The organism is Halomonas bluephagenesis (assembly GCF_054790765.1).
Window position 1 is genome coordinate 230,686 of the sequence record NZ_CP133631.1, and the last position, 57,671, is coordinate 288,356.

46 protein-coding genes and 2 pseudogenes (2 of these 48 only partly in view) are annotated in these 57,671 nt (G+C 53.4%); 18 read left to right on the plus strand and 30 right to left on the minus strand.

The features are described 5' to 3' along the window. The 3 genes from REH51_RS01105 to REH51_RS01115 all read right to left on the minus strand — a co-directional run. Positions 1–777: the 5' portion of an IS30 family transposase gene (locus REH51_RS01105; protein WP_234667734.1), read on the minus strand. 240 nt of this gene lie to the left of the window's left edge; 777 of the gene's 1,017 nt are visible here — the first part of the coding sequence; it begins with the start codon at positions 775–777; its stop codon lies beyond the left edge, outside the window. A gap of 36 nt (positions 778–813) precedes the next feature. Beyond that, complete coding sequence (locus tag REH51_RS01110; protein ID WP_143759789.1) at positions 814–1,473, minus strand: hypothetical protein; 660 nt, start codon at positions 1,471–1,473, stop codon at positions 814–816. Between the two features lie 493 nt (positions 1,474–1,966). Then, positions 1,967–3,010: a linear amide C-N hydrolase gene (locus REH51_RS01115; protein WP_009724576.1), complete on the minus strand. Its 1,044-nt coding sequence runs from the start codon at positions 3,008–3,010 to the stop codon at positions 1,967–1,969. A gap of 374 nt (positions 3,011–3,384) precedes the next feature. Here REH51_RS01115 and REH51_RS01120 point away from each other — a divergent pair, with 374 nt between their 5' ends. Further along, positions 3,385–4,305 carry a ketopantoate reductase family protein gene (locus tag REH51_RS01120; RefSeq protein WP_009724575.1) on the plus strand — a complete coding sequence of 307 codons (921 nt, stop codon included), beginning with the start codon at positions 3,385–3,387 and terminating at the stop codon, positions 4,303–4,305. Positions 4,306–5,191: 886 nt separating this feature from the next. Here REH51_RS01120 and REH51_RS01125 read toward each other — a convergent pair. The 9 genes from REH51_RS01125 to REH51_RS01165 form a co-directional block, all read right to left on the minus strand. Then, positions 5,192–5,824 (minus strand): glutathione S-transferase family protein, encoded by a 633-nt coding sequence (locus REH51_RS01125; RefSeq protein ID WP_009724574.1) that lies wholly within the window; start codon positions 5,822–5,824, stop codon positions 5,192–5,194. A gap of 197 nt (positions 5,825–6,021) precedes the next feature. Continuing rightward, on the minus strand, positions 6,022–6,930 hold the full coding sequence (mmsB, locus tag REH51_RS01130; protein WP_498937693.1) for a 3-hydroxyisobutyrate dehydrogenase: 909 nt from the start codon (positions 6,928–6,930) through the stop codon (positions 6,022–6,024). A 24-nt stretch (positions 6,931–6,954) separates the two neighbouring features. After that, entirely contained in the window at positions 6,955–8,070 is a 1,116-nt protein-coding gene (locus REH51_RS01135) for an enoyl-CoA hydratase/isomerase family protein (protein WP_009724572.1), read from the minus strand. A 20-nt stretch (positions 8,071–8,090) separates the two neighbouring features. After that, positions 8,091–9,245: an acyl-CoA dehydrogenase family protein gene (locus tag REH51_RS01140; RefSeq protein WP_498936655.1), complete on the minus strand. Its 1,155-nt coding sequence runs from the start codon at positions 9,243–9,245 to the stop codon at positions 8,091–8,093. A 214-nt stretch (positions 9,246–9,459) separates the two neighbouring features. Further along, entirely contained in the window at positions 9,460–10,452 is a 993-nt protein-coding gene (locus REH51_RS01145) for a branched-chain amino acid ABC transporter permease (RefSeq protein ID WP_009724570.1), read from the minus strand. Positions 10,453–10,454: 2 nt separating this feature from the next. Then, positions 10,455–11,342: a branched-chain amino acid ABC transporter permease gene (locus REH51_RS01150; RefSeq protein WP_009724569.1), complete on the minus strand. Its 888-nt coding sequence runs from the start codon at positions 11,340–11,342 to the stop codon at positions 10,455–10,457. A gap of 82 nt (positions 11,343–11,424) precedes the next feature. Then, positions 11,425–12,648 (minus strand): ABC transporter substrate-binding protein, encoded by a 1,224-nt coding sequence (locus REH51_RS01155; protein ID WP_498936657.1) that lies wholly within the window; start codon positions 12,646–12,648, stop codon positions 11,425–11,427. A gap of 125 nt (positions 12,649–12,773) precedes the next feature. Next, positions 12,774–13,523, minus strand: coding sequence for an ABC transporter ATP-binding protein (locus tag REH51_RS01160; RefSeq protein WP_009724567.1), 750 nt, complete (start codon positions 13,521–13,523; stop codon positions 12,774–12,776). Continuing rightward, positions 13,520–14,308 carry an ABC transporter ATP-binding protein gene (locus REH51_RS01165; RefSeq protein WP_039869733.1) on the minus strand — a complete coding sequence of 263 codons (789 nt, stop codon included), beginning with the start codon at positions 14,306–14,308 and terminating at the stop codon, positions 13,520–13,522. The genes REH51_RS01160 and REH51_RS01165 overlap by 4 nt, the downstream gene beginning before the upstream one ends. A 360-nt stretch (positions 14,309–14,668) precedes the next feature. On the opposite strand from REH51_RS01165, the gene REH51_RS01170 reads away from it, so the two are divergent. From REH51_RS01170 to REH51_RS01230, 13 genes and pseudogenes are all read left to right on the plus strand, one after another. Next, positions 14,669–15,082, plus strand: a complete 414-nt coding sequence (locus REH51_RS01170) for a MerR family transcriptional regulator (protein WP_009724565.1) — start codon at positions 14,669–14,671, stop codon at positions 15,080–15,082. Between the two features lie 20 nt (positions 15,083–15,102). Continuing rightward, positions 15,103–16,272, plus strand: a complete 1,170-nt coding sequence (locus tag REH51_RS01175; protein WP_009724564.1) for an isovaleryl-CoA dehydrogenase — start codon at positions 15,103–15,105, stop codon at positions 16,270–16,272. Between the two features lie 10 nt (positions 16,273–16,282). Further along, positions 16,283–17,890: a carboxyl transferase domain-containing protein gene (locus REH51_RS01180; RefSeq protein ID WP_009724563.1), complete on the plus strand. Its 1,608-nt coding sequence runs from the start codon at positions 16,283–16,285 to the stop codon at positions 17,888–17,890. 11 nt (positions 17,891–17,901) lie between these two features. Beyond that, positions 17,902–18,735, plus strand: a complete 834-nt coding sequence (locus tag REH51_RS01185; RefSeq protein ID WP_009724562.1) for an enoyl-CoA hydratase/isomerase family protein — start codon at positions 17,902–17,904, stop codon at positions 18,733–18,735. Continuing rightward, positions 18,732–20,771, plus strand: a complete 2,040-nt coding sequence (locus REH51_RS01190) for an acetyl/propionyl/methylcrotonyl-CoA carboxylase subunit alpha (RefSeq protein ID WP_498936659.1) — start codon at positions 18,732–18,734, stop codon at positions 20,769–20,771. Before REH51_RS01185 ends, REH51_RS01190 begins: the two co-directional genes overlap by 4 nt. Before the next feature lie 10 nt (positions 20,772–20,781). Then, positions 20,782–21,687 carry a hydroxymethylglutaryl-CoA lyase gene (locus REH51_RS01195; protein WP_498936661.1) on the plus strand — a complete coding sequence of 302 codons (906 nt, stop codon included), beginning with the start codon at positions 20,782–20,784 and terminating at the stop codon, positions 21,685–21,687. A gap of 66 nt (positions 21,688–21,753) precedes the next feature. Then, positions 21,754–23,457 carry an AMP-binding protein gene (locus tag REH51_RS01200; protein WP_498936662.1) on the plus strand — a complete coding sequence of 568 codons (1,704 nt, stop codon included), beginning with the start codon at positions 21,754–21,756 and terminating at the stop codon, positions 23,455–23,457. 61 nt (positions 23,458–23,518) lie between these two features. Continuing rightward, complete coding sequence (locus REH51_RS01205; RefSeq protein WP_009724558.1) at positions 23,519–24,343, plus strand: class I SAM-dependent methyltransferase; 825 nt, start codon at positions 23,519–23,521, stop codon at positions 24,341–24,343. Between the two features lie 44 nt (positions 24,344–24,387). Further along, the gene (locus REH51_RS01210) at positions 24,388–24,930 is read left to right on the plus strand and encodes a hypothetical protein (protein ID WP_498936664.1); all 543 of its coding nucleotides are present in this window, start codon (positions 24,388–24,390) and stop codon (positions 24,928–24,930) included. Positions 24,931–25,169: 239 nt separating this feature from the next. Next, positions 25,170–27,120, plus strand: a pseudogene (locus tag REH51_RS01215) (type VI secretion system Vgr family protein); the annotation flags it as partial. A gap of 138 nt (positions 27,121–27,258) precedes the next feature. Beyond that, positions 27,259–28,038, plus strand: a pseudogene (locus REH51_RS01220) (DUF6531 domain-containing protein); the annotation flags it as partial. Then, positions 27,993–31,067: an RHS repeat-associated core domain-containing protein gene (locus REH51_RS01225; RefSeq protein WP_498936666.1), complete on the plus strand. Its 3,075-nt coding sequence runs from the start codon at positions 27,993–27,995 to the stop codon at positions 31,065–31,067. The pseudogene REH51_RS01220 and the gene REH51_RS01225, both read left to right, overlap by 46 nt. Next, on the plus strand, positions 31,064–31,276 hold the full coding sequence (locus REH51_RS01230; RefSeq protein ID WP_009722102.1) for a hypothetical protein: 213 nt from the start codon (positions 31,064–31,066) through the stop codon (positions 31,274–31,276). Before REH51_RS01225 ends, REH51_RS01230 begins: the two co-directional genes overlap by 4 nt. A 406-nt stretch (positions 31,277–31,682) precedes the next feature. On the opposite strand, the gene REH51_RS01235 is transcribed toward REH51_RS01230, so the two are convergent. After that, positions 31,683–33,581 (minus strand): monovalent cation:proton antiporter-2 (CPA2) family protein, encoded by a 1,899-nt coding sequence (locus tag REH51_RS01235; protein WP_009722100.1) that lies wholly within the window; start codon positions 33,579–33,581, stop codon positions 31,683–31,685. A gap of 118 nt (positions 33,582–33,699) precedes the next feature. On the opposite strand from REH51_RS01235, the gene REH51_RS01240 reads away from it, so the two are divergent. From REH51_RS01240 to REH51_RS01250, 3 genes are read left to right on the plus strand one after another with little or no spacing between them, the layout of a single operon-like run. Further along, positions 33,700–33,993, plus strand: coding sequence for a Trp family transcriptional regulator (locus REH51_RS01240; protein WP_009722099.1), 294 nt, complete (start codon positions 33,700–33,702; stop codon positions 33,991–33,993). Between the two features lie 2 nt (positions 33,994–33,995). Then, positions 33,996–35,420, plus strand: a complete 1,425-nt coding sequence (locus tag REH51_RS01245) for an anthranilate synthase component I family protein (protein WP_498936667.1) — start codon at positions 33,996–33,998, stop codon at positions 35,418–35,420. Beyond that, a complete protein-coding gene (locus REH51_RS01250) occupies positions 35,417–36,076 on the plus strand; it encodes an anthranilate synthase component II (protein WP_009722097.1) in 660 nt (219 codons plus the stop codon). The genes REH51_RS01245 and REH51_RS01250 overlap by 4 nt, the downstream gene beginning before the upstream one ends. Positions 36,077–36,145: 69 nt before the next feature. Here REH51_RS01250 and rluF read toward each other — a convergent pair whose 3' ends face one another. The 7 genes from rluF to cysM form a co-directional block, all read right to left on the minus strand. After that, positions 36,146–37,186, minus strand: coding sequence for a 23S rRNA pseudouridine(2604) synthase RluF (rluF, locus tag REH51_RS01255; protein ID WP_009722096.1), 1,041 nt, complete (start codon positions 37,184–37,186; stop codon positions 36,146–36,148). A gap of 68 nt (positions 37,187–37,254) precedes the next feature. Next, positions 37,255–37,800 (minus strand): DUF924 family protein, encoded by a 546-nt coding sequence (locus tag REH51_RS01260; protein WP_009722095.1) that lies wholly within the window; start codon positions 37,798–37,800, stop codon positions 37,255–37,257. A gap of 64 nt (positions 37,801–37,864) precedes the next feature. Beyond that, positions 37,865–40,513, minus strand: coding sequence for a phosphoenolpyruvate carboxylase (gene ppc / locus REH51_RS01265; protein WP_009722094.1), 2,649 nt, complete (start codon positions 40,511–40,513; stop codon positions 37,865–37,867). Positions 40,514–40,560: 47 nt separating this feature from the next. After that, positions 40,561–41,400: a nucleoside triphosphate pyrophosphohydrolase gene (gene mazG, locus REH51_RS01270; RefSeq protein ID WP_009722093.1), complete on the minus strand. Its 840-nt coding sequence runs from the start codon at positions 41,398–41,400 to the stop codon at positions 40,561–40,563. Next, positions 41,400–43,676, minus strand: a complete 2,277-nt coding sequence (gene relA / locus REH51_RS01275; RefSeq protein ID WP_009722092.1) for a GTP diphosphokinase — start codon at positions 43,674–43,676, stop codon at positions 41,400–41,402. Before relA ends, mazG begins: the two co-directional genes overlap by 1 nt. Positions 43,677–43,746: 70 nt before the next feature. Further along, complete coding sequence (gene rlmD, locus REH51_RS01280; protein ID WP_009722091.1) at positions 43,747–45,213, minus strand: 23S rRNA (uracil(1939)-C(5))-methyltransferase RlmD; 1,467 nt, start codon at positions 45,211–45,213, stop codon at positions 43,747–43,749. Continuing rightward, a complete protein-coding gene (cysM, locus tag REH51_RS01285; RefSeq protein ID WP_009722090.1) occupies positions 45,214–46,110 on the minus strand; it encodes a cysteine synthase CysM in 897 nt (298 codons plus the stop codon). It abuts the gene before it with no gap. Between the two features lie 91 nt (positions 46,111–46,201). Here cysM and REH51_RS01290 point away from each other — a divergent pair, with 91 nt between their 5' ends. Further along, entirely contained in the window at positions 46,202–48,901 is a 2,700-nt protein-coding gene (locus tag REH51_RS01290; protein WP_498936669.1) for an ATP-binding protein, read from the plus strand. A gap of 5 nt (positions 48,902–48,906) precedes the next feature. On the opposite strand, the gene acpS is transcribed toward REH51_RS01290, so the two are convergent. The 10 genes from acpS to REH51_RS01340 all read right to left on the minus strand — a co-directional run. Then, positions 48,907–49,284 (minus strand): holo-ACP synthase, encoded by a 378-nt coding sequence (acpS, locus tag REH51_RS01295; protein WP_009722088.1) that lies wholly within the window; start codon positions 49,282–49,284, stop codon positions 48,907–48,909. 1 nt (position 49,285) lies between these two features. Continuing rightward, positions 49,286–50,110 carry a pyridoxine 5'-phosphate synthase gene (pdxJ, locus tag REH51_RS01300; protein WP_498936671.1) on the minus strand — a complete coding sequence of 275 codons (825 nt, stop codon included), beginning with the start codon at positions 50,108–50,110 and terminating at the stop codon, positions 49,286–49,288. A gap of 35 nt (positions 50,111–50,145) precedes the next feature. Further along, positions 50,146–50,838 carry a DNA repair protein RecO gene (gene recO / locus REH51_RS01305; RefSeq protein ID WP_009722086.1) on the minus strand — a complete coding sequence of 231 codons (693 nt, stop codon included), beginning with the start codon at positions 50,836–50,838 and terminating at the stop codon, positions 50,146–50,148. Positions 50,839–50,846: 8 nt separating this feature from the next. After that, positions 50,847–51,746: a GTPase Era gene (gene era, locus REH51_RS01310; RefSeq protein WP_009722085.1), complete on the minus strand. Its 900-nt coding sequence runs from the start codon at positions 51,744–51,746 to the stop codon at positions 50,847–50,849. Continuing rightward, positions 51,743–52,435 (minus strand): ribonuclease III, encoded by a 693-nt coding sequence (gene rnc / locus REH51_RS01315; protein ID WP_009722084.1) that lies wholly within the window; start codon positions 52,433–52,435, stop codon positions 51,743–51,745. The genes era and rnc overlap by 4 nt, the downstream gene beginning before the upstream one ends. Before the next feature lie 61 nt (positions 52,436–52,496). Continuing rightward, positions 52,497–53,300, minus strand: a complete 804-nt coding sequence (gene lepB / locus REH51_RS01320; RefSeq protein ID WP_009722083.1) for a signal peptidase I — start codon at positions 53,298–53,300, stop codon at positions 52,497–52,499. A 15-nt stretch (positions 53,301–53,315) separates the two neighbouring features. Continuing rightward, complete coding sequence (lepA, locus tag REH51_RS01325) at positions 53,316–55,133, minus strand: translation elongation factor 4 (RefSeq protein WP_009722082.1); 1,818 nt, start codon at positions 55,131–55,133, stop codon at positions 53,316–53,318. 191 nt (positions 55,134–55,324) lie between these two features. Further along, positions 55,325–56,740 (minus strand): DegQ family serine endoprotease, encoded by a 1,416-nt coding sequence (locus tag REH51_RS01330; protein ID WP_009722081.1) that lies wholly within the window; start codon positions 56,738–56,740, stop codon positions 55,325–55,327. 78 nt (positions 56,741–56,818) lie between these two features. Further along, positions 56,819–57,265, minus strand: a complete 447-nt coding sequence (locus REH51_RS01335) for a SoxR reducing system RseC family protein (RefSeq protein ID WP_083817043.1) — start codon at positions 57,263–57,265, stop codon at positions 56,819–56,821. 14 nt (positions 57,266–57,279) lie between these two features. Continuing rightward, positions 57,280–57,671, minus strand: the 3' portion of a protein-coding gene (locus REH51_RS01340; RefSeq protein WP_009722080.1) for a MucB/RseB C-terminal domain-containing protein. The gene runs 574 nt beyond the window's last position; the window shows 392 of its 966 coding nt (coding positions 575–966); its start codon lies beyond the right edge, outside the window; its stop codon occupies positions 57,280–57,282.

A 57,671-nucleotide genomic window follows, 5' to 3' on the forward strand; every position in this document is an offset into this window, starting at 1 on the left:
CGCAACGCCGGTTTCTTGAGTGATTTTTGCATGTTGTGCCATTTCACGCCCCTGATCATAGGTCATGCTTTTTCGAGCGGTGGTCGGCATTCGATTCAGAGCAGCACTAAAGCCTGCTACGGCGGAGGTGGCGGTGGCGTCGTCCATTTTTGCGAGGATCAGATAGCCACTACTAAGCTCTACCAAGGTGCCTACCGCGGACGCGTTATTCTTACCTTTGATCAGATCGCCTTCCCAGTGGCCGGGCATTTCACGCTTACTGACCTCGGGCGGACGTAAGTGAATGCTGACCATGTCAGGGATCTGGCCACGTCGATCCACTTCGCCACGGCGAGGCTTGCGTGTGGTTTTACCTTGTCGCAAGCAGTGAATCAGTTCCTTGCGAAGGTGGCCAACAGGCAAGGCATAAATGGCCGTGTAGATGGTCTCTCGGCAGACGTAGGCATCGCGCAAATCAGGTAGTTTCATCGTCTTGAGCTTGCCGCTAATTTGTTCGGGAGACAAGCGTCGCCGCAACATATGCACGATGAGATCAAACCGCTCGGTGCCTGGCAAAAGCTTACGCGCAGGACGACAGACCTCTCGACGCTTTTCTCGCTGACGTTGGGCGTACCGGGCGCAGTAACCGTTCTGGGCCATTTGGTTACGGCGTATTTCACGAGAGATGGTTGAAGGAGCTCGCCCCAGGAGCTGGGCAATATGCCGAAGGCTCATCCCTTGGGCTTGACCCACTTGGATGCTGGCACGTTCTTCAATACTGAGTTCGAGGTAAGACATGGGACAACACCTTAGCGAAATGCTCAGGTGTTGCACTCAGTTTCTGCGGCCAAGGAGACTTAAAATTGTTGAAATGCACATCGTTGAAACAGCCATACTATTATCAGATGGACTTCTGGTATTGCTTAGATGCTGGAATGTAGCCGTTCCGACCGCATCTCCATACTCTTCTTTGAGCTTTTTAAGAAGTGGGCGAACCGCATCGAGAACGGCCTGACCATATTCAACAGCCTGTTCTTTACTTGGTATTTTGCCCTTATGGATAACTTCATTACGAAATTTTATTTTATTATTGCTGAGCAAAGTTGGCTTACTTCCAGTTTCCTGAAGATGAAGAAAAATGAAAGCTCCTAGCTGCCTTTCAGATTGATTCGAGATCTCTTTCCATGCTTCTTGCGTATTAGAAAAATCAATATTTTTTGATATACATACAACTTTTATAAAGAATTCGTAGAATCTTTCTAATGCAGAAGTAAACGACGAAACTGCCTCTCGATAATAGCCATCTACGATTGCGTAAGCGCCAATATCAAAAAGTATTTCAAACTTTTGTTGTTGCAATAGGGTAATGGAAGAATGGCCCTTTGGACACATAATCTCATATCGACCATCATCCTTGAATTCAACCGTTGCGATGATCATCGCGTTTGCGATGTCCGCTTGCATGCATTGTGCACATGTAACTGGTAATTTCACGGTTCAATCCTTATAGGTATAACAGTGATGATACTCCCCTCTACATAACCTGAATGAACCCTGCGGCGCGTCCATTCAGGTTATACATCCCCTCATTCACGAGCTATCCCATTGAAATTTAAATTAATTAAGTATAAATAGGCAGCATGACATAGATTATCGTGCCGGCTGCATAACACGGCTGAGTCAGCATGCCGCTTTCTCTGAAAGGGCCGCTTTGGGTCGAAAGCCGATATTGCATATACCACTTCACACAAGCCGCCCTCCCCTTGAGGCGTGACCCAGCCTTTCACTCAAAATTTTCTTAGCCCTAACGCTAGCAGATAAACCGCAGCCTCGTCATTAGTCATTAGCCGCGCATTACGGTTTTCTGCCACGCCTAGAGTCTATTGGCTGATAACACACTTGCACTGCTGCTATCACTTATATAAAAAAAGCCGATGCAGTGGACCAAACTAACTCGGTCAACTGCATCGGCACGTTACGGGCTTGTTTAATACGGAGATCTTTCGGCGACTGTGAAGTCGCTGCTGACGTCGCCAGAAAGTTCGATATTATTCGGATCGAGCACTTGCACCGGCGAACCTTCGTCTAGGTCTAGCTCAGAGAGATCAGCCCATATTACGTTGGGGCTGGTCGTTAGCTCGAAGTAGTACCTAAGCGCTGAGAGGTTCATAACGGTGCGGTACTCGGTGTTATAAATACCGAAACCTTTATACGGCGCGCCAAACGGAACCGATACATTTCGGGCAATCGCAAGTGCGCTTGCCACAGCTTCGCGCTCGTTCTGTGGCTCCGGCAGCATCGACGAATAGTAGGCGATTCGCTGGAAACGGTCGGTCGGCTTGACGTTCCCTGGCAGCGGTGTATCGCTGCTTGGGTTTGAAAAGTCTAATTCTTCCAGCAGTGCCAATTGCTGATCGTAAGGCGGATCATTGGTCATGATTCTAAATTCTCTACCGTGGTGAATCATGGATTCACCATCGATATATTCAATGATCGCTGAATCCCCAGTAGCATCTTCAATTGCCAAATGTACGGTTGCCTTACTACCCCGCGCCTCCGCCATGACAATTTGTACATCTTCGAGTATGTCGAGTGCTTCTTCGACAGTGGCTGCGTTGTCGATCACATATTGCCCCCACAAACCTGCCTGCATTCCTGGTTTGCCAGGGTCACGCGGGCCAAAGTCGGTGGCCGTGAGATAGAGCATGTGGAACGCCAGCCCCTTTTCGTTGAATCCATCGGCAGCGCCGATGCCATAAACCGTGGTGACCATGCTGGCGTACTTCGACGTCCATGTTGCTGCGTTCTCCTCCACGACGACTTCCGCGCCCAGCATGCCCCCATTTCGCTCCATGCCACGGGGGAAGACAGTAATAACCGGATCTGTCGATTCGGGCCAGTCCATTGTGCGGGCAACATAAATGCCCTGCTCGTTGTCATTCCATAAGTACCTAGAACACGCCCATGCTGCATTGGCCATTACCATCGCACCAATCACGATGGCAACGCCCCCTCTGTAATACCTACGCATGAATTACTCCTTTAGAGCGTGTAAATCGCCAGCACAACGCCCTTATGAAAAGACGCTTAAATCGAGCGTCTGATTAAAGGCCGATAGCCCAAAGCAGGCTCGAGCAATCAGCCTTCCACCCAAGCTATTTTCGTTAATTCTTTACCCCAGAAAAACTCCACAAATACAAAATATAGTTAACTTTTGAGGCGATGCAAATCCACCTTCCGAGCACATCGATCATTCACCTAGCTAGATGAGACAGGCAGCTAATCATGTGCATCATCATTAAAAATTAACCGAGTAGCTTGCGGCACTTCATCTCACCTTCATTTCCTTATGCTGAACACGGTAAGCTTGGCGATAACACCGCTACTGATGGCTAAAAATCAACGATGACTTCCCATTGGATACTTGGCCCTGGGGCCATTGGTCGCCTGTTGGCGCATTCGCTTTCACCCATTACTGACATCACCTTGATTGGCCGACGTGCATTGCCTGAACAGCAACGCCTGACCACCCCTGAAGGTGAAGAACGAACTCAGCGGCTAGCGAGCGTTACGGTTGCGGAGCTAGCCTCTCACTCACTGCCTGTGCCTGGGTTTGTGCATATCACCACCAAAGCCATGGCCGCCGAGGCGGCGCTTGCCAGCATTGCCGATGTGGTTGCGCCCACGACCCCGCTGGTGCTGTGGCAGAACGGTTTTTTGGCACAGCCACGGCTGACTGATAGGTGGCCAGGGCCAGTGCTGTGTGCGACCACGACTCAAGGCGCTTACTTAACCGGCAGTGATGGCGTGGTTCACGCCGGGCGCGGGCCGACGTTTATTGGTGATCTCAACAATCAACGCGCTGCGCTAGCAAAAACACTGGCGCAGACGTTAGGTGAGGCAGGCTTTACCGCCACGCCGGTAGACGATATTCGCCAACGCCTGTGGCAAAAGCTGGCGGTTAATGCGGCGATCAACCCATTGGTGGCGCTCAATGGCGTGCGCAATGGTGAGCTGCGCGGTGATGCTTATGCAGTCCGTTTGGCAGCGGTGGTAAAGGAAGTCGCGGCGATTTTAAAGCAGGAAAACATTGCACCACCGAATGGTGGCGAAGGTGAAGACGCGTGGTTGGCGCTTGTGTGGCAGGTGGTGGAGAACACCGCTAACAATAAGGCCTCGATGTTGCAGGATGTTGAGGCCAGACGCACCACCGAGCGCGGGGCGATTTTAGGGCCGTTGATTGATAGCGCCGAGCGCCATGGGTTGCCGTGTGGGTTGTTGAAGGAGCTTGATAGCGAATTGGCTAAATTGGAGGCGAAGTTTTAGGGAACATTTAGTGGCTGAATCATCGCGCGCTAAAGCGCCCTCCCACAATATAAATTGTCCTTATTTACTGTGCTGTCAGGGCTGTGCTGTTCCACTTACAACCGCTGCGCCGGGCTGCCATTGCGGGTGCGCTTCGCTTACCACGCACTACGAAACCCGTATGCTTCATCGCGTATATGCCCGATAAGATCCGTGTATTGAGCCGTTTAGCAAATTGTAGCGCGGGTAACGCTTGGCGAGGGACGAGCCATAAGGCACCCGCGATGGTAGCGCAGCTCTTAGGCTGTCCCTTACAGACTAGCCAAACACTGCTGCGCCGGGCTGCCATTGCGGGTGCGCTTCGCTTACCACGCACTACGAAACCCGTATGCTCCATCGCATAAATGCACGATCAAGCCCATGTATTGAGCCTTTTAGCAAATTGTAGCGCGGGTAACGCATGGCGAGGGACGAGCCATAAGGCACCCGCGATGGTAGCGCATCTCTTAGGCTGTCCCTTACAGACTAGCCAAACACTGCTGCGCCGGGCTGCCATTGCGGGTGCGCTTCGCTTACCACGCACTACGAAACCCGTATGCTCCATCGCGTATATGCACGATAAGATCCGCGTATTGAGCCGTTTGGCAAATTGTAGCGCGGGTAACGCATGGTGAGGGACGAGCCATAAGGCACCCGCGATGGTAGCGCAGCTCTTAGGCTATCCCTTACAGACTAGCCAAATACTGCTGCGCCGGGCTGCCATTGCGGGTGCGCTTCGCTTACCACGCACTACGAAACCCGTATGCTCCATCGCATAAATGCACGATAAAGTCCGCGTATTTTGCTGATTAGCAAATTGTAGCGCGCTAGAGCGCCCTCTCTTCATCAGGAAGGGCCGCTTTCTACATCACGTTACAGGGATCATCACTACGTTCTGAAAGGCGGGGCGTTCTGTAAGCTGTTGGTACCAGCGCTCCAGATTGGGGCGCCGCTGCCAGGTTAACCCAATGTTCCATAAGTTATAGATAAACGGCGCTACGGCGATGTCGCCGAGGCCAAATTCATCGCCGGAAAGCCATGATTGGCTTTGGTTTTCCAGCACGTTATCTAGCAGCTCGAATAACCTTTCGCAGGCTAGTATTCCGGCATCAATAGCGGCATTATCGCGCTCTTCCGGCGGTGTTCTTACGAATCCCTGCAAAATAACGCGGTGCCTGGGCGAAAGCGTATTGTTCGCCCAGTCCATCCATTTCTCTGCCTGGGCGCGCTTGGCGGGGTCATCTATCCATAAGTTACCTTGGCCATACTGCGCTGCTAGGTAGCGGATAATGGTGTTGGATTCCCATAACACGCTATCAGTAGCGTCGTCTTTGAGTAGCGGCACCAGCCCATTGGGGTTCATGGCCAAGTACGCGGGGGTATTGTTGACCCCATGTTCTAGCCCTGCCGGAATTTGCTCAAACGTCAATCCGAGCTCTTCAAGTAACCAACGCACTTTTTTGACGTTAGTGGAGTTATTGCGGCCCCAAAGCGTAATCATGGCAGTCCTCGTGTATGAGCATTTTCTTTGAGTTTGCCCGCTCTTGAGGTCGGAAACAAACTGGGGCTTTAGTGGGATAGCTGGGGCGGCTTCGCCGCCCTCTCCTGGGTGCCTCGTATTGCTCGTTCCTCGCAAAACTCGTTACCACGCGCTACACCACCACTTGCTCCTCACCACTTTCCATTCACGCCTTACCCTCACTCCTTATCTTGATAAAACTGCAGCAGGCTGGAGAAGTCGAGTTTGCCGTTGCCACCTGCTTTATGCAGGGTGAATAGCGAGCGTGCGGCGGAGCCCATAGGCACCGGTGAGGCGCTTTGTTGGCTAACATCCATAGCGAGGCCCAGGTCTTTAATCATCAGGTCTACCTGGAAGCCGCCTTGATAGCCTTTCGAGGCGGGGGCATTTTCCATCACGCCGGGATATGGGTTGTAAACATTAAGCGCCCAGTTGCCCCCAGAGCTTTGTTTCATGATTTCGGACAGCACCGCAGGATCCAGTCCGTTTTTCACGCCCATATTGATCGCTTCACAAGTGCCCGCCATCAGGATGGAAAGCAGCATGTTGTTGCACACTTTAGCCACCTGCCCTGCGCCGTGGTCGCCGGCATGGAAGATATTCTTACCCATCACATCAAGGACGGGCTTGGCCTGTTCAAACTGTGCAGCGCTACCGCCAACAATGAAGGTGAGCGTGCCCGCTTGAGCTCCGCCTACCCCGCCAGACACCGGCGCATCGACAAAGCCAACGCCTTTTTCAGCGCCAGCGGCAGCAACGCTGCGGGCGGGATCCGCATCAATGGTCGAGCAGTCAATCACCAAAGCGCTCTTTTTGATGACATCAAACAGCGGCTCGTCGCCATCCACATAAAGCCCACGCACGTGCTTGCCTGCGGGTAGCATGGAAATAATAAAATCTGCATCGGTGGCTGCTGCCTTGGCAGAAGCCGCTATCTCACAGCCTTGGGATTTCGCTGCTTCCAAGGCCTGATCAGAAAGGTCGAACGCGCGAACGTTAAAGCCCGCTTTCGCCAAGTTGGCCGCCATGGGGCCGCCCATATTGCCTAAACCGATAAACGCGACGGTGGTCATCTTTGTTGTCCTTATTAGAAATATTGACTGAAAAATGGATTAGCGAAGATCTGCTAGGGGGCTCTTTTCCCACGGTGAAGCCAGCAACTCATCGATAAAGGCTTGCTCGACTGACGCGACATCTGGATATTTCCACGCAGGCTGGCCATCTTTATCGACCAACAGCGCACGCACGCCTTCGGGGAATTCCTGATGACGGCAGCACTGCACGGAAAGCGCCAGCTCAAACTGAAACACCTCAGCCAACGACATATGCTTGGCGCGCTTTAGCTGCTCATCAATCAGCTTCACTGACACAGGGCTACCGTGGGAAAGCGTTTTCTGCGCTTTGCTGAACCATTTGTCGTCGCTGCTCACTGCCAGCACGGCATCCACGGCTTGCTCAACCGTGTCGTGATCCATTAGCTCACGAATCAATGCGGCGGATTTGTGAACCGGCGATTCCAGCTCGGCAAATACCTCTTGAGAGGCTTGTTCAAATTCGCGCAGCACACTGTTAACCACACCATGCGCGTCAGTTTGATTTCCTTCACCCCAGGTTGCGTCCATCAGTTGTTGAGCCAGAGCTGCGCGGTAATGGCTAGCAATCGCGCGATCCGCAAGGCCCAGATGAACAGCATCTGGCGCGTTAATTTGGCTGCCGGTCATGGCTAGAAAGCGTCCGGTGCCATTCGGCAGGCGGTTTAAAAACCAGCTAGCGCCAACGTCTGGGTAAAGGCCAATCGTTACTTCTGGCATCGCCAGACGTGAGGTTTCCGTTACGATTCGGTGGCTGCTACCGCTAAGTAGCCCCATACCTCCGCCCATTACAATACCGCTGCCCCAGCAAATAACAGGCTTGGGATAGGTGTGCAGCAGGTAGTCCAGGCGGTACTCGTGTTCAAAAAAACGCTCTGGGAAATCTGGCTCGCCGTCTCCTTTGATCGCTTTATACAAATTGACGACATCGCCCCCTGCGCAAAACGCTTTTTCGCCAGCGCTATCCAACAGAACAGCAACGACTCGCTCGTCGGTTTGCCACGCGGTCAAGCGCGGCAGAATCTCTTCAATCATCTCCAACGTCAGGGCATTCAGTGAACGCTCGGCGTTAAGCGTGATCTCGCCAATAACATGGCCATCTTGGGTGGCGTGTTCAGCAAACAGTACGCTACTCATTCCATTGTCCTTGTGGTTGGCTACAGCTCAGAGGCACCATCAGATAGCACGCGGCGGGAAATGATCAGCCGCATGATTTCGTTGGTTCCTTCCAGAATGCGATGTACACGGGTGTCACGCACATAGCGCTCCATCGGGTACTCCTTAATGTAGCCGTTGCCACCATAGAGCTGAAGCGCCTCATCACACACCTTGAAGCCGACATCTGTCGCAAAGCGCTTCGCCATGGCGCAGTAGGCGGTAGCATCGGGGTGACCCGCATCCAGCTTTGTGGCTGGCATACGCACTAACTGGCGGGCAGCCACAAGCTCAGTGACCATATCTGCTAAACGGAACTGCAGCGCTTGGAAGTCTGCCAAACGCTTACCGAACTGTTTACGCTCCAGCATATATTCACGGGCCTTATTGATCGCTTGCTGAGCGGTGCCGATCGAGCAGGTAGCAATGTTGATACGCCCTCCGTCCAGACCCTTCATGGCAATTTTGAAGCCGTCGCCTTCATTGCCTAACAAGTGGTTGGCGGGCACGCGCACATCTTCAAAGGTAATCATGCGGGTTGGCTGGCTGTTCCAGCCCATTTTGTCTTCCTTACGGCCGTAACTAATGCCGCTTGACTTGGCATCGACCGCAAAGGCAGAAACGCCGCCAGGACCTTCACCACCGGTGCGTGCCATCACCACCAGGAAGTCAGTGCTGCCCGCGCCAGAAATAAACATTTTGCTGCCGTTGAGTAAGTAGTCATCGCCATCGCGCTTAGCGGTGGTTTTGAGCGAGGCCGCATCAGAGCCTGAGTTGGGTTCGGTTAAGCAGTAAGAACCTAGCAGCTCGCCGGTGGCCAATTTTTCGCCCCACTGTTCCACTGCTTCTGGCGTGCCAAAGTCGGCCAACATCCACGTCACCATGTTATGAATGGTGAGATAAGCGGTGGTTGAGGTGCAACCCATGGAAAGCTGTTCAAAAATGATGCTGGCATCCAGACGGGAAAGACCAAGCCCGCCAACGCGTTCTGGCGCGTAAAGTGAGCAAAAACCTAACTCCCCCGCTTTGCGGATCACATCGACAGGAAAGAAGGATTCGGCATCCCACTGCGCGGCGTGGGGTTCTAACTCATTCTGGGCGAATGCCCGGGCCATATCGGAAAAAGCAACCTGGTCTTCACTTAACTCAAAATTCATGGCGAATCTCCGCAGCATGCATAGCTGAACAGCCCGTGATCAGACTGAGCAGCCTGGCGTTTGCTATTATCGTTATTGGCAATGTTGACGTTTACGTTAACTTATATTCTTACCCTGACACGTGCAACCGATTACCCCACTACCTTTGGCGTAGAGACGTGACTTGGGCACAAAAAAGGGTGCCCTGGGGCACCCAATCATCGGAAAGAATCGGTTATTTGAAGTTTTTGCGATACATCTTGGCGAGTTCGCCCACAATGCCGCTGCGGAAGCTAAGTACGCAGACAACAAAGATAATTCCCAGAATGACGCTTACCCAGTTGCCTAACGGCGACTGTGCCAAAATGTGCTGCAGGCTAACAACAATGCCCGCCCCCATGAGAGGCCCAAGCAATGTGCCCACCCCACCCAGCAGCGTCATTAAGATAACTTCACCCGACATGTGCCAGTGCGCATCAGTTAACGACGCCAGCTGAAACACCACGGTTTTGGTAGAACCCGCCAACCCCGCCAGTGCGGCAGAGAGTACAAAAGCCAACAGCTTATAAGCATCTACGTTATAGCCTAGCGAAATAGCGCGCGGTTCATTTTCACGAATCGCCTTGAGCACCTGCCCAAAGGGTGAATGCACGGTACGCTGAATCACTGCGAAGCCAAAGATAAATACCGCAAACACAAAGTAGTACATCGCCAAGTTACTGTTCAGGCTGATCATCCCAAACAGATCACCACGTGGCACGCCGTGCAAGCCGTCCTCACCACCGGTAAACGATGACTGAACGAAGACGAAGAACATCAGCTGGGCAAGCGCTAGCGTCACCATGGCAAAGTAAATGCCCTGACGTCGGATCGAAAGCACCCCAAACAGCCCCCCCAACAGGGTTGCCATTAAAGTACCTGCGATAATACCCATCTCCGGTGTTAGCCCTGGATAGCTTGCCAATAAATAGCCGGTTACATAGCCACCAGTAGCTAAAAATGCAGCGTGTCCGAACGAAAGCAACCCCGCATAGCCCAGCAGCAAATTAAAGGCGCAGGCAAAGAGCGCGAAGCAAAGAATTTTCATCAGGAAAACGGGATAAGCCAAAAAAGGAGCGACTAACCCAACGGCCAAGAGTGCTAGATAGAACATATTGCGACGCATTCTGGCTCGTTTCTGACGTTCTTGTACGGCTGATGGTGCATTGAGTGCTTGAGAGTCTGCCATGGTTATGCCTCCTTACCGAACAGCCCAGCGGGGCGTAACATGAGCACCAATATCATCACCAAGAAGATCACGGTATTGGAGGCTTCGGGGTAATACACTTTAGTTAAGCCTTCGATGATCCCCATGCCTAGGCCGGTTAGAATCGCACCTAGAATAGACCCCATACCACCGATAACTACGACAGCAAACACCACAATCAACAAGCTTGACCCCATGGTAGGTGAAACAGGATATAGCGGTGCTGCCAACACGCCGGCAAAAGCGGCTAACGCTACGCCAAACCCGTAAGTAAGGGTAATTAACAGCGGCACGTTCACCCCAAACGCTTGCATCAGTTGGGAGTTCTCAGTTCCCGCTCGCAGATAAGCGCCCAACCGGGTGCGCTCAATCATAAACCACGTAAATAGACACATGGCCAATGCCGCTACCAGCACCCAAGCGCGGTAGGTAGGCAGGAACATGAAGCCTAGGTTCAGGCCGCCTTGAAGCGCTTCTGGGGTCGAGTATCGCGCGCCAGAAACACCAAAGAAATTAACCAGCGTGCCTTCAAAAATTAGCGCCAACCCGAAGGTAAGCAGCAACCCATAGAGATGGTCTAAATGGGCAATGCGACGCAGCAAAAAGCGCTCCATCAGCATGCCAAAGCCACCGACTACCAGCGGCACCAGAAACAGCGCCAACCAATAATTGATACCTAAATAGCGAAAGCCTAGCAGTGCGGCGAAGGCTCCCAGCATGTATTGCGCCCCATGGGCAAAGTTGACGATCTTCAGTAGGCCGAAGATGACCGCCAGGCCCAAACTAAGCAGTGCGTAAAAAGCTCCATTCACAAGCCCAAGCGTTAGCTGGCCCATGAAAACGGCCAATGGCACGCCGAATATCATCGTCATTGTATGACTCTCCTCGCCGTCAAGCGGTTGGTGGCAAGTTGCCACCAACCAGTTCTAACGTCACTTGCGGTTGTTATTCGACTTAGTTTTGAACCAGTTTGCACTGACTTTCAGAGAGCGGACGGTAGGCTTCATCGGCAGGAATGGTGCTGAGGATTTCATACAGATCCCACTCACCGGTAGACTCTTCCGGCGTTTTCACTTGGGCAAGATACATGTCGTGAATCATACGGCCATCTTCACGAATAGAGCCGTTACGCGCAAAGAAGTCCTCAATGGGCATCTCAGCCATCTGGGCGCGAACAACTTCAGGGTCATCGGTTCCGGCTGCTTCTACGGCTTTCAGGTAGTGCATGGTGCTTGAGTAGATACCCGCTTGAACCATGGTGGGCATACGGCCAACTTCTTCAAAGTAGCGCTCTGACCATTCACGAGAATCTTCATCCATATCCCAATCCCAGCCAGTGGTTAACAGCAGACCTTGGGTGGACTCCAACCCCAGCGCGTGTACATCGTTTAGGAAAATCAACAGACCTGCTAGCTGCTGGCCGCTCTGCGTGAGCCCGAACTGGCTAGCCGTGGTGATCGCGTTAACAGTGTCGGCACCGGCGTTCGCCAAGCCTACAATCTTCGCGCCAGACCCTTGAGCCTGAAGGATGTATGAGGAGAAATCGCTCGTCGGGAACGGGTGACGCACGCCACCGACAATTTCGCCGCCATTGGCTTCAACAACATTGGTCACGTCAGATTCCAGCGCATGGCCGAAAGCATAGTCAGCGGTTAATAAGAACCAGCTGTCGCCGCCCTGCTCTACTACCGCTTTTGCAGTACCGTTCGCCAGTGGGTAAGTATCGTAAACCCAGTGAATGTGGTTGGGAGTGCAATGTTCATTGGTAATGCTTGATGCCGCAGACCCCGACACGATGCCCAGGCCATTGTTTTCTTCGAGTACTTTAGTCACTGCGATAGACACCGAGGACGCCACTAGGCCACCTACCATGTCGACGTTACGCTGGTCGATCCACTCACGTACCGTGTTAGCACCGACGTCGGCACTATTACGATCATCAGCACTAAAAATAACGATGGGTGAGCCATTAACACTGCCGCCAAAATCAGCCACAGCCATTTCCATTGCTGTTTGGCCGCCTGGGCCAGCGAGGTCACGGTAAGTACCTGACATGTCAGCCAAATAACCAATACGGACTTCGCCATCGCTGATTTCAGCGTGAGCGGTAGAGATTGCCATAGTAGAAGCGGCGGCAACGGCGATACTGGCGGTCAGCGTTTTTTTCATGAAGGTCATGTTCGTCTCCTGGCCCTCGGGGCCTTTGTTGTTGTGTTACGACGTTCTAATGAGGTGCTTATTGAGCGTTTAATGTTTTGGTACTGCGCGTGTTACTCATCCAGCTTTATTATTTTGGATCGGCGTTATACCCCCAGCATAGTGTTGAGATGATCTCGACGTGACGGAAGCTGTTCTGCGCTAATCTCTTCAACAATCTGGCCGTGATCCATTACAAAATGACGATCTGCCAGCGGCGCTGCAAAACGAAAGTTCTGCTCCACCAGAACAATGGTCATACCCCGTTCTTTAAGTTGAATAAGCACTTCACCAAGTTTTTGCACAATAACGGGGGCTAAGCCTTCGGTAATTTCATCGAGTAGCAAAAGCCGCGCACCGGTGCGTAAAATGCGCGCCATGGCCAACATCTGCTGCTCACCGCCGGAAAGCCGCGTACCTTGGCTTTTGCGACGTTCGTACAGGTTCGGAAACATGCCGTAGATTTCATCTAGGCTCATTCCGCCAGAGCGAACGGTAGGCGGAAGTAATAAATTTTCGTGCACATCCAGGCTTGCAAAAATGCCACGCTCTTCAGGGCAGTAACCAATACCAAGCCTTGGAATATGGTGTGCCTTCATATTCAGCGTTTCGTTGCCATTAATCACAATCGAGCCAGTACGACGCCCCACCATATTCATAATGGATTTCAGGGTAGTACTACGTCCCGCGCCGTTGCGGCCCAGCAGCGTGACCAACTCACCACGCTTAACATCAAAATTCACGCCGTGAAGAATATGCGACTCGCCATAGAAAGCGTGCAGGTCTTGCACTCTCAGCATTTCTAGTGTTTGAGAATCGGCTAACTCATTGGTTTCATAGGCTTCAGCGGTATTCATACGGCAGCCTCCTCTTCAGCAGCTTCACTGCCCATATAAGCCTCACGCACCAACGGGTTGCGGGAAACCTCGTCGTAGTCACCTTCGGCCAACACCGCCCCGCGCGCCAACACCGTAATGCGGTCACAAAGCCTGCTGACCACGCTCAAGTTGTGCTCCACCATCAATACTGTGCGCCCTTTCGAGACGCGCTTGATCAGTGCCACGATGCGGTCAACATCCTCTGCCCCCATCCCCTGAGTCGGCTCATCTAACAGCATCATCGTAGGGTCAAGCGCCAATGTGGTGGCGACTTCGAGCGCGCGCTTACGGCCATAAGGCATCTCTACCGTTAACGTATCGGCGTATTCACGCAGGCCAACTTCATCAAGTAGCTCTAGCGCACGCTCATTAAGGTGATCCAGCGTCTTCTCTGATTTCCAGAAGTGAAACGATGTGCCTAATTGACGCTGCAGCGCTACCCGCACGTTTTCCAGCGCCGTCATATGGGCAAACACCGCTGAAATTTGAAATGACCGCACAAGACCCAGCTGCGCAATTTCATTGGATTTTTTGCTGGTAATGGGCTTACCGCGATAAAGGATTTCTCCACGGGTGGGCGGCAAGAACTTGGTTAGCAGATTAAAAACGGTGGTCTTTCCAGCACCGTTAGGGCCAATCAGGGCGTGAATATGCCCTTCCTGAACTTGAAGATTAACGTTATCCACGGCGGTAAAGCCGCGAAACTCTTTGGTCAGCCCTCGGGTTTCGAGCACTGGCCCACTGAGAACATCATCTGCACGCATGGAGTGGTAAACCTCTTTTTGTTCTTGTGTTCGGGTGTTCTTGTATCCGGGTGTTTGGTGCTGACGTTTCACCAACCGCTTCATCAAGTGAAACTCGTTAGCCGGCAACACACCCTTACCTGAACGTAAGGTGTAGGTGCAAACTAGCAATCACTTGTAGGGTATTACAATTACAACTTTGGTCTACGCTTCTTTAACGTTTCCTCACATTAACAAACTAAATGCTTATTTTTCATATATTTACCAAAAAACAAAGCAAATCACAAAAGCACAACTACTGCTTTACGTTAACGTAAACTTGTTTTAGCCTCATGGTCAGTGTTCCATAGGGACATTCCCCTATCGACGAGAACAATGATCATGAGCAAAACCTACACGATCAGCGAATTGGCCAGCGAGTTTGACGTTACCACTCGAAGCATCCGTTTTTATGAAGACCAGGAGTTACTCCACCCTGCTCGCCGTGGCCAAACACGCATCTACAGCAGCAAAGATCGCGTGCGCCTGAAATTAACGCTACGTGGTAAACGACTTGGGTTTTCCTTAGCAGAAATTCGCGAACTATTTGAGCTGTGGGATGAGACCCGTAGCGGCAGCGAAAAGCAGTTGCATTTGATGTTAAGCAAAATCAGCGAGCGTAAATCGGCTCTAGAACAACAAATGAAAGACATCACGATGGTGCAGCTAGAGCTTGAGAGCGCTGAAATTCGCTGCCGCCAGGCTCTTGAAGAACTCAATGAAAAACCTTCTTTAACGACGAAAAGCTCCCTTTAACAATGACAAGGTGATTGACCATGTTTTCACACTATTCAGAACTCAATTTCGGCCTCGACGATGAACTGAACATGCTGCGCGAGCAGGTCAATGCCTTTGCCGCTAGCGAAATTGCTCCGCGTGCCGCTGAAATCGACCGCAACAACGAATTCCCTAACGATCTATGGAAGAAATTTGGCGACATGGGTCTGTTGGGGATTACCGTTTCTGAAGAAGATGGCGGTAGTGGTATGGGCTACTTGGCCCACTGCATTGCAATGGAAGAAATTTCCCGGGCAAGCGCTTCCGTCGCACTCTCCTATGGTGCGCACTCAAACCTGTGCGTCAATCAGCTTAAGATTAACGCCAGCGCTGAACAAAAAGAGAAATACCTGCCTAAGCTGATCAGCGGCGACCACATAGGCGCACTGGCAATGTCAGAGCCAGGAGCGGGTTCTGACGTTGTGTCAATGCAGCTGCGTGCCAAGCTGGATGGTGATCATTACATCCTTAACGGCAATAAGATGTGGATCACCAACGGTCCTGACGCCGATGTACTGGTGGTGTACGCCAAAACTGATCCGGAAGCAGGCTCCAAAGGCATTACCGCCTTCATTATTGAAAAAGGCATGCCTGGCTTCTCGACTGCACAGAAGCTCGACAAGCTTGGCATGCGCGGCTCCAACACCTGCGAACTGGTTTTCCAAGACTGCAAAGTACCGGTTGAAAACGTACTGGGTGAGGTCGGTAAAGGGGTTCGCGTTCTCATGAGCGGTCTGGATTATGAGCGCACCGTTCTGGCTGCTGGCCCTATCGGCATTATGCAGGCCGCCATGGACGTCGTGCTGCCCTACATTCATGAGCGTAAGCAGTTCAACCAATCGATCGGCGAGTTCCAGTTGGTTCAAGGTAAAGTGGCGGATATGTACACCACGCTGAACGCTTGCCGCGCCTACTTATACGCCGTTGCCGGGGCCTGCGACCGCGGCCAAACCTCTCGTAAAGACGCAGCGGGCGTGATTCTTTACTGCGCAGAGAAAGCCACCCAAGTTGCCCTAGATGCCATTCAACTGCTCGGCGGCAACGGCTATATCAACGAGTACCCCACTGGTCGCCTTCTGCGCGATGCCAAACTGTATGAAATTGGCGCGGGCACCAGCGAAATTCGCCGGATGCTGATTGGCCGCGAACTCTTCACCGAAACAAAGTAAGGGCCGCGCCATGAGCACACTCTCTACACAGATCAATCCCCGCAGCGATGTCTTTCAAACCAACGCCGCATCCATGCTGGGGGAAGTTTCCAAGCTACGAGAATTGACCGCTGCCGTCGCCCAAGGCGGCGGCCCCAAGGCCCGTGAACGCCACGAGAGCCGCGGCAAGCTCTTTGTGCGTGACCGTATCGATCACTTAATTGACGAAGGTTCGCCATTTTTAGAGTTTTCCGCACTGGCAGCCCATCACGTTTACGATAGCGACGTACCTGCGGCAGGCGTGGTGACAGGCATTGGCCGGGTATCTGGCGTTGAGTGCGTGATTGTGGCCAACGATGCCACAGTAAAAGGCGGCACTTATTTCCCGCTAACGGTGAAAAAGCACCTGCGCGCCCAAGAAATCGCCCGCAAGCACCGTTTACCGTGCATCTATTTAGTCGATTCAGGCGGCGCTTTCCTGCCCCGTCAGGATGAAGTGTTCCCCGATCGCGATCACTTCGGGCGCATCTTCTATAACCAAGCCACAATGTCGGCAGAGGGCATTCCGCAAATAGCGGTTGTCATGGGTTCCTGTACGGCTGGCGGCGCTTATGTACCCGCTATGGCGGATGAATCAATCATCGTTAAAGAACAGGGCACGATTTTCCTGGGTGGTCCGCCACTGGTGAAAGCGGCAACAGGCGAAAACATTAGTGCAGAAGATCTGGGCGGTGCGGATGTTCACGCCAAAGTGAGCGGCGTGGCCGATCACTACGCTGAAAACGATGCTCACGCCCTGCAGTTGGCGCGCGCTTGCGTATCCCGTTTAAATTGGCAAAAGCGTGGCAAATTAGCCATGCAAGCACCCAAGCCACCCAAACTCGACCCCAGCGAACTTTACGGCATTGTCGGCACCGATCTTAAAAAACCTTACGATGTTCGCGAAGTGATTGGACGGATTGTCGATAGCTCTGACTTTGATGAGTTCAAACGTTACTACGGCGACACCTTGGTCACTGGCTTTGCGCACATCCACGGCTATCCGGTTGGTATTGTGGCGAACAACGGCGTGCTGTTTTCAGAGAGCGCGGTAAAAGGTGCGCACTTTATCGAGCTATGCGCCCAGCGCAAGATCCCGTTGGTGTTCCTGCAAAATATCACCGGTTTCATGGTCGGCTCCAAGTACGAGCATGAAGGCATCGCTAAGCACGGCGCTAAGCTAGTGACCGCCGTGGCATGTGCCAAAGTACCAAAATTTACCGTTCTGATTGGCGGCAGCTTCGGCGCGGGCAACTACGGTATGTGTGGCCGCGCCTATGACCCTAACCTGCTGTTTATGTGGCCCAATGCACGTATTTCAGTCATGGGTGGCGAGCAGGCGGCGGGGGTACTTTCTCAGGTCAAACGTGAACAGTACGATCGCGATGGCCGAGAGTGGACCAAAGAGGAAGAAGAGGCTTTCAAACAGCCCACCCGTGATCAGTATGAGCACCAGGGCCATCCTTACTATGCCAGCGCCCGCTTATGGGACGATGGCGTGATTGATCCACTTCAGACCCGCGATGTACTAGGGCTTTCTCTAGCCGCTGCCATGAATGCTGAAGTAGAAGAGACGCGCTTCGGCGTGTTCCGGATGTAAGGGCGAACACTATGGCTTACTCAACGCTATTGATCGAAAAGGGCGTGGCGCGCCTGACTTTAAACCGCCCAGAGGTGCATAACGCCTTTGACGACAGCCTGATCGCTGAACTGAACGCCCATCTAGACGAATTGCATGCGCTAGCCAACGCCGGCGACGTTCGGGTAGTGGTACTTGGCTCCGAAGGTAAAAGCTTCTCTGCAGGCGCTGACCTTAACTGGATGAAGCGCATGGTCGATTACGACCTGGAAAATAACTTAGCGGACTCTCGTAAGCTCTCAGCACTAATGTATGGGCTAGATACCTTGCCCTGCCCCACGGTTTGCCGTGTGCAGGGGGCCGCCTTTGGCGGCGCGGTGGGTCTTGCCGCCTGTTGCGACCTGGTGATCGCTTCAGATAAAGCTAAATTTTGCCTGTCGGAAGTGAAAATTGGCTTATCGCCTGCGGTGATTAGCCCCTATGTGCAGCGCGCGCTTGGCGAGCGCCAAATGCGTCGTTATGCACTCACTGCTGAAGTGATGGATGCACCGACAGCGATGGCACTCGGTTTAGCCCACCAAGTCGTTGAACACGATGCCTTGGATGGCGCCGTAGACGCTATGCTCGACACCCTTCTGGGTGGCTCTCCCCAAGCCCAACGGGCAACCAAAGCACTGCTGGCAAGCGTGGCTCAGGCACCCGACAGTGACGCCACCCGAGAACACACCTGCCAAGTGATCTCCAAACTGCGGGTGAGCCAAGAGGGTCAAGAGGGCTTAGCTAGCTTTTTTGAAAAGCGCCGCCCTGCCTGGACGCAACCGTCTGGCCTTCAAGAACCCAACACTGCTGCGGAGCCACGCTCATGACGCTTGACCTTACTAAATTCGACACGTTGTTAGTGGCCAACCGCGGTGAAATTGCCTGTCGCGTGATGCGCACCGCCCGACGTATGGGGCTGAAAACGGTTGCCGTTTATTCAGACGCCGATGCTACGGCTCGTCATGTGCGCGAGGCCGATGAAGCAGTGCGTTTAGGCCCCGCTGCCGCCCGCGAAAGTTACCTTAATGTCGATGCGGTTATCGATGCAGCCAAGCGCACCGGCACTGGCGCCATTCACCCCGGCTACGGCTTTCTTTCAGAAAACGGTGGGTTTGTTAAAGCCCTTGAGCAAGCGGGCATCATCTTTGTAGGCCCCCCAGCGTCGGCAATTGCCGCGATGGGCGACAAATCTGCCGCAAAAGCCCGTATGGCCAATGCGGGCGTGCCGCTGGTACCTGGCTATCATGGCGACGATCAGGATGATGCGCTGCTGCGCAGCGAAGCCGACAAAATCGGTTATCCGGTGATGTTGAAAGCCAGCGCTGGTGGCGGTGGTAAAGGCATGCGCGTAGTTGAAAGCGCCGAAGGTTTTCAAGCAGCGCTTGATGGCTGCCGACGTGAATCCAAAGCCGCATTCGGCGACGACCGCATGTTAATAGAGAAATACTTGGTGCAGCCTCGTCACGTCGAAGTACAGGTATTCTGCGACCGCTACGGCAATGGCGTGTACTTATTCGAGCGGGATTGCAGCGTTCAGCGCCGCCATCAAAAAGTCATTGAAGAAGCCCCCGCTCCCGGCATGACGCCAGAACTGCGCAGTGCGATGGGCGACGCCGCCGTTCGCGCGGCAAAAGAAATTGGCTATGTGGGTGCAGGTACCGTGGAGTTCCTGCTCGACGCCGACGGCTCGTTCTACTTTATGGAGATGAACACACGCCTACAGGTTGAGCACCCCGTCACTGAAATGATTACCGGCCAGGATTTAGTCGAATGGCAGGTGCGCGTTGCGATGGGCGAACCACTCCCCTGCACGCAAGACGAGCTAACCATTACCGGCCATAGCTTTGAAGCACGCCTGTATGCCGAAGACCCAGAACAAGACTTCCTGCCGGCTACCGGCTTATTGACTCGCTTCGCATTAGATTTAGAAGGTGCTGACTTAGATAGCGATCGGGTACGTTTAGACAGCGGCGTAGAAAGCGGCGATGTGGTTTCCATGCACTACGACCCTATGCTGGCCAAACTGATTGTTCACGGCGCTGACCGGGATGCGGCGCTAGCCACTCTCAACCGCGCCCTGGCGGCGCTGGATGTGCAGGGCGTGGTGACTAACCGCGCCTTCCTACAACGCTTGGCAAATCACCCTGGTTTTAAAAACGTCGAGCTCGACACGCGTTTTATCGAACGCAATGAAGCCACCCTGTTTGCTCCGCGCAGCTACTCTACCGAAGCCTATGCCAGCGCCGCGCTTATCGGCCTGAACCAACTGGCTCAAGAATGCGAAAGCGACTCCCCATGGGATCGCCACGACGGCTTCCGCTTGAATGCACCACATACGATTCGTATTGCGCTGTGTGACCCGGCAAGTGCCCAGGCAGCCGACAGCGATGAAGCGGTGGTGATTGTTGAAGGTAAGCGCGAAAGCGGCGAATCACTTTGGAATCTGACCATCGGTGATCAAACGCTGACCGCTAGCCTACAACCGCTGACAGGCGACGCCGTGGCCGTCACGCTAAACGGCCATCGCCGCCGTCTACAGGCACGCCGCGATGGCCATATCGTGGTGATGGCTGAACCCAGTGGCGAAACACGCCTCTTCTGGCGACGCATCGATGCCATTGACCACGGTCACCATGAAGCGGAATCAACGCTGACTGCCCCCATGAATGGCACCGTGGTAGCACTACTGGTAGCCCCTGGCGCGGCGGTAGAAAAAGGCATGCCGTTGATGGTCATGGAGGCGATGAAGATGGAGCACACTATGACGGCCCCTGCCTATGGTAGCGTGGAGACGTTCCACTTCCAGTCGGGCGATACCGTGAGTCAAGGTGACGTGCTACTCGACTTTGCCCCCAGCGAATAGGAGCTAACCGATGGCGCTGCCTACGTCTATTAAACTGTTTGAAATGGCCCCCCGCGATGGCCTTCAAAACGAACCGGGCACCCTGGTGCCCACCGCCACCAAAATCGAACTGATCGAACGGCTGGCGAATGCTGGCCTGACCCATATTGAGGCCGCCAGCTTTGTCTCGCCAAAATGGGTACCACAAATGGGTGATGCCAGCGAGGTAATGCGCGGTATTGCCCGCAAACCCGGCGTGGTTTATTCGGCGTTAACGCCTAACCTGAAAGGCTTGGAAGGAGCACTGGCAGCCGGCGGTGAAGAAGTAGCGGTATTTGGCGCCGCTTCTGAGGCGTTTTCTCAGAAAAACATCAACTGCTCGATTGCTGAGTCGCTGACGCGCTTTGAGCCAGTGCTTGCGCGAGCCAATGAAGCAGGTGTGCGGGTGCGTGGCTATGTGTCCTGCGTACTGGGCTGCCCCTATGAAGGGGACATTTCGCCGCAAAAAGTCGCCGAGGTAGCAAAAGCACTGTATGAGATGGGCTGCTATGAAATCTCCCTAGGTGACACCATCGGTGTCGGCACGCCGCTAGCCGCTAAGCGGATGATTGAGGCTGCCCGCCAGCAGGTGCCCATCGAGCATTTAGCTGCTCATTTCCACGATACCTATGGCATGGCGCTAGCTAACTTGTATGCCGTAATGGAAGAAGGCGTGAGCGTGATTGACGCAGCGACTGCAGGACTTGGTGGCTGCCCCTATGCCAAAGGTGCATCCGGCAATGTGGCAACCGAAGACGTACTTTACCTGCTGGAGGGGCTGGGCATTAACACGGGCATAGACCTCCAGGCAGTCATTGATACTGGCGTCTGGATCACTCGGCAACTCGGCCGCAAGCCCAGCTCTAAAGTCGCGTTGGCCAAAAGCACGGTTAGTTAATAATAAATATAGAGGCCAACTGCTTTCTTCCCGTTGAGACAAAAAAAACAGTTCGGAGAGACACCCATGGCATCACCTGCACACACCCTACCTAGCTACACCAGCAGCACCGCAGATAAACCGCTGCTGGGCATGACCATTGGCGATAAATTTGACCAAATCGCCGCACAGTATCCCGAAAACGACGCGCTGATCGCCCTTCATCAGAACATTCACTGGAGTTATCGCCAGCTTCAGGAAGAAGTTAACCGCTGTGCCCGCGCACTGTTGGCCATTGGTGTTAAAAAAGGCGACCGAGTCGCCATCTGGGCACCTAACTGCTACGAATGGACCCTGACCCAGTTTGCCACCGCCAAGATTGGCGCGATTCTGGTAAATATTAACCCTTCCTACCGCACCCATGAGTTGGACTACGCGCTCAATCAATCCGGCGCGCGCTTTCTGATTCCCGCCAATCAATTCAAAAGCTCTGATTACACCGCCATGCTGTTTGAACTCGCGCCTGAGCTAAACAACAGCGCGGAGGGTCAGCTAAAAGCACAAAAGCTGCCTGATCTTGAGTGCATCATCAACCTGAGCAGTGACAAGCATCATGGCATGTGGCGTTGGGAAGACTTCATTCAGGAAGCCAATAAGGTCAGCCAGACGGATGTCGATGACCTACAAGCCACGCTGCAGTTTGATGATCCGATCAATATTCAGTACACCTCGGGCACAACGGGCTTTCCGAAAGGCGCGACGCTCTCTCACCACAACATTCTCAACAATGGCTTCTTCGTTGCCGAAAGCATGGGCTTTACCAGCGAAGACCGCTTGGTCATTCCCGTGCCGCTCTACCACTGCTTTGGCATGGTCATGGGCAACCTGGGCTGCATGACCCACGGCGCAGCCATGATTTATCCAGATGAAGGGTTTGATCCCGGTAAAGTGCTAAAAGCGGTACACGAGCAAAAAGCCACCGCGCTGTACGGCGTACCCACCATGTTCATCGCCGAGCTAGAGCATCCTGACTTTGCCACTACCGACTTTTCTTCGCTGCGCACCGGCATTATGGCGGGTTCTATTTGTCCTGCAGAAATCATGAAGCAGGTCATCGAAAAGATGAACATGAAAGGCGTACAGATCGCCTACGGCATGACAGAAACCAGCCCGGTTTCCACCCAAACCGGCGCTAACGACACCATTGAAAAGCGCGTTTCCACCGTTGGCCGCACCCAACCCCACCTGGAAAGCAAGATCGTCGATCCTGGCAACGGAGGCATTCTGCCCCGTGGTGAAATTGGCGAGCTATGCACCCGTGGCTACAGTGTGATGCTCAAGTACTGGAACAATGACAAAGCCACGACTGAGGCCATTGACGAAGCTGGCTGGATGCATACGGGCGACCTTGCCACCATGGACGAGGAAGGTTACATCCAGATCGTTGGCCGTATTAAAGACATGGTGATTCGCGGCGGTGAGAATGTATATCCTAAAGAGATTGAGGAGTTTTTATACGCCCACCCTGCGATTTCAGAAGTACAGGTCACCGGTGTTCCGGATAAGAAGTATGGCGAAGAATTAATTGCCTGGGTGAAGCTCAACAGCAGCGCAGGAGACGTCACTGGAGAAGACCTGCGGGAGTACTGCAAAGGCAAAATCACTCACTTTAAGATTCCCCGTTACTTTAAATTTGTTGATGAGTTCCCAATGACGGTAACCGGTAAAATTCAGAAATTTAAAATGCGCGAAATTTCTATCCAAGAGCTTGGGCTTGAGGATCAAAAATAACCCTTTAATTAACGCCGGCCCATGGTCGGCGTTAATTTCTGTATGACATTGAGACACCGACATGTCCACTCACCAGCGGCTAGCCGAGCACTACCACCAAGGGTTACGCGATGACGATATCCTTAGCCAAATTCGCACCCACTACCCTGATGGCCCGACGCTTCACCAACTTGCCCCGCTAGACCAGCTACATATCGGTGGTATTACCGCCTCTAAAAAGCTGCTTAACCTGCTTGATCCTTCGCAACATACGAAAGTGCTTGATATAGGCTCAGGCTTAGGCGGATTAATGCGCCAAGGGGCAGCGCTAGGTTTTCAACTTACCGGTTTAGATATCACCCACCGCTTTAACGTACTTAACCAGGCGCTGACTAACTTATCGGCTTCTCCGGCAAATTCGTCACTTAGCTGGGTTACCGGAGATGCCTGCGCGTTACCCTTTCCAGAGAGCACATTTGATGCAGTGCTATTTCAGCACAGCCTGATAAATATGCCCGACCCCGCCCAGGTTATTGCCGAAAGCCGACGTGTGCTCCGCCCAGGTGGCAAGCTTGTCATGCATGAAGTCGTTAGTGGTAAAAATATCGCCGAATTGCGCTACCCGGTTCCTTGGGCAGCATCGCCAGAGCATTCACACTTACTTTCGATGGCAGAATTGACGGACTTGCTGACAGCAAACAGCTTTCAGATTCAGCACAGTGAAGATTGGAGCAGCACTGCGCTTGAGTGGCGTCAGCGGCAACGCCAGAAAGAGCAGACCAATACTGTCGCCGTGCTCTCTCCGCAATGGGTATTTGGCAAGCGCTTTTTAAAAATGGGTAAAAACCTGCTAGAAAATTTATCAAATAACGCAATTAACGTGGTAGAAATCAGCGCCTGTTGCTAGGCTGATTAAGATAACTTCCTTACCAAGGGACACGAGGAACGCCAATGAAACGCTTGGCAAGCACCCTGATTTGTAGCTTTGCTGGCTCAATGCTGCCGTTACTGAACTGTTTTGCCAGCGGTGGAGATACCGACCTCGCCTATGCGTCTCCAAACAGCGAGCTCATGTCCCTGCGCAACGGTGTTGTTCTAGAAGGCAGCGACTTAAGCAGCCTCGATAGCTACACCACTGGCTTTCGTTTTACGGCCGGCTTTAGTCCATGGCAGCTACCACAGTTGGATATTGGCGCTGAGATTGCCTACCGCGAAAGTGAAGAAGTTCCCATCTCTTCCAGTGTTGACCCTCTTATCATGGATACTCTCAGCCTGGGCGGAGCGATCGTAGCTGGCGTGCGAATGGGAGCCTTCAGCGTTTACGCCAAGTCTGGCCTCACCGAGTGGCGTGGCGAAACCGATCAACCATTAGCTGACGACGGCGGCACCGCCTTCCTGCAAGGCTTTGGTGCCACCATGACCATCAATCGTTTGGTAAGCCGCGTAGAGTACGAACGCATCGATGCCCCCACCCTCAGCCACCTCAATATGTAAAGCGCCCCCCTGCCCCTGCCGTTCTAACTCAAACTGTTCACTGTTATTAATTTATCCTTATTTAAAACTTCTGCTTGGCTTTTCACCTCTTTTTGTAAGAGATCTCCTACACCTTGTAAGCCATTGCCTACAAGACCGTAAACGATTGTTTAAAAGCACCTTTAGCGATTGCAGTTTGTGCTTAACACGCTACTTTGGACGATTCTGACTTTTTCAGTAATGATCCAAGGAGCGGCACGATGGCACAGGGAACGGGCCTACAATTCACCCTCTCGCTACCCGGAGCGAGGGACACGGCGGTGGTGCGTTTTATCCACCGCGAGGCGCTGTCAGAGCCGTTTGTGCTCTCGGTGGAATTTGCCAGCCGTACCCATGACCTGTCGCCCTCTGATTGTTTGGATCAGAATGCCACGCTGACGATCTGGCAGGATGGCGAGCCGCTGCGCCGCGTGCATGGCATCGTCAGTGAGTTTCATCGCGGTGATCGCGGTCACCGCCGCAGCTTTTATCGTGTCGAGATTCGCCCCGCCCTGTGGCGGCTGTCGCTGCGTCACAACTCGCGTATCTTTCAAGACATCGCGCCGTTTGATGCCATCACCACCCTGGCCAACGAGCGTGGGCTTACCGATATGGGCGTGTCTGCCTTCCGTGAGCCCGCCGAGCGTGAGTTTCTGGTTCAGTACCGCGAGACCGATCTGGCCTTTATTGAGCGCTTAGCTGCCGAAGAGGGTTATTTCTACTTTCACGAGTTTGAGAATGCGGATGGCGGTCAACACCGTTTGGTATTTGCCGATGCCGCCGTGATTCTGCCCAACGTCGGCGAGCGCACCTACCACGGCCGTGCGGGCGGTACACCGCCCCAGCGCCACCTGCGCAAGCTGCGTCAGGTCAGCCGTGTGCGCCCTGCCTCGGTCACGCTCAAGGATTACAGCTTTAAGAACCCCGCCTATGCACAGCGCCACCAGCATGAGGCTCGCGACCTGGAAGCACATGCCCAGCGGGAGGATTACGAACACTTCGATTACCCAGGGCGCTATAAAAAAGACGCCTCCGGCAAGCCGTTTACCCGCCACCGCCTGGAAGCGCTGCGCGCTGATGCTACCACCGCCGAGGCGGAGAGTGACTTACCTGAACTGGCCCCCGGCCTGTGCTTTACCCTCACCGAGCACGACACGGAAAGCTTGAACCAGGAATGGCAAGTGGTCTCGGTGGTGCACTACGGGGAACAGCCCCAGGCCCTGGAAGAAGATGCCGCAGGGGGTGACGGCATGACCCGCTACCACAACGAGGTGGTAATCATGCCGCGGGATCAACCCTTTCGCCCGACGCCCGCCCCCAAGCCCCGAGTCGATGGCCCTCAGGTGGCGTTCGTGGTCGGGCCAGAGGGCGAAGAGATCTACTGCGACGAACATGGCCGCGTTAAAGTGCAATTTCCCTGGGACCGCTACGCCGAACCCAACGAGACCGCCAGTTGCTGGGTACGGGTTGCCCAAGGCTGGGCAGGCGGCGGCTATGGCAGCATGGCAATACCGCGGATCGGCCATGAGGTTATTGTCTCGTTTTTAGAAGGCGACCCGGATCAACCACTGGTTACTGGCCGCACCTACCACGCGTGAACCGGCCCCGTACCCGCTGCCGGAACATAAGACCCGCACGGTATTGCGCACCCAGAGCCACCAAGGCAGTGGCTTTAACGAACTGCGCTTTGACGACAAAACCGATCAAGAGCAGATCTGGCTCCACGCCCAAAAAGACCTGGAATTGCTGACCCTCAACGACCGCACCGAAGAAATCCGCCGACATAGCCACCTCACCGTTCACCACGACCGCCTCAGCGAGATCCACCACGATGATCACCTGACGGTACACGGCAAACGCCACGCCCTGATCAAAGGCGATGATCACCTCCAGGTCGATGACACCCGCCATGAACACTACGGCGAGGCGCAGTTGGTCGAGGCAGGCCGTGAACTGCACCACAAAGCGGGCAGCCAGATCGTGTTGGATGCGGGCAATGAAATTACCCTTAACGCGGGCGGCAGCTTTATCAAGCTGGACAGCGGCGGCGTGACCATCGTCGGCGCCATGGTCAAGATCAACTCCGGCGGCAGCCCCGGTCGTGGCCGCGGCCACGCCATTGTGCTGCCGCGGTTACCGGGTGAAGCCGCCTCGGAAGCCAGTGAGTACGTCACCCTAGAACCGCACCAAACCCCGCTGCTGGTCAGCGATATTATCGCCGCCACGCCGCTCGCGATGGAGGATATCGACATCGCCGATGGTCTGGCCGACCAGTGCAGCGCCTGCGAGCCTGCGGTGGGCAGCCCGGTCAACCCGCTGCTCGGCGCCAAGCTGCTGCCCGCCGAGACCGATTTTGCGCTACCGGCGCCACGGCCCTGGGTGTTTAGCCGCGGCTACCTCTCCAGCAATGCGCACATCGGCGCGCTTGGCCAAGGCTGGTCGTTGCCTGGGGAGAGTCTGTCGATCACCCTCAACGCGGATGCTTGTATTATCCACGACGCACAGGGGCGCGAGATTACCTTTGGCTCACTGGCCCCCGGTCAGGCGCGCCACTCGCCCACCGAGCAGCTATGGATACGCCGTGGGGGTGCCTCAGTCGATGAAGAGAGCAACGCGTCTCGCTGGCAAGCGTTAGACGAAACGCTGCGAAGTGATCCTGAGCATATTGTGCTCAGCGATGCCAGCGGCCTCTATTATGTGTTTGCACCTTCCACCGTAGAGCAGGAGGAAACAACCGACACCGACACCGCCCGCTGGCCGCTGATTGAAGAGCGCGACCGCAACGGCTATACCACCCAGTACCACTGGGAAGCAGACCTGCTGGTACGGGTGATCGACAGTGCCCAGCGTCACTATCAGTTGGTCTATGACCGTGTCCTTCCCGCCCAGCCTGATGACGCTGGGCTGCGCTTAACCGGCGTCAAGCTGATCCAGGACCACGACGGCAGCGCCCAGGACGACTGGTTAGTCCGTTACTCGTTTAACTCCGTCGGTGACTTGATCGCCGTGCGCCACCGCCACGGTGAGGTGATGCGCGAGTTCGAGTGGGACACCCATATGTTGACGGCTCATCGCGTCCCCGGGGGATAGAAGCCCACTACACCTGGGATCGTCATGCCCCGGATGGCCGCGTGATCGGTCAACAGGAAGCCGGCGGCCTGGCGCGGTCGTACCGCTACGAGGTGGATCACACCCTGGTCACCGACAGCCTGGGCCGCGAAGAGCGCTTCCACTTTGTGGGCAGCGGCCCCGGCAAACGCTGGACAGCCCACACCCGCGCCGACGGCTCACGCATCGAGTTCCGCTACGACCGTGCCGGGCGTAAGGTGGCCACGATTGATTCGCTAGGGCGTGAGACGCTGATCGAGCGCGACGACCACGGCCAGGTGGTCGGCCAGACCACCCCGGATGGCAGCCGCTGGACCATCGAACGGGATGCCCTGGGACAGCCGATGCGCCTCGACGGCCCCGACGATCAGCGCTGGCAGATCAAACGCAATGACCGTGGTCATCCTATCTCTGTCACTGGGCCAGAAGGCACCACCGCCTTCGCCTATGAGAACGCGTCACTTCCTGACCGGCCCACCACGCTGACGGATGCGGTTGGGGCCACCCACCAGCGCGAGTACAACGCCCTGGGCCAAATCACCGCCCAGACCGACTGCTCCCAGCAACGTACCACCGTCACCTACGACCGCCACGGCTATCTGGCCAGTGTCACCAACGCCCTGAACGAGACGACTCGCACCCAGCACGACGAACGCGGCCAGCGAGTCGCCACCCAACTCCCCGACGGACATTACTGGCACCACCATGTGGACCCTCAAGGGCGGCTGGTCGAGTTGGAAGGGCCCCACGGGTTCCGGCAACAGATCTTCTATGATGACCACGGCCGTCCGGTGCAGCGCATCGAGGCCGACGGCAGTCAGCAGCACACCGCCTACGATGACGCTGGGCGACTCAGTGAACTCACTCTGGGCAACGGCGCGGTGTACCGCTTTACCTATGACACCATGGACCGTCTCGCCAGCGAGACCGGCCCCGATGGCCGGGAACAGCAGTACCGCTACGACGACGCCGGGCAACTGATCGAGCGAGTGGAAGCCAACCGCCCCGGCCCTGACGGCCAGCCACTAGTGACGCGGTACGACTACGATAACGCCGGGCGTCTTATCACCCGCCACTTGCCCGCCACCGAGCACGCCCCCGCCAGCAGTGAACACTACCACTGGGGCACCCATGGGCAACTGGACAGCGTCACCAACGACCACAGCGAAGTCACGTTCCGCTACGACCACGCCCAACGGATGATCGGCGAACAGCAACGCCATGCCAGCCTCGAAGGCGCCACCAACGAACACACGGCGTGGAGCTGGCAACACCAGCACACACTCACTGCTACCGGCGCGCCCCAGGCCAGCCAGTTCGGCGAGTTACCGGCCCTTAACTGGCACACCTACGGCAGCGGCCACCTGCACGGTCTCAGCGCCCCCGACCTCCACCTGGAGATCGCCCTCGAACCCGATGCCCTGCACCGCGAGACCCAGCGCCGCCTGAGCCTCAGTACCGGCGTTAGTACCGGCGATCACACCCAGCCGCTGATCTTAGAGCGTGGCTATACCGCCACGGGCCAGGTGGATCACCTCGCATTGCGCAGCCCCCACAGCGCCGGTGAGCAACACTACCAATACGACGCCCTGGGCAGAATGACCTTCCGCACCCAGCAGCATTCACAAGGGCAAGGCCAAACCAGCCCGACCATTGCGTATAACTACGACAAGGCCGGGCGCTTAATCGGCAGCCAGCACGGCCACGATGCCCACCGCTACCCGGTGGATGCCGCCGGTAACCGCAGTGCCGCGAGCAGCTCCACACCTAATGCCACCAACCAGCTCGCCCAGCTTAACGGCACCCGCTACCGCTACGACGGCGCAGGCAATCTGATCCATCGCGAACACCCCGACGGCGAGCGCCTCACCTTGGGTTACGACGGCGCCAACCGGCTGGTGCAACTGACCCACATCAGCAAACTGGGCTATACCCGCCACGCCAGCTACCGCTACGACGCCCTGGGCCGCCGCATCAACAAAACCGTGAGCCACACCGATGGCACCACCGCCACCACCCACTACGGCTGGGACGGCGACCGCATCGTACGGGAAGAGACCAACCACCAACGCACCACGGTGGTCTACGAACCGGGCAGTTTTGTTCCCATGCTACGCATTGATGAAACCCAAGACCCGCAAGGCAACCAAGACACGCAACTCAGCGCCTATATCACCGACGCCCTGGGCACCCCGCTGCAACTGCTCAGCCCCAACGGCCAGCCCCGCTGGCTCGCCGAGCCCGATGACTGGGCGGCCGTCACCAACCAACGCGCCGTGCGTGGCGTCACCCAACCGATCCGCTTCCAAGGCCAGTGGCACGACGAAGAGAGTGGCCTGTACTACAACCGACACCGCTACTACGACCCCGAGCAGGGGCGTTATATCAGCCAGGATCCGATTGGGTTAAGGGGCGGCACAAACTTGTATGGCTACGTCACCAATCCGACAGGCATGGTGGATCCGTTGGGGTTGTTTGGGGCTGGGTTTAATAGCGTAAGCGGCGCCTACGGTCCTCAGGCATTAGAAAAACACGGTGCGAATATACCACTGCCGTCACCAGAGCCTATGGGGCAAGTAATGACAGGAGGTGATTACCGTCCCGGTATAGGCGCACTCTTCCCCTCCAGCATGTCAGCCTTTGCTAAAGACCCACAAATGCGGGATGCGTTAGTCTTTCAGGGCGCTTCGAGAAATGATATTACGCTGCCAGCGGCAGGAGGAGCCTTAGGCATGCCCATGGCAGGCGCTGCCGCGCCGGGGGCCGCAAAAGTGGCAGCAGGAGCGAGCAGTGCTGTCGCCGCAAGTGCTAATCAGCTCAGCCTTAAGGCCGTCTGCAGTGTTGCGACCGTATCGCCAGGAGCGGCAACTGCCATTGCTAGTCCGGCTGTGCAAGGAGTTGCCTTAGACTTTATTGGAAGTGCTCTGCCTGGGCCTCCGACACCAAATAAATCTGGTGCTTTTGGCTATGTCTTTGGTCAAGAGTTTAGTCCAGAGGAGTGGGGGCGATGAAAAATAAAAAATGGAATGATATAGCTAATTTTTCCCTTGGAATTTTATTTATTACTTTGGGTGTGAGTGTGCTGGTAAGCGGAAAAATAAAAGGAATGACGTTAGGAGATGAGCGGGTAATCCCAGCTGCTGCAGTGCTAGCCGTCGGTGGATGGATTTTGATCTCTTATATACTCAAGTTTTTAAAAAAACATAGGCTAAAGAAGTAAGATGAGGACATAGTGCCAGGTCACAATCCGCCAGGGGGGCACTGTGCTGTATTCCTTGGCGGTTGCAGGGCAATCACAATCAGCGCTATTCACTATGACTCAATCACATCAAACTTAGGTACACCTACGGCAGCGGCCACCTGCACGGTCTCAGCGCCCCCGACCTCAACCTGGAGATCGCCCTCGAACCCGATGCCCTGCACCGCGAGACCCAGCGCCGCCTAAGCGAAGCGTAAACAGCGGCGATCACACCCAGCCACTGATCTTAGAGCGTGGCTACACCGCCACGGGCCAGTTGGATCACATCGCATTGCGCAGCCCCCACAGCGCCGGTGAGCAACACTACCTCAATAGATAGCGCCCTTAGCCATCTCAATATGCTAAGCGCCTCTCTGCCCCTGCCGTTTTAGCGGCTCCCTTCAGATGCCTGTTCAGGTGGCGTCCATACAGGCTCTTCTGTTTGATTTAGCTCATCCCAGCCGTGCTGCATGGACGTACTCAGCGCTTCTTCCAGTTTCATAAACAGTTCGCCATAACGCGGGCTAAAGTTAATACCTTCCTCAATTTCTTTCCAGGCTTCAAACAGCTCATCTTCATGGGCATTTTCGTGCTGCTCAAAAGAGTCGGTCATCTGCTTAGCACGCATGGGATGTACACCCATTGCCGTTAACGTATGTCCGCCCAGCTCTAGTGCAGAGTGATAAACCTCTCTGGTCACATCGTCAGCGCCCGCTTCGCGAAGCTGATATCCATGACCACGATCAAATGCACGCGCCAATACCCAAACGTTGGGATAGTAATGCTTTACGTGCTTCACCATATCAACAGCCCGCTCGCGATCATCAATCGCCACCACCATCACTCGCGCATGTGCAATACCCGCGGTTTCTAAAAGGTCTGAACGACTGGCATCGCCAAAGTAGCTCTTAATACGAATATGGCGAAGGAGTTCAATTTGCTTAATCTCGAGATCCAAGGCCACGATGGGAATATTATTTGCCCTTAGCAGACGGCAAACAACCTGCCCAAAACGACCAACACCGGCGATAATCACCGGCGCTTGTTCTTCGATCTTATCGGCATCGCGCATGTCGTTTTCAGCTGTTTGGTAGCGCGGCAACACTAAGCGGTCATAGGCAATAAACAACAGCGGCGTTACAAACATGGAAAACGCGACAACCAGCGAAAGTAATTGCGATACATCAACAGGAATAACGTTGCTCTGCACGCTGTAAGTTAACAGCACAAATCCAAATTCCCCTGCCTGGGCAAGGCTTAACGTGAACAGCCAGCCATTACTGCTTCGAACACGAAACAGTAATGCCAAACCAAACAAAACGATGCCTTTTACAAGAATAACGGCGATTACGAGGGCTACTACCGTTGACCACTGCTCGGCAAATACCTGAAAGTTTATCCCTGCCCCTACCGTGATAAAAAACAGGCCCAACAGGAGCCCCTTAAACGGCTCAATATTGGCTTCAATTTCATGTTTGAATTCGCTGTTAGCGAGTACGATACCGGCTAGAAACGCACCAAGCGCAGGGGATAAATTGACAATCCCCATCAACGCAGCAATGCCAATCACTAGCATTAATGCGGCAGCCGTAAACACTTCTCTCAAACCTGAAGAAACCACATAGCGAAACAGTATAGGGCCAAGGTAATGCCCACCAATAATCACGATACCGATAGCCCCAACCACCACCAGTCCGTGGAGCCATGCAGACATACCCTCGACAAGGCTAAGACTGCCATGTTCAGCATAATTGCCACCTTCTCCCATTAGCTCGGGCAGCGCCAATAGCGGAATCAACGCCAACATCAGAATCACCGCGATGTCCTGAAATAGCAGCACCGAAAATGCACTGCGCCCGCCTTCTGTTTTCGTGAGCCCTTTTTCGTTTAAGGTTTGCAGCACAATCGCCGTTGAGGAGAGCGCAAAAATCAAGCCTATGGCTAAAGATGTTTGCCAAACAAGCCCTAGCCACCAGGCAATAGCGGTACCTGCAGCGGCGGTTATCAGCACCTGTAAACCACCCATCCCTATCAATCTCACCCTCATGGCCCACAACCCTTTTGGGTCAAGCTCCATACCGACTAGAAACAGCATCATCACAACGCCGAACTCAGCAAAGTGCTGAATTGTTGTGGTCTCCTGGCCTACCAGTCCCAGCACAGGTCCAATCATTACCCCTGCGACCAGATAACCCAGCACCGAACCAAGTCCAAACCGCTTGGCAAGGGGAACGGCAATCACCGCTGCGATAAGGTAGATAAACGCTTGAATAAAGTAGCCAGTCATTGGGTTTCCTCAAATTGACACAAACGGCTTGACTTCGCTGAGCAATAAGATACCGTACTAGTACGCTAGTACAGCATTTTATTCACTTATTTTAGTGGCAATACGGTGGCCTCACTCTATGTCATTTTATGATGACCATCAGGCTGATTTAATACGCTATTTGCTTGCCATTGACTCGCCAGAGGCAATGAACGAGGCACTAGCCAGCCTGTTAACGCCCGCAGAGTACCAAGAAATCAGCAAGCGCCTACAGATTTTTAAGCTTTTGCGTGAAGGTGTCCCCCACCGCAAAATTGCCGAAACTCTGGGCGTTGGTATTGCCACGGTTTCCCGCGGCTCACGCGCCTTAACTGCATTACCCACTTCAACGTTACCCACTTCGATATCGTCACCCACTTCACGGACCGATTAATCATGACGACGACTACGCCTACTTCATCAGGTCCACAGCCTTTTACGCTGCCGCGCAAGCCTCACTACGTCACCCTGGCGGCGGACTGTGACTTTTTTGCACTGTTTCAAAAAATTGAACGCCAATTTGATACCTGCTACATGCTGGAATCACTGGGTGAAGATAGCCATATGGCACGCCACTCCATTATTGGCTTTGATCCGGAATACACGCTTTACGCCAATGGCAGCACGCTGACCATTGAAGATCGTGACGGTAATGCAAACCACTATCCAAGCGATAACCCTTATGAGCTGCTGCGCAGCTTGATCCCGCAGAATATTATTTCTCGTAAGTATGCGGGTGGGCTAAGCGGTTATCTTGGTTATGACGCTATGCAATACTTTGAGCCTTCGTTAACGTTGAAAGCTAGCGACGATTTCGACACGTTTCGGTTTGGTCTTTATAAAGACGGTTTGATTCTCGACAAAATGACCGGGGAAGTGACCTATTTTTATTACGACACCAGCCGGTACGAGTTTCTGCAAACCTTGATCGACGCTGATGATTTACCCCCTGGCTCGTTGCATATCACCTCGCAGGGCGACACCATGAGCCGCGAAGAGCACGCCGAAGCGGTAGCCAAGGTGAAGCAGGACATCATCGACGGTAAGGTTTTCCAGTGCGAAGTCGGCTTTAAAAAGCGCTTTAGTATTAAAGGCGATACGTTGGCGCTCTACGATCAGTTGCGCACCATTAACCCGTCGCCACAGATGTACTACGTGAAATTCGGTGAGCAAAAGCTGATTGGCGCAAGCCCGGAACTTCTGTTCAGGCTACGCCAGGGCGAGATGGAGACCTTCCCGCTGGCAGGCACCACCACTCGTGGCAAAACCCCTCAAGAAGACACGCAGTTAGCTCGTGCGCTACTCAACGATCCTAAAGAGATTGCCGAGCACAATATGATTGTGGATCTACACCGCAATGATATTGGTCGGGTGGCACAATTTGGCACGGTGAAAGTACGTAGCCTAATGGACATCAAGCGCTTTAGCCACGTGCAACATATCTCCAGTGAAATTGTCGGCATTATTGCCGAGGGCGAAGATATGTTTACCTCCCTCGCCAGCAACTTCCCTGCGGGCACGCTGACGGGTGCGCCAAAAATCGAAGCAATGAAAATCATTGATGATTTAGAAATTGACGGTCGTGGCCCTTACGGCGGCGCGGTTGGACAGTTCTCTTTTAACGGCGACTGCACCTTTGCGATTCCCATTCGTACGGTCTTTGTAAATGGTGAAAGCGCTTACGTGCAAACTTGTGGCGGCAACGTGTTTGATAGCAACGCCGAGGATGAATACGAAGAAATTCGCCGCAAATTTGCTGGCACCCGTAAAGCCCTTGCCCCTTTTATGAGCGCGGATATGGACATGGAGAGCCAAGCATGAAGGTGCTAATTATCGACAACTACGACTCCTTCACCTATAACCTGTATCAATTTATTGGTGAGATCTTGACCACGGAGAAGAACCGCGGCGAGTTGCCCCATTTCGAGATTATTGTTAAGCGCAATAACCAAATCGATTTCAAAGCGATCGAAGCCATGGCGCCTGATCGCATTATAATCTCTCCTGGCCCTGGCTCGCCGGATGATCCGCGCTATTTCGGCGTATGTGCCGAAGTCATCGAGAAGTTAGGCAAAACCACGCCACTATTGGGCGTGTGCCTTGGCATGCAGGGCATTGTGCACGTCTTTGGCGGTAAGGTAGTGAAAGCACCACTGCCGATGCACGGCAAAATTAGTCCGATCAACCACAACAATCGCTCGGTATTTAATGGCGTACCCGACCAGCTTGAGGTGATGCGCTATCACTCATTGATTGCAGACGCTCTCACCCTGCCCGACTGCTTGGAAGTGACCGCAACAGTAGGCGCACTAGATGCTGACAAGTTTGAGCAACGCAGCCACTGGCAAACAGTAGATGAGTTTGAACTGATGGGCGTAAAGCACCGTGATTACCCCATTCACGGCATTCAGTTTCACCCCGAATCGTTTGCTACTGAAGGTGGCAAAGAACTGATTGCTAACTTCTTATTTGCCTGATCCATCAGCTTGTAGGTATGCAATAGTTTCGGCTCTAAAGGCGGGCGCTCCTGGTGCCCGCCTTTCTATCTAACGTTTCCCTTTCGCACGACCAACACGGCCTTTACCAACTGGCTTAGCCCCAGCTTTGCCTTTTGCGCTAGGCTTACCCGCGCCAGCAGCTTTGGCCTTGGGGTGTGGGTGTGGTTTACCCGACGCTCTGGCCTTTGGGCCAGTACGCACTTTACCGCTGGCGGCTTTTTTACCCTTGGATGGCGGTTTGCTCCCAACCGCTTTAGCACCCGGCTTAGCCGGTTTCTGGCGCCCCTTCGCAGCTGTTTTTTTAGGTTTGTTAGCGCCTGCCCCCGAACTGTAATCAGGCCGTGCGGACTGGCTCTTGTCAGGCACTGCCTCTGAGCGTTCCGTCAGCGCGACAATGGTATCTATCTCTTTAGGGGTTAAATCCCGCCAGTCACCCAGGGCCAACCCTTGCAGGGAAACATTCATTATTCGTGTGCGAACAAGCTGAGTGACCTCGTAGCCAAAGTACTCGCACATACGGCGAATCTGGCGGTTCAGCCCTTGCACCAGCGTAATAGTGAACACAAACGTCGACGCTTTGGTCACTTTACACTTTTTAGTCACCTGCCCCAGGATCGGCACACCCTTTTGCATGCCTGCAACAAACTCATCGGTAATCGGCTTATTGACCGTTACCACATACTCTTTTTCGTGATTATTATTGGCGCGCAGGATTTTATTAACCAAGTCGCCGTTATTGGTCAGAAAGATAAGTCCTTGTGAGTCTTTATCCAGCCGCCCGATAGGAAAGATGCGCGTGCCGTGTTTCACGAATTCAACAATATTGTCTTTTTCGCTGGACTCGGTAGTACTGACAATCCCCACCGGCTTATTTAGCGCAATAAGTACTAAATCCTCTTCTTCCTGAGGCTCAATGTCCTGACCGTTGACCTTAACCCGATCACCCGGCACCACTTGGTCGCCTGTCGTTGCCCGACGCCCATTAATCCAAACGTTGCCTTGTTCAACATAGCGGTCAGCCTCTCGGCGAGAACACAAACCGCTTTCGCTGATGTATTTATTGATGCGGGTAGATTTTCGTAACGACATAAAACGCCATAGGCAAAAGTGTGGTGAAGTAATTAAGCAAAATTCAAAAGCTAACGTTAAAGATCCAACTAGAAGCCGGACCCAGGCTGTTTAAGAAACTCGCTCTCTGCTGGCGTAGATACTCGGCCCAACACTTCGTTTCGGTGGGGATAACGACCAAAGCGGTCAATGATCGCTTTGTGACGAATCTCGAAATCCAAGTTGTTCTCTAACCCAGGCTGATCAAACAGCTGCATTGCCACCTTATGAATAGCGGCAGACTCACTGTGCATATAAGGCATGTATAAAAAACTACGCTCGACGGGAGCCAGTTCGTTATCGACCGCTAATGCAACAGCTTCCTGTGCAAGCGCTAAGGCTAACGCATCACTGGCGAAGGCTTGCGGGTGGTCACGGTAGATATTTCGAGAAAACTGATCCAGCACAATAATTTCAGCCAGCCGCCCTCGAGCAGTACTGCGCCACTCATAACATTCACAGGCAGCTGCTTTGCTCAGCAGAGGGCCAAACCGCTGAGTAATCTGCTGATCCATCGACGTGTCTTTTTTAAACCACTGCGCTGGTGTCAATTCATTAAACCAAAACGATAGTACTGACTGAGCATCCTTTATCATCGCGCCCCCATTCCTAGTAAGGTGATGACGACGCCGTCACACGTAGTGACGGCGCACGCTTTTCTTAGCCCGTATTGCGTAAACCTGCTGCAATACCGGCCATGGTCACCATAAGCGCACGGGAGAGATCTGCGCTAATGGCGCCATCGGCATCCCGATTACGCTGTAGAAGTTCCGCTTGCAAGCCATGAAGCGGGTCGATGTAGGGGTTACGCACATCAATCGCTTGGCGAATCAGCGGTGTGTTTTCAAGCAGCTTCTCTTGCTGAAGGATATCCAACACGACGTTTTCAAGCCGTTCAAAACGCTCACGTAGCTTCTGACCCAGCGCTTTCAGTGAAGGCTCATCGACTAGGCGGTGCTCATAGTAAGCTGCAATCGCTACGTCCGCTTTGGCCAACAGCATCTCTAACATATCGAGATAGGTGCCAAAGAAAGGCCACTGACTGCGCATTTCTTGCAGCACTTCCCGGCCACCTGGCTGCTCTAGGCGTCGCGAGAACGCCTCACCACTGCCCAACCAAGCAGGTAGCATCAAGCGAATCTGCGTCCAGGCAAAAATCCACGGAATCGCTCGTAAGGTTTCCACGCCACCATCCTGGCGACGCTTGGTTGGCCGAGAGCCGAGCGGCAGCCTACCCAATGCGCCTTCCGGCGTGACAGCACGGAAATACGGGACAAAATCGGGGTCTTCCCGCACTACGCCAACATAGGCTGCATGGGCTACTTTCGCTAGCTGGTCCATCTCTTCACGCCACTGAGGCTCAGGTGCGGGCGGTGGCAATAGCGTCGCTTCCATGACCGCACAAGCGTAAATTTCCATAGAGCGCAGTGCGATATCTGGCTGACCAAACTTAAAGCGAATCATCTCGCCTTGCTCTGTCACTCGTAGGCTGCCATTCACCGAACCCGGCGGCTGGGAAAGAATCGCCGCATGCGCAGGGCCGCCACCACGACCAACCGTGCCACCTCGGCCATGGAAAAGCGTTAAATCTACGCCATGTTTGTCACATACATCGACTAACGACTCTTGGGCACGGTACTGTGCCCAGGCAGCAGCAAGCTGCCCGGCGTCTTTAGCCGAGTCTGAATAGCCAATCATGACTTCTTGACGGTCTTTCGCCAGAGCGCGGTAACCCGGTAGCGCCAGCAATTGATCGATAACATCGCCCGCATGGTCAAGGTCGTTCAGGGTTTCAAACAGCGGTGCGATGGGCAGCGTGACTTGGCCCCCAACTTCTTTCATCAACAGCGCAACGGTTAATACGTCCGAAGGCTCGGCAGCCATGGAGATAATATAAGTACCCAACGCTTCAGCATGCTCTTGAGCAATCACTTTGAAGGTATCGAGCACTTCGCGGGATTCTGCCGAACACTCCCAACGGCGTGGGATTAGCGGCCGCCTTGATTCTAGCTCAGCGAGCAGGAACTCTTGGCGCTGAGCTTCGTTCCAGTCCTGATAGTGCCCCAAGCCCAGTGCACTGGTGAGTTCTTCCATTACCTGGGCATGGCGACTGGCCTCCTGGCGCAGGTCAAGCTTGGTCAGCGTGACACCGAACACCGCTACGCGACGCAAGGTGTCAAGCAGCGCACCGTTGGCGATGGTATCCAGCCCGACATCACACAGTGAGCGGTAGCATGCCAGTAGCGGCGCGTAGAGTTGGTCGCGGGTTTCAATAATTGGTCCGCCGTCATAGTTACGGCCATCCAGCTCTGCTTTTGCCCAGTCGCGTGTGGCTTCCATTTTATTCAGCAGACGCTTGAGCAGCTCACGGTAAGGCTCGGCAACTTCTCCTACCTCTGCCTTCAAAGCGCTGTTAGCTTTCCACATTGAAAGCTCGGTTTTCAGCTGTTCAAGGTCGCGTAAATAGAGATCGGCGGCCATCCATCGGCCCAATAAGAGCACCTCTCGCGTCACCCGAGCGGTGACATTTGGATTGCCATCTCGGTCACCGCCCATCCAGGAAGCGTAGCGAATAGGCGCGGCATCTAGCGGCAAACGCTCTCCGGCAGTATCGAGTAATAAATTATCCAAATCGCGATGGAAGTCTGGCACTGCCTGCCATAAGGAGTTTTCGATAACCGCGAAGCCCCATTTGGCTTCATCAACGGGGGTTGGCCGTTCATGACGAATCTCATCGGTATGCCACGCCTGACTGATCAACTCTTCCAAGCGCCCCTGGGCGCGAGTGCCACGCTCTGGATAGTCTTCAGAGCTTTCAATCGCGGTCAGGCATTCGTCGATAGCATCGTATTTTTGAATCAACGTGCGGCGGATAACTTCTGTAGGGTGGGCAGTCAGCACTAGCTCAACGCGCATACTAGCTAGGGTTTCTACTAATTTACGGGGTGAATTACCTGCCTGCTGTGCACGGCTTAGCAGTTCACCAAGCACTGGTTGGGAGCCTGGCTTGTAGTCTTCCACCCGGCGAAAGCGCGCCCGATAGTGCTGTTCAGCAATATTGGCAAGGTTTAAAAACTGGTTAAATGCGCGAGTAACTGGCAGTAGGTCGCGTTCGGGCAACTGGCGTAGATACTCAATGAGCTCTCGCTGCTGCAATGAATCGCCCTGGCGTCCCCGCTTGGCATGGGCACGAATCGTTTCAATTTTATCAACAAATGACTGGCCTAAATCATCAGCAATCGTACGGCCCAGGCTATCACCGAGAATACGCACGTTATCACGTAGCGATTCGTGTAGGTCGTGACTCATTGGCATGGCCTCCTTGCGGGGTCGCATTAGTTGTTAAAAATCAGTCATTAAGGGGTAAGCATCTTTTCTTGTGCTTTAGCGGCTTGCCAGTGGGCTTCCATCTCGTCAAGCGAGGCGTCGGTTAGCGGACGCGCATCGGCGGCAAGCTCGCGTTCTACATAGCGAAAGCGGCGCTCAAATTTGGTATTTGTGGTACGCAAGCATTGTTCGGGGTCAGCACCCAAGGTGCGAGCTAAATTAGTCACTGCAAACAACAGGTCGCCGACTTCTTCTTGAGCGTGCTGCTGGTTGCCCTCGGCTAGGGCTTCTTCAACTTCAGCCAGCTCTTCACGGATTTTGTCCAACACGCCGCGAGCATCTGGCCAGTCGAACCCGACCCTGGCGGCGCGCTTAGAGAGTTTAGCGGCACGACTAAGCGCAGGCAGCGTACGTGGAACATCGTCAAGTACAGAGGGCGTGTTTTGCTGTGCACGCTCGGCACGCTCATCGGCTTTGAGCGCTTCCCAGCGCGAATTGACTTGCTGGGTTTGTACGTCCTCCGCACTTACTCCAGGTGGGCGCCGTGACACTAGCGTGCCATCAGGAAATACATGCGGATGACGTCGCAACATTTTCGCAGTCAATGTGTCGACGATATCGTGAAAGTCGAAGCGCTGCTCCTCGGCACCAAACTGGGCGTAGTACACCACTTGGAACAGCAGGTCACCCAGCTCGCTCGGCAATTCATCAAAAGCGCGTCGCTCAATAGCGTCAGCAACTTCGTAAGCCTCTTCCAGCGTATGGGGCACGATGCTGTCCCAATCTTGCTTAATATCCCAAGGGCAGCCCTGTTCCGCATTGCGAAGTACCGACATCAACGTCAGCAGATCATCTACGCTATAACGCATCAGGCACCTCCTTTACGGGCGTTTTTCTCCGGGTCGGCATTACGCAAGCGGCGCACTTCGGTGACGTTGGGCAATTGCTGAATACGGGAAAACAAACGGCCTAACGATTCAAGGCCGTCGACTTCCAGCGTGATACGCAGTCGCGCAATCCCCTCGTCAGTATCCGTCAGCGTGTTCACTGCTAATACATTGACCTTCTCGTTGCCTAATAGTCCGGTCACGTCGCGCAGCAGCCCAGAGCGATCCCACGCTTGAATTTCAATGGTAACGGGGTAGCGGGTGTGGGCGCGTTCGCCCCACTCTACTTCGATAATGCGTTGGGGCTCTTCCATACGCAATTGAAGGATGTTGCTACAGTCCTGGCGATGGACGGTGACACCGCGACCTTGGGTAATAAAACCGACAATCGGCTCACCTGGCACTGGCCGACAGCAGTTAGCCATGCTGGTTTTTAAGTTACCAACACCCAGCACGGTGATATCGCTTTTCGTTGCTTTGCTTGGCTGACGACGGGGCTTCGCCAGCAGCCGGTCCAACTGCTCTTGATCATCTGTTTCACCAAACAGCTGCTGGGCTTGATGAAGCACTTGACCAATGCGCAGATCGCCCGCGCCAAGAGCCGCATACATATCGTCGGCGTTTTGGTAGTTAACAGCACCGGCTAGCTTAGCAAGATCAAGCCCTTCAACATCCAAGCGACGCATCTCACGCTCGAACAGCGCCCGCCCTTCATCTAGGTTCTGGTCTCGAGCTTGGTACTTAAACCACGCCTGAATTTTGGCCCGCGCGCGCGAGGTGCGCACATAGCCCAAACTGGGGTTTAACCAGTCGCGGCTGGGGCCGCCTTTAGTGGCCGTTAAAATTTCGACTTGCTGGCCGGTTTTTAACTTGTAGGTAAGCGGTACTATCCGACCATTAATCTTGGCCCCACGGCAGCGGTGACCAATTTCAGTATGCACGCGGTAAGCGAAGTCGATAGGTGTGGCGATACGCGGCAGGTCAATGACATGACCATCGGGAGTGAACACATAGATGCGATCTGGGGCAACGTCGCTGGAAAGCCCTTCACGCAGATCGCCAAAGCCACCTACTTCATCTTGCCACTCAAGCACTTGGCGCAGCCAGGCAATTTTTTCTTCATAGCTGCGGCTTTTAGCATTGGTATCATGCCCTTTATACCGCCAGTGTGCACACACACCTAACTCTGCTTCGTCGTGCATAGCAAAGGTGCGAATCTGGATTTCCAGCACCTTATTTTCTGGCCCCATCACGGCGGTGTGTAGTGACTGGTAACCGTTTTTCTTCGGGTTGGCGATATAGTCATCAAACTCGTTGGGTACATGATGCCAACGGGAGTGAACAATCCCGAGTACCGTGTAGCAGTCGGCCACATCAGGTACCAAAATGCGCACTGCACGCACGTCGTGTACCTGGGAAAAATCAATCCGTTTGCGCTTCATTTTGCGCCAAATCGAGTAAATGTGCTTGGCTCGCCCGTCTACGTCGTAATGGTGAATATTCTGGGCTTCCATCAAGCTCTTGATGGTTTCCACCACGTCATGAATGTAGCGATCACGATGTAAGCGCTTTTCAGCCAGCAGCTTAGCAATCGCTTTGTACTCTTCTTCATGCAGATAGCGAAACGACAGGTCTTCAAGTTCCCACTTGATTTGACCTATCCCTAGCCGATGAGCAAGCGGCGCATAAATATCGGCAACTTCACGTGCTACTTGTAGGCACTTTTCACGGGGCGCGTCTTTTACTTGGCGCAAGGCGCAGGTACGTTCAGCAATTTTGATCAGTGCAACGCGAACATCCCCGACCATGTTCACCAGCATTTTGCGTAGGTTTTCCTGCTGGTTATGCTGACCCATACCATGGTTGGGCGCTAGTGGATAGCTAATGGCCGCCATTTGCAAAACGCCATCAATCAACTTAGCGACTTCTTCGCCAAAACGTTTGGTAACGGCGTCTATACTCATCAGCCCTTCACGAACCGCGCGATATAGCACGGCAGCCTCAAGGGTTGGCTGATCAAGCTTGAGCTCGGCCAGTATGTCGGCCATTTCCAGCCCCATTCGAAAACTTGAACCTGGCGAGAGCCACACACGGTGGGTTTGCGGTGCCTCTCGCTCCAACTGTTCAGCAAGTTCACATGCTTGCAACAGTCGTTCGGGTTCCCGTAGGCGCACATCCTCTTGAAGGCGCGCTAACCACTGCTGTATGTCCACCTTTCCGCTTTCGGTAAGCGGCTGGTCTTCACGCACTTTCACCATGACAATGATTCATCCTTTCAGGGTGACGGCTATCCATTTTCCATCACCGAGGCTTGATGCAATGGGCAGGCTAGCCCTCGTATTCAAATAGCATCAGCGTTTCCAGGTGAGCAGTGTGTATAAACATATCTGCTACTGCTACTTGCTTGACGCGATAACCTGCATGCACAAGATGTGCCGCATCGCGGGCAAGCGTTGCCGGGTCACAAGAAATATAGGCCACCCGGGGTATGTTGTAACTGCCTAATACTTGGCAAACTGCTTCCGCGCCGCTCCGAGGCGGATCCAGCACAATCGCATCAATTTGCTGATGCTCACTCAGCAGCATTTGCACGACTCTAGCGTCACTTAAGTCTGCTTGCTGGGCATCCACATCCAATTGATTAGCATCAGCGTTAGTAGTAATTCGCTCCACCATCGCTGGGTTGCCTTCTACAGCAACCACCTTTGCTCCAGCGGCTGCTAACGGCAGACTGAAGTTACCAATCCCAGCAAAGAGGTCTATGAACTGTTGCCCTGGCGCTGGCTTCAACCATGCTACCACCTGGGCTACCATCTTTTGGTTAACCTCAGCATTTACCTGCAAAAAGTCGCCTGGTGAGAAACGTAACGTCAATAGGCTGAATGCTTCATCACTTGCCAAACGATGCTCACTTGTTGGCAAACTCGCTCTTTGAATTTCTAGCTCATCAAGGTTGAGCACTTCTTGTAGAACGGGTACGGCGCCACTATGCGCACCATTCCAGTGCAAAGCAGGTGTTTCCCGCCCTAACCAAGTGCCGAGCGAAACGTGCTGCTGTTCCGCAAATTGCTGCCAGCGAGCCATATCTTGATCATGTGCTTTTAACTGACGCACCAGCACCACCGTCGCCTCATTGGTCGCCAGTAATTCGACATGGCCAACGAGGCGGGGCGACTCTAACGTTGCCAGTAGTTGCCGCAATGGAAGAATTAATTCGTTAAGCGCGGGCACCAGAACATGGCACTGCTCAATATCAACTAACCGGTGGCTGTTGGGTGCTCGAAACCCCAGGAGAACATTACCCTGACCATCCACCCTAACACCCAGACGGGCGCGACGTCGGTAGTGCTCGCTACTGCCATCTAACGCAGCAATGGGGCCTAGCGTAAGGCCCTGGCGCGCCATTAGCTCGGTGACCACCTCGCGCTTGTGCTGACGTTGTGCAGCGAGGTTAAGATGCTGTAAATCACAGCCTCCACACTGTCCAAAGTAAACACAGGGAGGCTCAACCCGCTGCTCTGATGTAGTGAGCCGCGCTTTAATATGCGCTTCGTCGTACCGTTTACGCGTCACATGTACCGCTACATCGACGTGCTCACCGGGTAACGCCTGATCAATAAACACCGTTTTGCCCGCAATGTTATGTGCTACACCACGGCCATCATGAGCTAAACGCTCAACCACCAGCGTTGTCGAGGTATCATCTTTTGTCTCAATTTTACGGCTCGGTTTGCGTACGAGTCCCGAGTGTCCTGAGGCGGGGCGAGGTGGCCGCCGCTTACCCAACATGGCCATCTATAACTCCGGGGCAAATAAGCCAGTGGAAAGGTAGCGATCACCTCGGTCACAAACGATGAAGACAATGACTGCGTTCTCAGCTTGTTCTGCGATACGCAGTGCTCCAGCCAAGCTACCACCTGACGACACCCCAGCAAAAATACCCTCTTCACGAGCTAGGCGGCGCATGTGGACTTCTGCCTCTTGCTGACCGATATCAAGGGTCATATCGACCCTCGGTGCTTCAAAAATCGACGGCAAATACTCTTTTGGCCAACGACGAATCCCAGGTATGCTCGCGCCATCGCCAGGTTGTAAACCAACAATTTGAATCGCTGGGTTTTGTTCCTTGAGATAACGAGACACTCCCATGATAGTGCCCGTTGTCCCCATTGAACTGACAAAATGCGTCACTTCACCGCCTGTTTGCTGCCATACCTCTGGCCCCGTTGTGCGGTAGTGCGCTAGCGGGTTATCTGGGTTGGCAAATTGGTTTAGCGGCTTACCTTCGCCTCTCGCGATCATCGCATCGGCAATATCTCGTGCCTCTTCCATCCCACCTTCTTTGCTGGCTGAAATCAGTGTGGCACCGAAAGCTGCCATGGCCTGTTTGCGCTCTTCTGAGGCGTTTTCAGGCATGATCAGCGTCATTTTGTAACCTTTGATAGCAGCGGCCATGGCCAACGCAATACCCGTATTGCCTGAGGTTGCTTCCACTAGCGTATCACCCGGGACGATATCGCCCCGTGCTTCCGCTTCACTTAACATAGAGAGTGCCGGGCGGTCTTTCACCGAACCTGCAGGGTTATTACCCTCTAGTTTGGCAAGAAGCGTGTTATTACGACCGGCGGTTATGCGCTTTAAGCGAACTAATGGCGTATTGCCAACCACATCTTCGAGCGTCGGATAATTCATCGTACATTCCTTATCATCACCATTATGCTGCATTATATCGGTCCTGCCGTTAGCTTGACAGGCAACCTCATTGAATCAACGAGCTTCTCTCATGTCTTTAAACACGCGCTTACTCTTTGCGTTACTCGGATTTCCGCTTCTTGTCTATGCCGTCATGGCAGTATTGCTGGTGGTGCAAAGCGAAACCACTGGCCGTGACATGCTAAAAGAACGTTTAGTAAGCGCTGGTGAATTACTGGCCCCAAGCCTGGGTAATGCCATGGTAGATGGCGACTTACCTCGTTTGGAAGCCATTGCCAGACAGCTTCTGGAGCACAAAGGGTTACGCGCAGTGACGCTTTTCGACGAGCAAGGAAGTCGCTTATTAGTACTGGGTCACTCGATACCTCCACCGCCTCGCCTAAATGCCCCTAATTCCACGACACTCACCATGGATGAAACTATTTGGCGCTTGCAGGTACCTTTAACCACGTCTCACGGCCAACAATTTAATCTTACTAATACTGGCTGGCTTGAAGCTGAGATGGACATACGCACGCTTAAACTGGAGCGCTACAAGCTCATTGCCAGCCTTAGTTTAGGCGGCATGCTGCTTGGCCTGCTGCTATTTTTAGTCGCATTTGCGATCAGTCGCTACGCTACTCGCCCAATTGAAGAAGCGAATCAAGCGCTTTATCGCCTATCACGGGGGGACTACCGTCCTTTTATTGCGACTGCCCGGCCTACCGAGTTTCGGCAGTTGGCAGAGCATATCAATGGACTAGCGGAACATTTCCGGCAAGCCCAGCATGATATGCAAAGCCAAATCGAGCAAGCGACCAGTGAACTGCAAGAGTCAATGGAAACGATTGAAGAACAAAATATCAAACTCGATCTTGCTCATCGCAGCGCGCTACGCGCGAATGCAGTGAAGTCCGAATTTCTGGCTAATATGAGCCACGAAATCCGCACTCCTTTAAATGGCATCATTGGGTTTTGCCGTTTATTAGGCCGCTCGTCCCTCGATACACGGCAGACAGAGTGGCTAGAGCATGTGCATCGTGCTTGCGACAACCTACTGATGCTAGTCAATGATGTGCTGGACTTCTCAAAACTAGAAGCCGATCGTCTGACGCTAGAAGAAGTCGACATCGATCTTGTGTCACTGGTAGACGAAGTTGTTGGCCTTCATGCGCCTGAAGCTCAACGCAAACGACTACATTTAGTGGCGATGGTGTATGACGATGTGCCGTCAACGCTTTGCGGAGACCCGCTACGAATCCATCAAGTCCTCAATAATTTAACCAGCAATGCGCTGAAATTTACGCCTAAGGGAGAAGTCATCATCCGTGTCATGCTGGATAGTCAAGAGGGCCAGCATGTTGTACTGCGCATTAGCGTTAGTGACACAGGCATTGGCTTTAGCGATGAACAACAAAATCAACTGTTTAGTGCGTTTTCCCAGGCAGACCCTAGTCACTCCAGACAGTTTGGAGGTAGCGGTTTAGGGCTGACTATTTGCAGGCAATTAGTTCAACGAATGGGTGGAGAGATTTCGGTTGATAGCGAGCCTGGAGTGGGAGCAACGTTCTCATTTACGTTGCCGCTACTTGCGGACATGACAAATGAACGGCCACAGGAGCTCTCTCTGGACGATTCAATCATTCGCTTACACGAGCCCCACCTGCCAACTCGAAACGTATTGGAGCATTTAATAGAACGTTGGGGCGCTACTGCCGTCTCCTTCATTGAATCTGGCAACGAACAACTGCTAGTACTGAGCCTAGCGCATGATGACTTTATCGGTGAGCGAAAGACTTATTGGCAATCGGTTATTGCTCAAGCGTCCTGCCCGACACTTATCCTTGCAAATGCCACTAGCTTTGAACTGCCTCTCTGGGAGCTTCCTAATGGGGGCGATATGCTGTGTAAACCATTTACCAGAGCTCAGTTGGTTGCCACGTTTAAACAGCTATTGGAGCCTGCCACAGATACGATTCCGACCAACACACAAACGGTTAAAGCACTTCCTTCGCCCACATTGACGGTTCTGATCGTTGACGATAACGCGCCTAACCGCGAACTATTAAAAGCCATGCTGGAGAACGATCATCTCAACATTGTGTTAGCTGCCAGCGGCCAGGAAGCGCTGGATTATGCTCGTCAGCACGAAGCCGACATGGTGCTAATGGATATTCGTATGCCTGATATGGACGGTGTTCAAACCACCCAGGCATTGCGACGAATTAATAATAGCTGGGCGCGCTGTCCAATTATTGCCGTGACCGCTCACGTACTAAGCGATGAACGTCAGCAGTGGCTTGCGGAGGGTTTAGACGACGTATTGGTAAAGCCTATCAATGAAACTCAGCTACAACAGCAGTTTCAACGCTTCCTGGGCATAACACTGCCAACAAGCCCGCTTTTGGAGATCCCCCAAAAAGCCCCTGCTGCTGGTTACACACCAGCCTCATTACCCGTTATTGACCTTGAGTTAGGCACTCGCCTAGCTGGCGGCAAACCCGAGTTCGCCAAAGAGCAGCTAAAGCGACTGATCGATAGCCTGAGCGAATGCGAACAACAAATTCGCAGCGCTTTCGAAGAGAGCAATCTGACGGTCTTACTCGATCATGTTCATGCACTCAATGGTGCCAGCCGCTACTGCGGCGCACCCGAGCTAGCGTTAACGGTAGAAACATTGGAGACACGCTTGCGTACAGGGGGCTTGGGACAGGCTGAGAATTTACTTGATGAACTCTTTACCGCCATCAAGCGACTTAGAGAGCAACGAGACGCGTTAAATGAGCGCTAGCCTTGCTAGCGCTCAATCACTACAAATGCCACCGCGTAATCGGCTTCATCACTGAGCGTTATATGGGCGACAGAGGCACCGCTGCTTTGAAACAGGCGAAGTGCCTCACCGCTCAATTGTAGGCTTGGCTTGCCCAGCGAATCATTGAGGATCTGAATATCGCCCCATTGCATACCGCTTCTCAGGCCAAGCCCCAGCGCTTTAACATACGCTTCTTTGGCTGCAAAACGCTTTGCCAAATAGTTAACGGGCTGACCTTTTGCCTGCCAAACAGTTTGCTCTTCAGGTCCTAAAATTCGCTGGGCAAAGCGTGGCCCATGACGTTTTACTGCCTTAGTAAAGCGCTCGACTCGGGCGATGTCCGACCCAATTCCGACAATCATCTTAGTGGCTGCAGCAACCGTTGTGTTCGTGTTCGTGTCCGTGCTCATGTTCGTGCTCATGAGCATCTACCGCCGCCATTAGACCGGCTTCTTGACCAGCAATGATCAAGCGTTTCATTTCCTGAATAGCATCCTTCAGACCAACAAAAAGCGCACGAGCAATAATGGCGTGACCAATGTTGAGTTCATTAACCCCCGGCAGCGCAGCAATCGCCTCAACGTTGTGATAGTGCAAGCCATGGCCGGCATTAACTACTAAGCCAGCAGAAACAGCATGAATGGCCGCTGCACTCAGGCGTTCATATTCAGCAATAGCAGCTTCACTGCCAGGTTTTGCTTCAGCATAGGCTCCCGTGTGCAGCTCAATCGTTGGCGCCCCTGCGCGTATAGCCGCATCAATCTGCGCTTCTTCAGGATCGATAAATAACGATACATCGCAGCCAATAGCGCTCAAACGCCGGCAAGCATCGGCAATAAGATCAAAACCGCCAACAACGTCCAAGCCCCCTTCTGTAGTTAGCTCTTCACGCTTTTCTGGCACTAAACACACGTGCGCCGGGCGTATTTCCTCAGCCAGCGCCAGCATTTCTTCAGTGACAGCCATCTCTAAATTCATACGCGTATTGAGCACTTCTGCTAATAGGCGAACATCTCTAGGCTGAATATGGCGGCGATCTTCACGCAGGTGAACCGTAATACCATCAGCGCCCGCTTCTTCTGCTAACAACGCCGCTTGAACTGGATCAGGGTAACGAGTACCACGCGCTTGGCGCAGCGTCGCAATGTGATCGATGTTAACGCCTAATAAAATCCGCGGAGGATGCATCACGTGTCTCCAATAATTGATATCAAGATGCCCACCTAGCGCTGTCGGCGGCGGGCCAAATCGAGCATTAGTTCTCGGGAGCGTAAAGCGGTAGCGCCTAAATGAGGGGCAAGCGCTGCCCGCATCACCGCTTTTAAAGCGCTTGCTAAGCCAACAGGCTGCCAATCGCCTTGATCTATATAGCGCAGCGTCCGACCTTCTATGCCCTGCTCTGCAGGTGCAAAAGCACGACTTGCTGCATCAAACCGATAACGCGTTTGAGGATCGAGAACACCACCATCGTAGGTGCAAAAGCGTGGTGTTGCCTCAAGCGTCTCCAGCAGCGCCCACTCAAAACGTCGCAGCGCCAAGGCGCGGTCCGCCGGAGCTGGCAATGCTTCTAACAGCGCGCTATAAAATGCAAAAACCTCTGGCGCTGCAAGCTCCAAAGGAAGTAGACGTGTGGCTATTTCATTCGCATATAAGCCGCAGAGCAGCCCTTCTCCGGCAAGCAGTGCCGTCTGGCCTCGCGACTCCATCAGCATTAATCGCTTTAGCTCGCGCTCACCTCGCCACGACACAAACAACGGAGTAAAGGGTTGCAGCCGCTGACGCGACTTAGAACCTGGCCGCTGCCCACCATGGGCAACGGCGCGGATACGGCCATAATTAAGGGTTAACAAATCCACCAACGCACTGGTTTCACGGTAAGGCCTGCGATGCAGTAAAAACGCTGGCTCTGCCGACATGGAAGCACTCAATCGAGATCGTAACCCAAGCTTTTCAATGCCCGCTCGTCATCTGACCAGCCGCGCTTCACTTTCACCCATAGATTTAGCATTACCTTGGTGCCCAAGGCGCGCTCCATATCTAAGCGCGCTTCGCGACCAATGCTTTTAATACGATCTCCATTTTCACCGATCAAGATGACCTTTTGGCCCTGGCGCTCGACCAGAATTAAGGCACTGATATGGGTCACGCGCTCGGTTTCACGGAACTCTTCGATTTCCACGGTCATTTGATACGGAAGCTCATCACCCAGTTGGCGCATCACTTTTTCACGCACCAGCTCAGCCGCCATGAAGCGTAAGCTCTTATCAGTGACTTGATCTTCTGGGAAAAAGTGAACGCTCTCTGGCAAGTATTTGGCAACTTCCTGTTCAAGCGTATCAACTTGAGTGCCGTGCTTGGCAGAAATAGGGACTACTGCAGCAAACTCACGACGTGCACCTACTTCAGCCAACCAGGGCAACAAATCACCCTTATCGTTTAAACGATCTACTTTGTTGACCGCTAAAATCACCGGTGCTTTCACGTGCTCAAGCCGTTTTAGCACAGCTTGGTCTTCATCCGTCCAGCGGGTGCGGTCAATAATAAACACTACACAGTCAACATCACGCAACGCCTGCGTTGCTGCTTGGTTCATAAAACGGTTGATCGCTTTATTACGGTCTTTTGACATGATGTGCATGCCAGGCGTATCAACATAGATGAATTGCGTCTCTTCGACCGTCTTAATACCCATGACCTGATGCCGCGTAGTTTGAGGGCGACGCGAGGTAATGGAAATTTTTTGCCCTAGAATCCGGTTCATGAGGGTTGATTTGCCTACGTTGGGCCGCCCAACGATGGCCACGAAGCCGCAGGTTTGACTCATGACTTGTCTCCAGGTGTTTTTTCAAGGTGGAATAGCGCTTCTTCAGCTGCCTGTTGCTCAGCATGGCGGCGGCTGGGGCCTTTACCAGTGGTATGCTCGGTTAGCAAATCAATGTAGCACTCCACGGTAAAGGTCTGGGCATGCGCCTCCCCCTTTACAGAGACTACTTCATAGCGCGGCAACGCTGCCTGACGCGATTGCAAAAACTCTTGTAAGCGCGTTTTTGGGTCTTTTTGAGTATCTTGTAGCGAAATATTTTCAAGCCGCTCGGCGTACCATGCAAGCACTCGTTGACGCACAACATCCATGCCCGCGTCTAAATAAATCGCACCAATCACAGCTTCTACTGCATCAGCCAAAATGGATTCACGGCGATGACCGCCACTCTTCATTTCTCCTGAACCAAGCCGTAAGCATTCGCCGAACTCCATTTCCCGAGCCAGCTCAGCCAGTGTCTGGCCTTTCACCAAACGTGCTCTAAGACGCGATAACTGCCCTTCTCGAGCCTGAGGAAAGCGTTGAAAAAGCGCCTCAGCGATTACAAAATTGACGATAGAGTCACCCAGAAATTCCAGGCGCTCATTGTTGCGACCACCGTAGCTACGATGGGTCATGGCCAGTTCCATCAGCGTAGGATCACCGAAGGTATGGCCGATTCGTCGGCAAAAAGCGGTTAAGGAATTACTCACAGTGCTCCTACGTCGTTGACGTTAACTAATATGACAGCATTAACAATTTCTAAACTATGTTTCATTCAATACGCCGTACGCTGGTAAAACTAGGCAGGCCACCGTCCCAATGCATCCAAACGGCAAACGCTCTTCCAACGATATTATCTTCAGGAACAAACCCCCAATAACGGCTATCGTTGGAGTGATCACGGTTATCACCCATCGTGAAATAATGCCCATCCGGCACGACTACTTCACGCATCTGGGGCCCAGGATCGCGGGGATTATTATATATATAGTGGCTAACGCTACCTAATTGCTCTTCTAATAATAGCTGTTGTGGCGAAAGTTCGGGGCCTTCTTCAATCAATGCCTTAGTGACTGGATCGCCGTTAACATACAGCTGCTTACCCTCATAGCGAATACGGTCACCCGGCAAACCAACCACACGCTTAATAAAGTTGACCGAAGGCTCTTCTGGGAAACGGAACACCATTACGTCTCCCCGCTCAGGGTCATCTACCTCTAAAAAACGGTTGTGAACCACCGGTAATCGCAAACCGTAGGCAAATTTATTCACCAAGATAAAGTCACCCACTTCAAGAGTCGGCTTCATTGATCCCGATGGAATTTGAAACGGTTCAACAATAAAGCTGCGCACTACCAGCACCACCAGCAGGACTGGAAAAAACGAGCGTGAGTAGTCAATCGGCCACGGCTCTTTTAGCAACTTCTCTCGGGTGGGCGCATCCAGGCCTTCCGTCGTAGCTGCTTCAGCAGTGGCTAATCGCTCACGACGCTTAGGCCTAAGCCAAAGCAAATCCAGCAGATATATTGCCCCAGAAAGTGCAACGGCGATTACCAGTAATAATGAAAAATCCATGTGGGGTAGGTATCCCTAGTCGTTTACCTTGAGCACAGCAAGGAAGGCATCCTGGGGAATTTCAACACGCCCCACCTGTTTCATGCGTTTCTTACCGGCCTTCTGTTTTTCCAGTAGTTTCTTTTTACGGCTAACATCACCGCCGTAACATTTGGCCGTCACGTTTTTACGCAGCGCTTTGACTGTTGAACGCGCAACAACTTGGCCACCAATAGCCGCTTGAATAGCCACATCAAACATTTGCCGCGGAATCAACTCTTTCATTTTTTCCACTAGCAGGCGACCACGGTTATGCGCATGATCACGGTGGATAATGACGGCCAGCGCATCTACTTTATCGCCGTTAATCAGCACGTCCAGGCGAACCAACTTAGCTGCTTCAAAACGTTCGAAGTTATACTCAAGTGATGCATAACCACGAGAAATAGACTTCAAGCGATCAAAAAAGTCCATGACCACTTCCGACATGGGCAACTCATAGGTTAACTGGATCTGATTACCCAGGAACTGCATATCTAATTGTGTACCGCGACGCTGCTCACACTCAGCAATCACGTTACCAACATACTCCTGAGGAACCAGAATACTGGCACGCACGATGGGTTCACGCATCTCATCAACGTCTGCCATATCAGGCAGTTTGGAAGGGTTCGATACATATTGAATATCGCCGTTCTTCATGGCGAGTTCATACACCACCGTTGGCGCTGTGGTGAGTAGATCAAGATCATACTCACGCTCTAAGCGCTCTTGAATGATCTCCATGTGCAGCGTGCCCAGGAAGCCCACACGGAAACCAAAGCCCAACGCATCCGAGTTTTCCGGCTCATATTCAAGTGAAGCATCATTGAGCGCGAGCTTCTCGAGCGCGTCCCGGAAGTCCTCATAATCATCGGCACTAACAGGGAACATGCCTGCATATACCTGCGGTTTCACTTTTTGGAAACCAGGCAAGCGAGGAACATCAGGGGTTTTGGTGTGGGTGATCGTATCGCCTACCGGCGCACCATGAATTTCTTTGATGCCGGCAACAATAAAACCTACTTCGCCAGCACGCAGAATATTGGTTTCTTTGCGCAGTGGTGTGAAGATACCCACTTCGGTGGCACTCCAATCACGCCCTGTCGACTTAATCCGGATTTTTTCGCCTTTGCGCAAAGTGCCGTCGAATAGGCGCACTAGCGAGACAACACCCAGATAGTTATCGAACCAGGAATCGATAATCAGCGCCTGAAGCGGTGCATCAGGATCACCTTTGGGAGGCGGAATGTCGCGCACGAGGCGCTCAAGCAACGCATCAATGCCGATGCCACTTTTAGCCGACACTTGGCAGGCATCGGTAGCGTCCAACCCAATAATTTCTTCTACTTCTTGCGCGACACGATCAGGGTCGGCCTGGGGCAAGTCGATTTTATTGAGCACCGGCAACACTTCCAGCCCCTGCTCAATTGCGGTGTAGCAATTGGCGACCGATTGCGCTTCAACCCCTTGAGCCGCATCAACGACCAATAACGCCCCTTCACAGGCATAAAGGGAACGCGATACCTCGTAAGAGAAGTCCACGTGCCCAGGCGTATCGATGAAGTTGAGCTGATAAACTTCACCGTCTGCCGCCGTGTAATCAAGCGTTACGGACTGCGCCTTAATGGTAATACCACGCTCGCGCTCAATATCCATGGAGTCGAGCACCTGCTCCTTAAGCTCTCGCTCGGTCAGACCGCCGCAGGTCTGAATCAAACGATCTGATAGCGTCGATTTACCATGATCGATATGCGCGATGATGGAGAAATTGCGTATGTGCTTGAGCTTTCCGCTGGAAACGTCTTGAGACATCGAGTGTGTTCTGCCTTATGGGTGTGCAAGGTGTAGCAGGCTTTATTGAGCCGGCGTGCGCAGGCAATAAAGATTGCCGCACCACTACTTTGCCAATGTTCGTCAAAAAGATAAGCGCTATTGTAGCGATATGCGCGGGATAGGAACAGCAGTCCGGCGAGAACCGCCGGACTGGAGAGACAATCAGTGGATTACTCTAGACGTAATGCCACAAATAGCGAGCGTCCATCTCGGTACAAACGCAGTGGAATTGCGCGATCATCTGGTAGCTCTTCAATAATTTCTAACAGCTCATCTGCCGAAGAAACGCTACGATGGTCAATGCTAACTAATATATCGCCTACACGCAGACCCGCTTGTGAGGCAACACTTTCCGGATCAACTTGGCGCACTTCCACGCCACCACTTATATTCAGGCGCTCACGGGTTTCTTCATCAATTTCAACTACTGCCACACCCAGGCGAACCTGATTATTGCTGCTCGAACTATCTCTATGGTCAGCTTCTGAATCAGGCCAGCTACCCAGCTCAAGCGTTTCTGTTACCTGTTCGCCATCGCGCATCAGTGTTAAATCCACATCACTGCCTGGAGCAACGCGACCAATCAGACGCGGCAATGTACTGGAACGATCAACCTCTTCCCCGTTTACTTCAATAATGACATCACCCGCCTGAAGGCCACCTTGGGCCGCAGGCCCATCCGGGTCTAGGTCAGCAATCAGTGCGCCAATAGCTTCTTCCATGCCAAACGACTCGGCCAGATCACGAGACACAGGCTGAATCATTACGCCCAGCCAACCTCGATTCACATGTCCATCTTCGCGTAGCTGATCAGCAACATCCATTGCCACATTAATGGGGATAGCAAAAGAGAGCCCCATAAAGCCGCCACTACGAGTAAGTATTTGAGAGTTAATACCTACCACTTCCCCTTCAAGGTTAAATAAAGGGCCACCGGAATTACCTGGATTAATGGCAACATCGGTTTGGATAAAAGGTACGTAAACATCACGAGGCAGCGTGCGGTTAATAGCACTCACAATTCCAGCAGACACCGAATGGTCAAAACCAAAGGGTGAGCCTATGGCAGCCACCCACTCGCCGACTTTTAATTCATCAGAGTCGCCCAAATTGAGCACTGGCAAGTTATTGGCATCAACTTTCAATAGCGCCACATCTGTCTGCGTATCACTACCTACCAGCTCTGCGGTTAGTTCTCGACGATCGTTTAATCGCACAAGAATTTCATCAGCATCTTGAACCACGTGGGCATTCGTTAGTACGTAACCATCCGCACTAATGACGAAGCCAGAGCCAAGTGACTGACGCTCTTCACTGCGACCTGGCCCTCGGCTGGGAGGCGTAGGAAAACTGTCGCCAAAAAAGTGCCGAAATATTTCAGGGATATCCTGACTACCGAACCCTTGAATTGAAGGTCCAGAGCCACGCTGAATCGTCCTGCTGGTAGAGATATTAACAACGCCGGGGGCTGCATCTTCTACCAACTTGGTAAAGTCTGGCAGATTCTGCGCGTGGGCATTTTGCCCCACGGCCAAAAGTGCAATAAAGCACAGCCAAAGTGCGGAGGGAAAAACCAAGCGCTTCATGCAACAGCTCCTAATCAAGCAAGTACAAACCACGTACTAAACATAAGGGAGTGCAACTCTCAGCGAGTTACAGGAGTATTAACTGACCAGACGCGGACGGAAGCGTTCCACTCGTCCGCGCAGAAGATATTTCAGGATGACGACAGAGCTAATTAAAGTACTAAAAAATAGCATCGCACAAAACCAATCACTCCTCCCCATCCCTGACGCAGCACCCGAAATGATGATGGCAAACAGGAGGGGTAACGCATAAACAAGCAGCGCCAACCTGTTAACATCATTTTTACCAACAGTGAACGACACTAAGCTACCTATTGGATAACGGCTGGGATATTGCGAGGGCAAACCACCTGGATCAATAACGGCGTGTGGTTGACGACGGACCAACAACCCTACGCCACAACCACGACCTTCAGCACACTGCTGACAAGCGACATTGCTCGACACATCAACGACTAACCCTGCCCTAGAGTGATCAATGACAGTGCCTGAGCGTACAATAGCATTGCAATCTGTAGTGTTCACAACGATGTACCTAATTATTCAAACTGCACCGATTGAACAATGCGCTGCAACAATTCAACGGGCAGCTCGCCGATGCCCACTAATTGCCAGCTCTGATCTCCAACATCGATCAACGACACAGCAGCGGTAGACACGCCTATTCGATGAAGACCTTCCTGTAACGCTGATGGTTGACTGGCGGGCGACACGAACACACTCACAGCAGCTAACCCGTCGCTATACACACGCTGGCCGCTTTGCTGCCCCGGCTCCAGGGGCTGTTCAATAAACCCTTCGGGCAGCCAAGTTACTTGCCAGGACTGGTCAAGCATTTGTTCATCTGCGGGACTAGGTAATTCACCACTATAGGCGGTAGGAGAATGGAGCTGAGTAATCTGGAAGGTTTCAAGGACACGGCCTTGAGCAT

Bases quoted from the DNA above. Each gene is read 5' to 3' on its own strand.
- REH51_RS01165 (WP_039869733.1), bottom strand. From the start codon at position 14,308: ATGCGTGCAGATGATGTTCTCAGTGGGCCAGTGCTCGAAACCCGAGGG.
- REH51_RS01175 (WP_009724564.1), top strand. From the start codon at position 15,103: ATGTTTTCACACTATTCAGAACTCAATTTCGGCCTCGACGATGAACTG.
- REH51_RS01195 (WP_498936661.1), top strand. From the start codon at position 20,782: ATGGCGCTGCCTACGTCTATTAAACTGTTTGAAATGGCCCCCCGCGAT.
- REH51_RS01160 (WP_009724567.1), bottom strand. From the start codon at position 13,523: ATGAATACCGCTGAAGCCTATGAAACCAATGAGTTAGCCGATTCTCAA.
- era (WP_009722085.1), bottom strand. From the start codon at position 51,746: ATGAGTCAAACCTGCGGCTTCGTGGCCATCGTTGGGCGGCCCAACGTA.
- mazG (WP_009722093.1), bottom strand. From the start codon at position 41,400: ATGCGTTATAGCGTAGATGATCTGCTGACGTTGATGTCGGTACTTCGC.
- pdxJ (WP_498936671.1), bottom strand. From the start codon at position 50,110: ATGCATCCTCCGCGGATTTTATTAGGCGTTAACATCGATCACATTGCG.
- REH51_RS01260 (WP_009722095.1), bottom strand. From the start codon at position 37,800: ATGATAAAGGATGCTCAGTCAGTACTATCGTTTTGGTTTAATGAATTG.
- REH51_RS01240 (WP_009722099.1), top strand. From the start codon at position 33,700: ATGTCATTTTATGATGACCATCAGGCTGATTTAATACGCTATTTGCTT.
- REH51_RS01120 (WP_009724575.1), top strand. From the start codon at position 3,385: ATGACTTCCCATTGGATACTTGGCCCTGGGGCCATTGGTCGCCTGTTG.
- REH51_RS01200 (WP_498936662.1), top strand. From the start codon at position 21,754: ATGGCATCACCTGCACACACCCTACCTAGCTACACCAGCAGCACCGCA.
- REH51_RS01210 (WP_498936664.1), top strand. From the start codon at position 24,388: ATGAAACGCTTGGCAAGCACCCTGATTTGTAGCTTTGCTGGCTCAATG.
- REH51_RS01115 (WP_009724576.1), bottom strand. From the start codon at position 3,010: ATGCGTAGGTATTACAGAGGGGGCGTTGCCATCGTGATTGGTGCGATG.
- REH51_RS01235 (WP_009722100.1), bottom strand. From the start codon at position 33,581: ATGACTGGCTACTTTATTCAAGCGTTTATCTACCTTATCGCAGCGGTG.
- rlmD (WP_009722091.1), bottom strand. From the start codon at position 45,213: ATGGCCATGTTGGGTAAGCGGCGGCCACCTCGCCCCGCCTCAGGACAC.
- rluF (WP_009722096.1), bottom strand. From the start codon at position 37,186: ATGTCGTTACGAAAATCTACCCGCATCAATAAATACATCAGCGAAAGC.
- REH51_RS01245 (WP_498936667.1), top strand. From the start codon at position 33,996: ATGACGACGACTACGCCTACTTCATCAGGTCCACAGCCTTTTACGCTG.
- REH51_RS01190 (WP_498936659.1), top strand. From the start codon at position 18,732: ATGACGCTTGACCTTACTAAATTCGACACGTTGTTAGTGGCCAACCGC.
- REH51_RS01180 (WP_009724563.1), top strand. From the start codon at position 16,283: ATGAGCACACTCTCTACACAGATCAATCCCCGCAGCGATGTCTTTCAA.
- acpS (WP_009722088.1), bottom strand. From the start codon at position 49,284: ATGATTGTCGGAATTGGGTCGGACATCGCCCGAGTCGAGCGCTTTACT.
- cysM (WP_009722090.1), bottom strand. From the start codon at position 46,110: ATGAATTATCCGACGCTCGAAGATGTGGTTGGCAATACGCCATTAGTT.
- relA (WP_009722092.1), bottom strand. From the start codon at position 43,676: ATGGTGAAAGTGCGTGAAGACCAGCCGCTTACCGAAAGCGGAAAGGTG.
- ppc (WP_009722094.1), bottom strand. From the start codon at position 40,513: ATGAGTCACGACCTACACGAATCGCTACGTGATAACGTGCGTATTCTC.
- REH51_RS01155 (WP_498936657.1), bottom strand. From the start codon at position 12,648: ATGACCTTCATGAAAAAAACGCTGACCGCCAGTATCGCCGTTGCCGCC.
- recO (WP_009722086.1), bottom strand. From the start codon at position 50,838: ATGTCGGCAGAGCCAGCGTTTTTACTGCATCGCAGGCCTTACCGTGAA.
- REH51_RS01230 (WP_009722102.1), top strand. From the start codon at position 31,064: ATGAAAAATAAAAAATGGAATGATATAGCTAATTTTTCCCTTGGAATT.
- REH51_RS01125 (WP_009724574.1), bottom strand. From the start codon at position 5,824: ATGATTACGCTTTGGGGCCGCAATAACTCCACTAACGTCAAAAAAGTG.
- REH51_RS01290 (WP_498936669.1), top strand. From the start codon at position 46,202: ATGTCTTTAAACACGCGCTTACTCTTTGCGTTACTCGGATTTCCGCTT.
- REH51_RS01135 (WP_009724572.1), bottom strand. From the start codon at position 8,070: ATGAGTAGCGTACTGTTTGCTGAACACGCCACCCAAGATGGCCATGTT.
- REH51_RS01330 (WP_009722081.1), bottom strand. From the start codon at position 56,740: ATGAAGCGCTTGGTTTTTCCCTCCGCACTTTGGCTGTGCTTTATTGCA.
- lepB (WP_009722083.1), bottom strand. From the start codon at position 53,300: ATGGATTTTTCATTATTACTGGTAATCGCCGTTGCACTTTCTGGGGCA.
- lepA (WP_009722082.1), bottom strand. From the start codon at position 55,133: ATGTCTCAAGACGTTTCCAGCGGAAAGCTCAAGCACATACGCAATTTC.
- REH51_RS01170 (WP_009724565.1), top strand. From the start codon at position 14,669: ATGAGCAAAACCTACACGATCAGCGAATTGGCCAGCGAGTTTGACGTT.
- REH51_RS01150 (WP_009724569.1), bottom strand. From the start codon at position 11,342: ATGACGATGATATTCGGCGTGCCATTGGCCGTTTTCATGGGCCAGCTA.
- REH51_RS01250 (WP_009722097.1), top strand. From the start codon at position 35,417: ATGAAGGTGCTAATTATCGACAACTACGACTCCTTCACCTATAACCTG.
- REH51_RS01185 (WP_009724562.1), top strand. From the start codon at position 17,902: ATGGCTTACTCAACGCTATTGATCGAAAAGGGCGTGGCGCGCCTGACT.
- REH51_RS01140 (WP_498936655.1), bottom strand. From the start codon at position 9,245: ATGAATTTTGAGTTAAGTGAAGACCAGGTTGCTTTTTCCGATATGGCC.
- REH51_RS01145 (WP_009724570.1), bottom strand. From the start codon at position 10,452: ATGGCAGACTCTCAAGCACTCAATGCACCATCAGCCGTACAAGAACGT.
- REH51_RS01205 (WP_009724558.1), top strand. From the start codon at position 23,519: ATGTCCACTCACCAGCGGCTAGCCGAGCACTACCACCAAGGGTTACGC.